Raw genomic sequence first — 57,671 nt, 5'->3', positions numbered from 1 at the left:
GCCGATCAGGCCCTGCTCGCGGCCGCCGTCGAGGCCGACGATGGTCCAGTACGGCTGTTCGCCACTGAAGCCGCGCGGGAACCAGCCCTTCGGCGACTCCGCCGCCATCGCCTTGATCAGGTCGTTGGGGTGCGCGGCGAAGGCCAGCGGCTTCACTTCCAGCTCGGCCAGCGCGAACGAACGTCCGGGACCATCGCCGATGGTCAGCCGCACATAGCGCGCTTCCGATTCCGGCAGCGCGAGATAGTCGTTGCCGCCATTGCCATCGACCACCGTGCGTGCATCGCGCCAGCGCACGCCATCGTCGGACAGCTGTACCAGGTAATCCGACGCATGCTGCTCCGGCTTCCAGCGCAGCACCAGGCCGCCGAACTCGCGCGGCTTGCCCAGGTCCAGCGTCAGTTGCGGATCCTTGTCGCCGTGCAGGTCGGCGGACCATGCCGTATCCGCCTTGCCGTCGATAGCCAAGGCCGCGGCGCCGGCCGGGAACGCAACGGACGCACTCGCCTTGCCCGTCAGCGGCGTGCCGTCGTCGACCGGCAACGGCTGGAACGTGAGCTGGTCGAAGCAGACCGAGCCTTTGCCGCCCGCGTTGTTGTAGACGGTGAACTCAAGCTTCGTGCTTCTGCGCAAGACGCGATCCGGGTCCGGCCCCCACGCCTTGTCGATGTGGCGCTGCTTGTAGCGCACCGGCGTCCACGCGGTCGGGTATTCGTACTTCGGCCGGTTGACCCACCACACGTTGTCGCCGCTGGCGTCGATCACCTTGAACTGCAGGTCGTTGCGGGGCGAGTCGCCGCGCAGCTGGAAACCGAACTGGTAGTTCGCCGGATACGCCATCGGCAGGTCGCGCTGGATACCGGCATGGCCGGACACCCCGTTGAAATCGTAGTCCAGGCACATCGCCTTGCCGTCCACGCCATCGACCTGGCGCAACGCGCCGCTGACCTGATTGGAGGTGACCACGCGCCAGATGGTGGGGTCATCGAAGCCGTCGAGGACACGGACGCCGTCCTGTGCGGCGAACGCGGACGTGGCGTACGCAAGCAGGGCGCCGCAGGCCAGTGCAGCCTTGCGGGAGGCAATGTCGCTGGGTTCCCGCCTGCGCGGGAATGACGGTTCGATGTTCATGACGATTCGAGCTCCACGATGACCCGCTCCGGGTCAGCCTTTGACGCTGCCCAGCAACAGGCCCTGGATGTAGTAGCGCTGCAGCACGAGGAACAGCAGCAGCACCGGCAGGATGGTGACGACCGAGCCGGCCATCATCAGTTCGTAGTCCATCACGTGTTCGCGCGACAGGCCCGCCAGTGCGACCGGCAGGGTCTGCAGGCTGTCGTCGCTCAACACGATCAGCGGCCACATGAAATCGTTCCATGCGCCGAGGAAGCTGAAGATCGCCAGCGTCACCAGGATCGGCTTCAGGCCCGGCAGCACGATCTGGAAGAAGATGCGCGCCTCGCTGGCGCCGTCGATGCGCGCGGCCTCGAGCAGTTCGTCCGGGATCGAGCGTGCGTACTGGCGCACCAGGAAGATGCCGAAGATCGCCGCCATGCCCGGCACGATGGCACCCGCATAGGTGTTCACCAGGCCCATCTGCTTGAGCAGCAGGAACAGCGGCATCATCGCCACCTGTGCCGGGATCACCAGCGCCGCCAGCAGGGCGCGGAAGGTGCGGTCGCGGCCCTTGAAGCGCAGCTTGGCGAAGGCGTAGCCGGCCATGGTGTTGAACAGCAGCGACAGCAGCATGACGCTGGTCGAGACGATGAAGCTGTTGGCCAGGTAGCGGCCCATGCCGGCGCGCACGAACAGCTCGCGGTAGTTGTCCAGAGTGGGCGCGGACGGCAGCAGCGGCGGCGGAAAGTGGCCGGCCTCGCCGGTCTGCATGAAGGACACCGACAGCATCCACAGCAGCGGCCCCAGGCTGACCACGGCGAGCGCGACCAGCAGCGCATTGACGACGATGGCGGCGAGACGCTGGTTCATTCCACGCCCCGCTTGCGCGCGAACCACAGCAGGCCGCTGGTCACGACCGTCATCAGCAGGAACAGCAGGAAGGCCACCGCGGACGCGTTACCGAGGTTCCACCATTTGAAGCCTTCTTCGTACATCAGGTACAGCACGCTCTTGGTGCTCTCGAGCGGGCCGCCCTGCGTCATCACGTAGGGCTCAGCGAACAGCTGGAAATAGCCGGCCATCGTGAGGATGCCGACCAGCAGCAGTACCGGCCCCAGCTGCGGCAGGGTGACGTGGCGGAACTGCGCCCAGCGCGAAGCACCGTCGATGCGCGCGGCCTCGTACAGGTCTTCCGGAATGCTCTGCAGGCCGGCCAGGAAGATGATCATGTTGTAGCCGAAGTTCTTCCACACCGCGAACAGGATGATGGTCGGCATGGCCCAGGTGGGATCGCCCAGCCAGTCGACCGGATCGATGCCCACCCACGACAGGCCCCAGTTCACCAGGCCGTACTTGGTGTGGAACAGGTAGCGCCAGATCACCGCGACCGCAACGACCGTCGTCACCACCGGCGCGAAGAACGCGGTGCGGAAGAAACCCTTGAAGCGGCCGAGCTTCGAGTGCAGCAGCAGCGCTGCGCCCAGCGACAGCGCCACCGACAGCGGCACGCCGACCACGACGAAGTACACCGTGTTGCCCAGCGACTTCCAGAACATCGGGTTCTGCAGCAGTCCGATGTAGTTGTCGAAGCCGACGAAACGCAGGTTGCCGATGTCGGCCAGCGCGTAGATGTCGAAATCGGTGAGGCTCAGCGCCAGCGCGGCCAGCACGGGCAGTCCGAAGAACACCACGATGACCGTCAGCGCGGGCGCGGCGAACAGCCAGCCGGCGAGCGTATGCGTCGACCTCACGGCCCGGCTCCCGGCTTGGCAGCGTGATCCAGCATCCAGCGGCGCTTCTCGAGGATGCGGTCGGCGCGCCGGTCGAGTTCCTCGGCCGCCTGGTCGACCGTCAGCCGGCCATTGGCGACCTGCTCGCCGACCAGCCGCATTTCGGTGGCGATGCGCTCCCACTCCGGCACCTTCGGCGTGGAGACCGCGCGTTCCAACTGCTCGCGGAATGCCTTGGCATACGGATCGTTCGCCAGCGCGGGCGTCTGCCACGGCGAGCGTCGCGGCGGCAGGTCACCGGTCAGCGAATGGAATTCGGTCTGCACGGCAGGCGACGAGAGCCAAGCGATCAGTGTCCAGGCGGCGTCCTTGTTCGGCGAGTCCTTGAACACCACGAAGCTGGTGCCGTTGGCCAGCGAAGCACCGGGGCCGCCCGGGCCGGGCAGCGGCATGGTCATCCAGTCCTTCTGCTGTGCGGCCGGCAGGCGTTCCTTGAACTTGGCGATGTTCCAGGGACCGGAGATATAGAACGAGTAGAAACCCTTGCCGAACTCATCCCACACATTGGAGATCTGGTTGTTGGTGACAACCGGCGCCCACTGCTGGTCGAACATTTCCTTGTAGAAGCCCAACGACCGCCGGAAGCCTTCGCTGCGGAAATTGCCGTAGCGCCCATCGTCGCGCAGCAGCGGCTCGGGCTGCTGGATGGCCAGGCTGAGCAGCGGTTCGAATTCGTTGAGCGGCAGCAGGATCGAATAGTTGCCCTGCCCCGCGACGCGCTTCACCTCGCGCATCGCGACCCGCCATTCGTCCCAGCTGACCGGCAACGTCTTCACGCCGGCCTTCGCGAGCATGTCGCGGCGGTAGAACGGCAGGCGCGTTTCGACGTACCACGGCACTGCGTAGGTGCGGCCCTCGATCACGCCGGTGTCCCACACGCCGGGGAAAAAATCCGCCGGGTCGAAGCCCGGCGTGGCCGCGATCTCGTCGTCCAGCGGTTCGAGCGCGCCGAGGGCTGCGAACTCGGGAATCCACGTGTTCCCGATCGGGCTGACGTCGGGCAGCGACTCGCCCGCGAAGGCGGTCAGCAGCTTCTCGTGCGCGGACAGCCACGGCACGATCTGCAGGTCCACGCGGATGCCGGGATGCTGGCGCTCGAACTCGGGCAACAGCTTCGCGACGATCTCGCCTTCGTAGCCCATTACCCAGAACCGCACCACGGTGCGTTCGTCCTGCGTGCGCGCGCAGCCCGCCACGAGCGCAAGCGCGAGGATCAGGGTCGCAAGGAAACAGCAGCGCACCAGGGCCCTCCTTCCACCGGAGAAGACCCTGATGCGTGCCGGAGAGACCCTTGCTGGCGCACGCCGATCCATGCGGACAGCTTACTCGGGCTGCTGCGGTCGCGTCGCCTCGGGCTGCGAAGCCTGGTTGGCGCGCGACTCCGCGGTACCCAGCGCGCGCGCAGCGGCGGCATCGAGATCCGGAGGCGCGGTGGGCGCGGTCGCATTGCCCGCGGAAGACGACTGCCCCGCCTTGGCATCCAGCCAACCGCCCTGGAAGCCGGCCTTCTTCAGGCCATCGCGGATGTACGGATTCTTCTTCATCACGCTCCAGACGAAGTCGTTCCGGTAGTTCGCGATCATCGCCAGGATCGGGCCCTGGTCGATACCGATGTAGTCGCTGGCCACCCAGCCCTTGCCCGGCACGATGCGGCCGGTCTTCAGCGGAATGTCGTAGTCGAAGCTGGGATTGAACGAATCGAGGAAGCCGTAGCTCGAGTACAGGTAGTCGCCATAGCGGCGGTGCATCTCTTCCGTCGCGGGAATGACGATCTCCGGCGCGAACGGCAGCGACGCGATGGCCGCGGTCGGCGCGATGGTGCCGTCGTCGAAGTTCTCGCGGAAGCCGGCACCGCGCGCGGAGTAGTGGCGGAACGGGCGCTGTTCGCCGCGGTACTCCTGCAGGGTCTGCTGCGGGCCGTCGGAGGCGGTCAGGCCCCACACGTTCTCGCCGTAGTCCTTCCACTTCATCGGATTCTCGGTCGCGTAGGCGCGCTGCGCGTACGTGGCACGACGGCTATTCTCGAAATAGTCCATGCCGCGTTCGCGCATATACGCGTCCTGGATGCCGCGGAAGTCGATCCAGACGTGGCTGTACTGGTGGCCGAAGTGCGGCGCGAAGGTCAGGTATTCCTGTCCCTGGAACACGCCCCACAACTCGCTGTAGCTGCGGGTCCAGACTTCCCACGCGTCCTGGCCCACGGGATGCGTCGGCGAAGCCATCGCCAGGATGTAGACCATCATGGCTTCGTTGTAGCCTTTCCAGTCGTGCGGGATGGTGCCGCTCTCGGGGAACCAGCCCATCGAGATCAGCGGCTTGTTCTGCTGCAGGAAGGTCCAGTCGACGCGCTTGTAGATGGTGTCGGCGATCCAGCGGATCTCCCGCTCGCGCGGATCGTCGCGGTCGTAGTACGACTGGGCGAACAGCACGCCCATCAGCAACAGCGACGTGTCCACGCTGGACAGTTCCACCCAGGTGTTGAAGCGCTGCCCGGTGTTCATGTCGAGGAAGTGGTAGTAGAAGCCTTTGTGGCCGCCCTTGCCTTCCTTCTGCGGGCCCTGCGGGATGTCGCGCAGGAACTTCAGCGTGGTCAGCGTGCGGTCGACCGCCTGCGTGCGGCTGACCCAGCCGTTTTCGATGCCGATGGGATACGCGGTGAGCGCATAACCGATGGAGGCGATGCTGGCGAACGGACGCGAGGGATAGCGGTCCGGCGTCATGCCGTTCGTTTCGTTGGTGGTATCCCAGAAGAACTGGAACGTGCGGCGTTCGATGTCGCGGAACAGCGGGGGCAGTTCCGGCTTCACCGGCGGCTCCGGCTTGGCGGCGACGGCAGGTGCCGCGGGTTTAGAGGCGACAGGTGCCGCTTTCTCTTCCGGCGCCTTCTGGCAACCGGCGATCAACAGAGTCAGCGCAACGCCGATAAACCAGTACGCGCGCGGGGCCGGGGTGATCTTGTTCAAAACGTTTTCCTGTTGTAACCGATTACAGAACTGCACCAAACAAACCCGCCGCTCATGCGGCGCCCGAAGGCGCCGCATGAGGGCGGGTGTGTATTACCAGTCGAAGCCGAAAGACAACTTGAATGTGCGGGTGGGCCCAGTAATGCCTTCACCCGTCCGGCGACCGAAGTCCGGATTCAGCACGCCACCTACACCAATGAAGTTTCCGAAGTCCGAGTAATTGACTTCGTTGGTGACGTTCAGTACGTCGCCGCGCACTCGGAACTTGATACCGCCACCTGTGTCCCACTGCTTCTGAACAGCAAGATCCAACTGACGGAAGTCTTGGTCATCGAAGTAGTAGCTCTCGAACCGTCCAACCACATTGCATGCACCCGGGTCCACGCCTTGGAAGCAGTTGAGGCCCGTGTTGCCAGGAGGGCTGGTGAGTGTCAGCTTGCCAGAGAAGGTCAGACCCCAGAAGTCAGCGATACCTGTGGCAACGAGCTTGTGCCGGGGGACGCCGCGCGCGCCGATGAAGCCAACGTTGTCCAGATTGGGGTAGTCGAACGTGAAGATGTCGGATCCCTCACGATTTTCCTTGGCATCGCTGTACGTGTAGGCAAAGCTCACTGACCAAGGGGACTCTGCCGTATAGGGCTTGTCGAGCGAGACCAGTACCGAATTCAGTCGCGTCTCTACAGCATTGTCACCAATGAAAAACCTCGAATAACCAGGAAGGTCCGCGCCGGGAGAGTTACCAAACTGGACACCAGGCGGATAGAAACTGCCATCGGGGCGACGATTACCGATCGAGAACAGAATCCCATCATGGCTCATAACGTGCATAAGCGTGACCGAGGAATTCCAGTCATGACCGAACATGCCGAAGACGTTTCGCATACCCAAGCTGAATTGGTCTGAATAGGGTGTCTTCAGCTCATTGTTCAGCAGAAACACCTCAGATCCAAAGTTGGTACCCGGCACGATAAGCGCGGTGAGTGCGTCCGCATTCAACAAGCTCGGATCAAACGGGATGCATGGCGTCCTTACCGGCGCAGCATTGCAGTCGTGACCGGGTGTATTGAAGTAGAACTCATAGCGCTGGAACGCAAGGCGATACTGCTCGTAAGACAGATAGTCGAACTGGTTACGATTGTATGAGCGCCCCGCGCCACCGAAGATCACGTGGCGTGCATCACCTCCCAGATCGTAAGAGAATCCGAGCCTAGGCGCCCATCCATCCTTGAAAGAGTCTCGGTTGCTCCCCGTACTGATGTAGTCATTAATGTCATAGTCGACATTTGGATTGTTTACACCCGGATAAGCTCGCAGGCGCGTAACCAGTGTCTCTGGGGTCACGTGGTCTTCGTAGCTGGGCGTAACTTCGTAGTCCCAACGTAGGCCGAGGTTGAGCTGCAATTTCTCGGTCACATCCCAATCGTCCTGGATGTAGATGCCGAACTGCTTGCTGTTCGAATTGACCGTGGTCGGGTTGCCATTGCCTGGCGCCGTGAACTGCACGTAGTAGGGGATCGTCGTACTACGTGTCACGTCGTACCGGAACTGCGGAGAAAAGGGCGACTGTTCGAAGGCACTGATGTCGATCGCCTTGTACTTGATACCCATCTTTATGGTGTGATCCTCCCAACCGTAGAACGTCAGGTCGTTCTGGAATCCGTAACCCTTCTGCCCCTTGTTCTGGAAATCACCACCACCACCGAGGTTCAGCACTTCTTCCATGTCTGGATTGTTGTTTGTCTCCTGCCCCCTGCGCGGCACGAAAAGACGGTAGCCATTCTCAAGCGAGGCCGGACGAGGCGCAAAATTGGTGTCTTCAAAGGTGACATGTGCATCATTGAGCCAATTCTGGCTGGTGAACTGGTAGCGCAAGTCGACGCGGGTTTCCTCACCCGTCTTCAAGGTTCCGTAGGAAGGAACGTTGACCGTGGCACCACCGACACTCGTCAGCTCGTCTTCCTCGCGCCGCTTCAACGTCAGCTCAAGCAGATGCGACTCGCCGATTGCCCAATCGATCTTGCCGAAATAGAGATCCTCCTTGAACGGAGCAGAGGTCGGTGTCGAAGCAACGTCTCTGAACTCTGGAGGTAGATCCCCGATCGCAAACTGCCGCCCAGGTGTGATGGTCCTTGGGGAGTTGTACTCCTTCGCTTCATACGCAATGAAGAAATGCGCCTGATCTTTTATCAGAGGGCCACCGAAGGAAACACCGTACTGTTCTTCTTTCGAGCGGACCTTTCGCCGGTTGGGGTTAGACGCATTCGGCGTTTCAGCGGGGGTCGGCTTCCGCCAATCCGAACCAGTCCTGTCCCAGAAGAAACTGCCCGAGAAATCGTTCGTACCAGACTTTGTCACTGCGGTCACCGCCGCGCTGCTCAGCTGGTCGTACTCCGCCTTGTAGTTGGAAGTAATGACCTTGTACTCACCAATGGCCATCTGGGGAAATGGATTGCCGCGACTCGAGTCTTGCCCCGTTACACCACCCTTGAGGACATAGTCCTTCTGGCCCACGCCATCAATGAACACATTGACGCCAGCCGACAGTTGGGATCCGCTGCGCAAGGACGTGGAACCATCCGCACCGGTGTTGAAGGTCACACCCGGCACGATATCCGCAAACGCGAGAAAGTTACGCGAGTTCTGTGGCAGCGCTTCAATCTGCTTGTTCGAAACATAGGTGGAAATCTCGGACGTCTTCGTTTCCACCAGCAACGGCGCGGTCACGCGCACGGTATCTAGCGTGGTCGCATCGCCGGTCGGCGCGGACACCGGCGGCGCTTCCTGCAGGTTCAACGTAGCGGTCTGGCCCACGGCCAGCGTCACCGCGCGGCTGCTGGTCTGTCCGCCGGCATTCACTTCGATCCGGTACGTACCCGGCGGCAGGCCACCGATGTTGTAGTTGCCGTTGGCCGCCTTCGTGGTGCGGGTGAGGCCGGTATCCACGTTGGTCACGGTGACGGTGGAATCGGCGGTCACCGCGCCTCGCAGCGTGGCGGACGTGGACTGCGCCATCACGTGCGGTGCGGCCATGGCCAGGCAGCTGGCCAGGGCGCATGACAGTAACTTGCGATTGGGACGGAACATGGTGCGGTTGCGCTGTTTCATTGGCTCTCCCTCCAAAGATGGATGTGTTGCTTGTCGGCTTGGTGCCGCTTGTAATCGATTACATCGCCGCCCAAAAAAAAGCGGTCACGCCTTTGCCTGTTTTTCCGTGTGCCGGCCCTCTCCCACACTCGACGCCCTGACGATCAATTCGGGAACCAGCATCGCCGACGGCGCAACGCGCGCTCCATCGGAGTCGATCGCGTCCAGCAACCGGCCCATCGCCTGTCCACCGAGTTCGGCAATACTGACCCGCATCGTGGTCAAGGTCGGGTGAACAAAACGCGCGAGCGGGATGTCGTCGAAGCCGGCCAGCGCGACGTCCTGCGGAACGCGCACACCGGCTTCGTTGAAGGCGTACAGGCATCCCAATGCCGTCATGTCGTTGGCGGCGAAGACCGCCTGCGGCTTCTCCGCCGATTGCGCGATGCGCTTGCCGGCTTCGTAGCCTGAGGATTCGCTGAAATCGCCGGCAAATTCCTGCGGCGACGTGCCCGGCACGAAGCGCGCCATCGCATCGCGATAACCGCGCAGGCGTTCGCGCGCGTCGAAGTTGCCTTCCGGGCCGCCGATGAAGGCGATGCGCTGGTGACCGGACGCCGCCAGGTGTTCGACCATCGCGACGGCCGCGCCATAGTTGTCGATGGTCAACGCGGGATACGACGCGTCCTGTACATCGGTATTGATCAGTACGACCGGCAGCGACGATGGCAGGTTGTCGACCAGGAAGCCGGGACGGTCGCTGTACGGCGACAGCACCAGCAGGCCATCCACCCGGCCGCGCATCGCGCGCAGGGCTTCGCCCTGTTCTTCCGGATGACCGTGGTAGCTGGACACCAGCAGGTGCTGGCGCCGTGCACGGGCCACCTGGTCGATGCCGCGGATCAGTTCGGAAAAGAATTCGCCGTACAGGTCGGGCAACACCACGCCGATGGTCTGGGTGCGGCGGCTGCTCAGGCTGCGCGCGGCGGCGTGGGGCTGGTAGCGGAGGCGGTCGGCGGTGGCCAGGACCTGCTGGCGGACGGATTCGGCGACGTTCTCGTGGCCGTTCAAGGCACGCGACACGGTGGCGACGGAAACCCGCGCCTCGCGTGCGACATCCTTGATGGTGACCGAGGTTCGCGCCATTCCCCGCCCCTCCGCGGTGATGACAGCCTTGAGTGGCGCGGACTGTAACCGTTTTCACGGAAACGTGTAAAGCCCGCGTTATTCGACACTTAAACCCTCACGAATTCATGCACTTGCGGACACTCGAAGGTATCCGCAAGTATTTTGCATTGCAGCAAACGCATGCCAACCGCGACGCATGCCTCTATTGGGCGGCGACCTCGAAAGCGACCTCACGCGTGCGGTCGGAACTGCCGCCGACATACACGGTGAACGTGCCGGGCTCCACCACCCGCTGCATGCGGTCGTCGTACATCGCCAGATCCTCGAAGCCGAGGTCGAACGTGACCGTCTTCGATTCGCCAGGCGCCAGCGCCAGGCGCTGGAAGCCGCGCAACTGCTTCACCGGACGGGTGACGGTGGCGACATCGTCCCGCACATACAGTTGCACCACCTCGACGCCCTCCCGCTTGCCGGTGTTCGTGACGCGCACGCTCACCTGCTGCTGCAGGGCGGAAGGCGCCAGCGTCTTCTTCGCCACGACCGGCGCGTCGTAGCGGAACGTCGTGTAGCTGAGTCCGTGGCCGAAGGCGTACAGCGGCGTCCACGGCACGTCGAGGTACTTGCTGGTGTACTTCTCCTGCTCGCTCGGCGGACGGCCGGTGTTCTTGTGCGCGTAGTAGATCGGCACCTGGCCGACGTTGTGCGGGAACGTCACCGGCAGCTTGGCCGACGGATTGACGTCGCCGAACAGCACGTCGGTGATCGCGTGGCCGCCCTCGACGCCGGGGAACCAGGCTTCGAGGATCGCCGGCACCTTGCCCTTCAGGCCACCGATCGACAGCGGGCGTCCGTTCAACAGCACGGCCACCACCGGCTTGCCGGTCGCGGCGACCGCCAGTGCGAGTTGCTCCTGCACGCCGGGCAGGTCCAGCGAGGTGCGGTTGTTCGCTTCCGCGCTCATGTCCGGGTGTTCGCCGAGGAACATCACCACCGCATCGGCCTGCTTCGCCGCCGCAACGGCCTGCGCGAAACCGGAGGTGTCCTGGCTGTCGATGTCGGCACCCTTCGCGATCACCAGCCGCGTACCGTCACCCAGCGCGGCCTTCAGGCCCTCGATCGGCGTCACCGCGTCCTCTTCGCGCCCGGCCACCGCCCAGTTGCCGAGCATCGCGCGGCGATGGTCGGCGAGCGGGCCGATCACCGCCAGCGTGCGCACCGACTTCGACAGCGGCAGCACGTCGTTGTCGTTCTCCAGCAGCACGAGCGACTTCTGCGCCATCCGGCGTGCGTCGGCGCGGTGTTGCGGCGTCAGCGTCATGGCGCGCTCGTGGGCGCCATCGTCGGTGCAGGAACGGTACGGATTCTCGAACAGGCCCAGCCGGTACTTGGCATTCAGTACGCGACGCACGGAGGCATCCACCTGCGCCATGGGCACGCGGCCCGCCTTCACTTCGGCCGGCAGGTCCTTCACGTAGATCTGGCTGACCATGTCGACGTCGACGCCGGCACGCAGGCCGAGTGCCCCCGCCTGCTTGCGGTCGGCGGCGATGCCGTGCGGCATCAGTTCCATCACACCGGTGTAGTCGCTGACCAGCAGGCCATCCCAGCCCCATTCCTTGCGCAGCAGATCCTCGATCAGCGGCCGGTGCGCGTGCATGGGCACGCCGGCGATCTCGTTGAACGCGGCCATGATCGATTGCGCGCCGGCATCGACCGCGGCCTTGAACGGCGGCAGATAGACCTCGTGCAGGCTGCGTTCGGAAATGTCGGCCACGTCGTAATCGCGGCCGCCCTCGGCCGCGCCGTACGCGACGAAATGCTTGGCCGTGGCCAGCACCGCGTCCGGCTTGCGCAGGTCGTCGCCCTGGAAGCCGCGCACGCGCGCCGCCGCGAGTACCGATCCCAGATAGGGATCTTCGCCCGCGCCTTCCACCACGCGACCCCAGCGCGGATCACGCGCGATGTCGACCATCGGCGCGTACGTCCAGTGGATGCCGTGCGCCGAGGCCTCGATCGCCGCGACACGGGCGGCATGCTGCACTTCGACCGGATCGAAGCTGGCGGACTCGCCCAGCGGCACCGGGAAGACGGTGCGGTGGCCGTGGATCACGTCGTAGCCGAACATCAGCGGGATGCCCAGCCGGGACTGCTCCACCGCGATCCGCTGCAGGCGGCAGGTCAGCACCGCGCCCTGGGTACCCAGATAGGTGCCGATCTCGCCCTTGCGGATCTGGTCCTCGTTGCCCGTCATGGCCGCCGGGCCGGTGTTGTTGCCCACCCCGGCCGGCTGGTTCAGCTGGCCGAGCTTCTCTTCGACCGTCATCTTCGCCATCAGGGCGTCGACGAAGGCTTTTTCGGCCGGCGTCGCGTAGACCGGCGGCTTGGCGGCGGCCGGTGCCGCCAGCAGGACAGCGATCATGCCGACCAGCAGCGGTCGTGGCGGAACAGTGGGGACTTCCCGGTTCATGGCGCCCTCCCGGCGTAACGAAAGGGGGCGAATGTAAACGTTTTCAGCCCAGCCTGCATGCGGCGCTGCCAGATGGCAGACGCATGCTCAGCGCGCTTCGTCGGGCGTGCGGGCTTCGATGGCGAGCGCGTGGATGTCGGTCTGCATCATGTCGCCCAGCGCTGCATAGACCGCACGGTGACGGGCCAGCGGCGCCTTGCCTGCGAACGCCTCACTGGTGATCCGGACGGTGAAATGGCCGCGCCCGTCGCGGGCGCCTTCGTGCCCGGCGTGTTTATGGCTGTCGTCCAGCACGTCCAGGGAAACCGGCTGCAGGGCGGATTCCAGCGCCGCCCGGATGCGTTCGACGCGGCTCACGGCAGGACCTTGCGGAACGGGCGCACGTCGACCCGGGCATAGACCCCGGCCGCCACGTACGGGTCGGCGTCGGCCCAGGCGCGCGCGTCCTCCAGGGAGTCGAATTCGGCGATCACGATACTGCCGCTGAAGCCGGCCGGACCCGGGTCCTCCGCATCGATCGCCGGACACGGCCCGGCCAACAGCAGCCGGCCGTCGTCGCGGAGGGCGGTCAACCGCGCCAGATGCTCAGGGCGTGCGGCCAGTCGCTGGGCCAGGACGTCGGGGCCGTCATGGCCTTCAATGGCATACCACATGGTGTTCACTCCGCAGGCGAAGTCTGAATTGTACGGGCGGTCCCGCCATCCGGCGCTGGACACCGTATGGGTCAGGGCTTACCCTGTCCTCCATTGCACGGCCGGAAGCAGCGGCCCGTCCAGGGGAAGACCCGGCCACGCCGACCTCCCTGCCCCATCGAGGGATCACCGGGACGTTCGATTCGCTGCCCCCACCCGCCCGCGCCCGACGACCTCTCGCTGTCCGCCGCCGCATCCCTGCGGTGTGCTTTGCTGGTTGCTGTAAGGGAAGCGTTCGCCCTGCGACGCATGATGATCTTGGTTGGTGCAATGCCGGTGCCGCGCCGTCCTGCCGTGCGCAGGCCCGCATGGTGATCCGCACGATGGCTGTTTCTTGATGAGCCCAGAACTCGCGTCCGACGCGAACCCACAAACCCCGTCCACGCATCCGCAGCAGCAGGAAATGCCGCTGGCGGTGGTGCATGGCCAGCCGGTGCTGCAGATCCCGCAGGACCTGTACATCCCGCCGGACGCGCTGGAAGTCATCCTCGACGCGTTCGAAGGCCCGTTGGACCTGCTGCTGTACCTGATCCGCCGGCAGAACCTGGACATCCTGGACATCCCCGTCGCCGAGATCACCCGGCAGTACGTGGACTACATCAATGTGATGCAGGAGCTGCGGTTCGAACTGGCCGCCGAGTACCTGCTGATGGCCGCCATCCTGGCCGAGATCAAGTCGCGCATGCTGCTGCCGCGGCCGGTCAGCGAGGAAGGCGAGGAAGGCGATCCTCGCGCCGAGCTGGTGCGCCGCCTGCAGGAATACGAACGCTTCAAGCAGGCGGCCGAAGACCTGGACGCCCTGCCCCGCCAGGACCGCGACACCACGCCGGTGAGCGCCGATGTGCCGGACCGCGCCTCGGTCAAGCTGCCGCCGCCGGTCGAGTTGAAGGAGATGCTGCTGGCGTTGCACGACGTGCTCAAGCGCGCCGAGCTGTTCACCGGCCACGCGATCAAGCGCGAGGCCTTGAGCGTGCGCCAGCGCATGGGCGACGTGCTGACGCGGCTGGAGGACGGCAGGTTCCACCGTTTCGAGAGCATGTTCACGCCCGAGGAAGGCAAGCTCGGCGTGCTGGTGACCTTCCTGGCCATGCTGGAACTGGCCAAGGAGCAACTGCTTGACATCGTGCAGGAAGCCCCGCTCGCCCCGATCTACATCAAGTCGCTGGCGCTGAACAACACCAACGAACCGCTGCAGTTCTCCAGCGAGTTCGACGACAGCGACGCCGCCAACGACAGCCCGTGACGCGGCCGGGCCACACCGCCCGCCGCCTTTCCGAACGACAGGACCGCATGGATCAATCGCTCATCAACCGCATCGTGGAGGCCGCCCTGCTGGCCGCCACCCAGCCACTGACGCTGGCGCAGCTGCATGGCCTGTTCCCCGAGGACGAGCCCGCGCCTGAAGGCAGCGTCGAGGCCGCCCTGCAACAGCTCACCGAGGCCTGCGCCGACCGCGGCGTGGAACTGGTCGAGGTCGCCTCCGGCTACCGCTACCAGGTCAAGGCCGACGTGCACGCCTGGGTCGCCCGCCTCTGGACCGAGCGCAAGACCAAGTACACCCGTGCCACGCTGGAAACGCTGGCCCTGATCGCCTACCGCCAGCCGATCACCCGCGGCGAGATCGAACAGGTCCGCGGCGTGGCGGTCAGCAGCAACATCATCCAGGCGCTGGAAGAGCGCGAGTGGATCCGCGTGGTCGGCCACCGCGACGTGCCGGGCAAGCCGGCGCTGTTCGGCACCACCAAAGGTTTCCTCGACTATTTCGGTCTGAAGCGTCTGGACGAATTGCCGCCGCTGTCCGAACTCAAGGACATCGGCGAACTGGAACCGCAGCTGCCGCTGGACGGCGCACCGCTGCCGGTCAGCATCGCCAGCGGCGATGCCGTCGACGCGGGGCAGGAAGAGAGCGAACTTGGCGAAAGCACGCCTGACGAAAGCACTCCGGATGAAAGCACGCCCGTCGCGGACCACGACGGCGACACGGACGACGAACAGCACCACACCGCGGCATCGGACGATGCCGACGAAGACACCGCATCCGATGACACCGGCGACGAGGCCGGCGATCACGATGAACCTCAACCCGAAGATGACGACGCCGCTGCTTCCGACGAGGAAAACCGGGCACCGTCGGAGCAGAAACAATGAGCAACACCCCCCCGAAGAAAACCTCCCTGGGCAAGCTGTCGCTGAAACGCGGCGAAGGCGCCGAAGCGCCGGATGCCAATCGCCTGGAAGAGCGCCTGCACAAGGTGCTGGCGCAGGCCGGCCTGGGCTCGCGCCGCGCGCTGGAACAGCGCATCGCCGACGGCCTGGTGAAGGTCAACGGTGAAGTCGCGCAGACCGGCATGTCGGTCAAGGGCGGCGACCGCGTCGAGCTGGACGGCAAGACCTTCGTCGCCAGCGCGCTGACCGAACCGTCGCGCGTGCTGATCTACAACAAGCCGGAAGGCGAAGTCACCACCCGCGAAGACCCCGAAGGCCGCCCGACGATCTTCGAAGCGCTGCCGGCCCTGAAGGGCGCACGCTGGATCGCCATCGGCCGCCTGGACATCAACACCACCGGCCTGCTGGTGCTGACCACCGACGGCGAACTCGCCAACGCGATGATGCATCCGTCCTACGAAGTCGAGCGCGAGTACGTCGTGCGCGTGCGCGCACCGGAAGGCCAGGAAAGCGTGCCGGACAACGTCGTCGACCGCCTGCGCCGCGGCGTGGCGCTGGACGATGGCCCGGCCAAGTTCGACGAGATCGAGCGCATCGGCGGCACCGATTCGCACGACTGGTTCCGCGTGGTAGTCAAGGAAGGCCGCAACCGCGAAGTGCGCCGCCTGTGGGAATCGCAGGGCTGCCAGGTCAGCCGCCTGAAGCGCGTGCGCTACGGCAAGGTCAGCCTGCCGCAGCCGTTGCTGCGCGGCCAGACGCAGGAACTGCCGGACGCGCAGGTCGATGCGCTGCGCAAGGACCTGGGCCTGGAAGACGGTACGCCGGCCGCCCTGACGCTGCAGCCGGTGATCGGCCAGCGCAAGGCCGCCAAGTCGACCGTGCACGTGGGGGGCGGCCGCAGCGGCAGCGCCTACGTCAACGGCCACAACAGCGCCGACGAAGGCCGCGAGCTGCGCCGCTTCGACCACGTGCGCGAAGACCGCGGCCGTGGCGGTCGCGGCAGGAAGCCGCACGGCGGCCTGACCGTCAGCGGCGAGCAGGCGGCGAAGCAGTCGCAGCGCCCGTTCAAGCAGCGCACGCCCAAGGGTCCGAAGCCGTTGCCCGAGGGCAATCCGGCCGCGTTCCGCAGCTGGTACGTGCCGGAGGGCGTGGACACCGGTCCGGCCGGCCATCGCAACGCCGGTCCCGGCGGCCCGAAGAAGCCCTACGGCGGCAAGCCGGGCGGACGTCCGGGTGCCGGTGGCAAGCCCGGCGGCGGCGGCGCGGGCAAGCGCGGCCCCGGTGGCGGCCAGGGGGGGTTCGGTGGCGATCGCTTCGGCAACGAGCGCGGTCCTGGCGGCTTCGGCGCCGAGCGTGGGCCGCGTGGCGGCCAGGGCGCCGGCAAGCCGCAGCGCGCGGCGCGTCCGTACGGCCATCCCGCCAGCGCGCCGAGCTTCCCGTCCGACCACGCCAATCCCGGTTTCAATCCCTATGGCCAGCAGCCGCGCGGCCCGCGTCCGCAGGGACGGCCCGGCGGTGGCGGCAATCGTCCGCAGCAGGCCGGACCGCGTCCTGGCCCCGGTGGCCGTCCTGCCGGTGGCCGAGGTCCCGGCGGTCGTACGGGCGGCGGCGGCAGGCCCGGTGGCGGCGGACAACGCGGCCCCCGCGGTGGTGGCCACGGCTGAGCGACACGGAAGGCGCCCACGGGCGCCTTCTCTCTTTCCGGAGATGGATCACCGTTGACTTCATGGTGACTTCATCGCGACTCCCCGCGCCGTCGGCACGCTGCCCGCCATCCCCTGATGGAGCGCATGCCGGACGATGCAGGACGACCGCTATGACGTGATCGTGGTCGGTGCCGGATTCGCCGGCCTCGCCTGCGCGCATGAACTCGCCACCCGGGGTCTTCGTGTCTGCGTGATCGACCGCAAGCAGGATCTCGGCGAGCGCATGCACACCACCGGCATCCTGGTCCAGGAGGCCTGCGACGCGCCGCTGCTGGCGGGCTTGCCGCCCTCCCTGCTCCGCGCCGTTCCCCATGTCCGGCTGTACGCGCCGAATCTGCGCAGCGTGCGACTGGGCGCAGACGGTTACCGTTTCTACACCACCGATACGCCTGCGCTGATGCGTGGGATGGGCGAGCACGTGGAGACCTGCGGCGTCGAACTGCGCCGGGGACAGGCCTTCAGGAACGCCACGCGCACAGCGACGGGTTGGCACGTGGACGGCGTAGGCCATACGCGCGTTCTGGTCGGTGCCGACGGAGCGCGATCCCGGGTCGCGCAGCGTCTCGGCCTCGGACAGGTGACGCAGTTCCTGCATGGCGTGGAGTACGAATTCGACGGCATGGCGCTGCGCGAACCCGATGCCCTGCACTGCTTCATCAGCAAGCGCTTCGCACCGGGCTATCTGGGCTGGGTCGCGCAGACGCCGACCGGGGTGCAGGCGGGTCTGGCGAGGCGCTATCGGTCCGGCAGCAAGCAGGCGCCGGACATGGCCGGCTTCCTCGCGCATGTCGCCACCATGACCGGGCTTGATGCCGCGCGGCGACCGGACAGCGTCCGCGCCGGCCTCATTCCGTGCGGCGGTCCGGTGGCGCCCATGCAGGCCGATGGCGTGGCCTTGGTCGGTGACGCCGCCGGCATGGTGTCTCCACTGACGGCGGGCGGCATCCATTCGGGCCTGCGCCATGGGGCGGCCATCGGCCGCATGCTGGCCGCCCGCCTGTCCGGCCGCGAGACATCGAACGCGCCACTTACGCCACCGGTGCCGGGCTTCGCCTTCAAGCGCCTGCTGCGCTGGACCTTCGACCACGCTCAGTGGGACCTACCCATCGATCTCCTGCTGACGGCGCCCCCCATGCGGCGCATGGTCGAACAACTCTGCTTCCATCAGCGGGGCGAACAGGTGCCCGACCCGGACGCTCCCGATTGAGTACGATCAAGGCCGCGCCCGGCCTGTCGGCTACAATGACGCGTCGCTTCAATCGCCCCCATTCCCCCATGTCCTCTGCGTTCGGCACCGAGACGGTGCTCGACGTCCGTCACTGGACGGACGCCTACTTCAGCTTCACCACCACCCGCGACGACGGTTTCCGCTTCGAGAACGGCCAGTTCGTGATGATCGGGCTGGAAGTCGATGGCAAGCCGTTGCTGCGCGCCTATTCCATCGCCAGCGCCAACTGGGAAGAACAGCTCGAGTTCTTCAGCATCAAGGTGCAGAACGGGCCGCTGACGTCGCGCCTGCAGCACATCCGGCCCGGCGATACCGTGCTGATCGGGCGCAAGCCCACCGGCACGCTGCTGATCAGCGACCTGCACCCCGGCCGCAACCTCTACCTGCTGGGCACCGGCACTGGCCTGGCGCCGTGGCTGTCGGTGATCAAGGACCCGGAAACGTACGAGCGCTTCGACAAGGTCATCCTGACCCACGGCGTGCGCCATGCCGAAGACCTCGCCTACCGCGACTACTTCGAGAAGGAACTGCCCCAGCACGAGTTCCTCGGCGAGACCATCCGCGAGAAGTTGCTGTACTACCCGGCGGTGAGCCGCGAAGACTTCGTCCACCAGGGTCGCCTGACCGACCTGATGGCCAGCGGCGCGATGATGGACAGCCTGGGCGTCGAACCGCTGGATCCGGAGCACGACCGCGCGATGATCTGCGGCAGCCCGCAGATGCTGGCCGATTTCCGCGAACTGCTGGACGGCCGCGGCTTCACCGCCGCGCCGCGCATCGGCACGGCAGGCCAGTACGTGTTCGAGCGGGCATTCGTCGAGAAGTGACGGCGAGTCGCCCCCGGCGTCACGGCGCCGCGCAGTCCTCCCTGCCGGGCTGCTTGCGGAAGTTCCCCGACGGCGTGAGCTCCGCACGGGTGATGGGCGGGATGCCCGCATCGAAGCGCTGATTCAGCACGTGCACGAGCGCCTTTGCCCATAGCGCGTTCCAGACCGTGCCCGCGTGCCCGTCGGCCAGGACGGCGTGGCACGGTGCATCGCCCTGCGTATTGGTGACCACCAGGCGCCCATCGACGCTGATGGGGCGGTATGCGGGTCGGCCCTCCGCGGTACGGCTTCCCCACAGGGCGGCGAACCACGCGCGGTCATCGAAGAAGGCGATACGCGGGTCGGCCGCCATCGCCTTCAATGCAGCGTCGTAGCGATCCAGTGCGCGGGCAATGCGCGCCTGTTCGCGCGGCGACTGCCATCGCTGGATGTTGTCGCCCACGTTCGCGTTGTTGAATATCCCGACCAGCACCACGCGGGTATCCGGATGGTACCGGTGCAGGTAGGCCACCGCATCGCGCACATCGGCGATGCAGCGATCGATCTCCGCGAGAACGCCGGCATCGCTGTTGGCGGCGAGCCGCTCCAGGCTGTCGCTCTGGCCGAAACTGTTGACGCCGATGCGGACCACCACCACGCCCCCGCGCCACGCCGTTGGCGCTTCGTCCATCAACCGCACCAGCCGCGGCATCTGCTTCTGCACGTTCATCAGGTCGTTGCAGACCGCACCGGACACCGCGAAGTTGTAGGCGAAATCTTCCTTCTCCGGAATACGTCCAGGCCTGCCCACCGCCTCCTCGATCAGCGCAACGATCCGTCGGCTGCCATAGCGTCCCCAGGGTCCCTGATCCACTTCGCCGCCGCGTAGGCGTTGCAGCCACTCGGTCCATTGCCAGGTCGTCTCGTGGAAGTCACCGCCACGTCGCCCATCCTTGCCGGTGAATCGCGTGCCGTCATGGTAGGCATGACTGTCGGAATCGCCGACGACCGCCAGCCTCAAGGGCGCCGCGCGGACGGCGCCACAGCAGCCGATACAGGCAGCCAGCAACGCTGCCATCCATCCTCCATGTCGCAATGCCATGCAGCCCGTACCTCGTGCCCACCTGCCCCCTAGAACGCCGGGTCGGGCCGTGCGCGGACACGGGCGATGCAACGGTGCTACGCTGCCCGCACGACGTCCTGGGGAGGACACTCCGTGATCCGGAATCTGCTGCTGGCCGCACTGCTGGCCCTGACGCCTTGCGCGTACGCGGGCGACGCCGTCAAACAACCCGGCATCGGCGACGTGCCTCCGCCCATCGCCATGAAGGATCGCAAGGGCAACGCCGTCGACCTCGATGCCCTGAAGGGCAAGGTCGTCGTCGTGACGTTCTGGGCGTCGTGGTGCGGACCCTGCCGGCGCGAACTGCCGATGCTCGGGCACGTCCAGAAGCTGGTCGGCCGCGAGCATCTGGAAGTCATCGCGATCAACATGAAGGAGTCGCGTGAGGACTACCTCAGCGTGCTGCGCGCCAACAAGGACCTGGACCTCACCTTCGTCCACGACATCCGTGGCGTGGTCACCGACCGCTACGGCGTCACCGCACTGCCCAACATGTTCATCATCGGACAGGACGGCCTGATCGTCCGCACGCACCGCGGCTATTCCGAAGCGGTGCTGGAATCCTTCGCCAGGGAACTGATCGCCCTGTTGCCCGAAGAAGCCCTGCAGGGCCGCGCGCCGCCGCGCAGCCCCTGACGCGCGTCCACGCTTCCCTCGCGCGTTGGCGATGCTAGGCTCGCCGCCTCCACGCACGGAGAGGATGCGATGCAAGCAGGCTGGCGGTGTTCCGGAGTTCTGGTGGCGCTCTCCCTTGCCCTGGCGGGCTGCCTGCCGGCGGTCAACCCGCAGGCACCCATCCCGCAGGCGCTTGTACCCTCGGCCGAGGCGCCAACACGGCTCGTGGTGGTGCTGCCTGGCCGGGGCGACGACGTGCAGGCGCTGCGCGAGAGCGGCATCGCGCCGGCCATCCAGGCCGCGTGGCCCGACGCCGATGTCGTACTTGCCGGGCTCGGCTTTGGTTACTACATGCAGGGACGCGCTCCGCAGCGGCTGCATGACGAAGTGATCGTGCCGGCGCGTGCCCGCGGTTATCGCGAGGTGTGGCTGATGGGAGCCTCCATGGGCGGCATGGGCACGCTGATGTACGACCGTGCGTATCCCGGCGATGCCGATGGGCTCGTGCTGCTTGCCCCGTACCTGGGCGATCGCGCGCTGGTGGACGACATCCGCACGCGCGGACTCGCGCAATGGGATGCGGGGCCGGTGCCCGCCGAGGTGGATGCAGGCAACTACCAGCGCGAACTGTGGCGCCACCTGCAAGGCTGGCGCCACGCGCCGGCGCGCACGCGCTCGGTCTGGCTGGGCTACGGTGCCAGCGACCGTCTGGCGGGCGCGATGCCGCCGCTGGCAGGATTGCTGCCGGAAGACCACGTCGTCGTGGTGGAAGGCGGCCATGCGTGGAAGGTCTGGTCGCCGCTCGCCCAACGCCTGCTCACGGCCGCGGGTCCTGCGCGCCTGGACGCTCAGCGCTCGCCGTAGCGCAGCCAGCGGACGGCGGCGTCTTCATCCGGAAAAACGCGGGCATCGAAACCGTTCTCGTTGGCCAGCAAGCCGGCGAATTCCACGTCGGGAATCTGCTCTGCGTGCTTTTCGACGTACGCGATGCGCACCGCTTCCATGCCCTGCCCCCGCATGGCCTGCACGAACTGCAGCAGCTGCTCGGGGGGCGGCGGCAAGCCGTCCATGTCGTCGACCACCAACAGGCCGGATGGCGAGAGCCTGCGAACCTCTTCGGCTATCGCCCGCCAGTACGCCAGCGTGGTCTCCAGCGTGCCGTTGGTCCCGGTCACCCAGGCGCGCAGGCCGTAGTCCGTGGTGCCGAACGCGATGTGGAACGGACGGGTATCCAGGTCATCCATGCCGTCGCGATCAGGCCAGCGCAGCGCGGATGTCGCCCGCCAGCGACTCGGGCGTATCCGTGGGCGCATAGCGCTTGGTCACCTTGCCGTCGCGGCCGACGAGGAACTTGCTGAAGTTCCACTTGATCGCGCCGATGCCGAGCAACCCGCTCTTCTCCTGCTTCAACCACTTCCACAGCGGGTGCGCGTCGTTGCCGTTGACGTCGATCTTGGCGAACATCGGGAACGTCACGTCGTAGTTGAGTGAGCAGAAGTTGCGGATCTCGGCTTCGTCGCCGGGCTCCTGGTGGCCGAACTGGTCGCAGGGGAAGCCCAGCACGACCAGGCCCTGCGGGCCGAACTCGCGCCACAACGCCTCCAGTCCGGTGTACTGCGGCGTGAAGCCGCACTTGGACGCCACGTTGACGATCAACAGGGCCTTGCCCTGGTACTCGGACAGCGAACGTTCGCGACCGTCGAGGTCCTGGGCGGAGAAGTCGTAGGCAGTGGTCATCAGGCGCTCCCGGAAAGGCGCTATCAGACACCGACGGCGCCGACAGGGCAAGGCTCGTCACGGCGAGATGGGCAGGCAGCTGACGATCGGCTAACGTGGCGCGGGTACCGGTCCACGGACGCCGCCATGCACGCCGCCGATTCCGCCAGCCACGCCAACCTCTACATCCACGTCCGCATCCTGCTGGGGATGGTCGTGGGCCTGGGCCTGACCCACCTGCTGCGCCATGCGGCGCGCATCATCGAGCGTCCTCGCGCGCACGCGGTATACGCGGTGCACCTGCTCTGGGCCGGCTTCATGTTCGTCTACCTGCTGCATTTCTGGTGGTGGCAGTTCAGCCTGTCGCACCAGGCGTACTGGAGCTTCAACCTCTACCTGTACGTCACCCTCTACGCATTGCTGCTGTACCTGCTGTGCGCACTGGTGTTCCCCGAATCGCTGGCCGAGGGCGTCGGCTACCGCGAGTACTACTACGGACGGCGGCGCTGGTTCTTCGGCCTGCTCGCGCTGATGTTCGTGGTCGACGTCGGCGACACGCTGATCAAGGGGACGGCTTACGTGCAGCAGCTCGGACCGGAGTACTGGGTCCGCAACACGGTGTTCGTGCTCGCCAGCCTGGTTGCCGTCGCCACGCGAAATCCCCGCTACCACGGCATGTTCGCCGTGGCGGCGCTGCTGTACGAACTGTCGTGGATATGGCGGCGCTACGAGATCTTGGCGTAATCGCGCCCTTCTGTAGGAGCGACGTAAGTCGCGACCGCACACCACGACAACCAGAACCCTCCACGCAGGCGACTCCACCTGACGCGTTACGGGTCAACCCTCTAGTTCCCTCGTAAACCGAGCTCTACGGTCGCGACTTACGTCGCTCCTACAACACCAATCTCAACGCGCGGGTCGCACCCTCAGCGCCGGGGCGAACGGCACGATCCCCAGCGCTTCGTGGATCTCCGCCGGGTAATACGCCCGACCGCCCTTGATGACCAGCGCCAGCTTGCGGATGTCGGCGATGTCCGTGGTCGGATCGCCATCCACCAGCACCAGGTCCGCGCGCTTGCCGGGCACGATGGAACCGGCGTCGTCCAGCGTGCGGGTGTACGTGGCGCCATTCCAGGTCGCGACCTGCAGGGCCTGCGACGGCGTCAACCCTGCCTGCACGTACAGTTCCAGCTCCCGTTGCAGCGTGAAGCCCGGCAGTTCGTCGGTGCCCGCCACCAGCGGCACGCCGGCACGGTACAGGCGACCGGTGAACTCGACCAGCTTGTCGAAGCTGCGCTTGTAGCGCGCGCCGGTGGCGTCGTCTGGGATATCCATTTCCGCCGCGCGGCGGCCGCGCTGCACATCCGGCGGCAGGTGGTCGGCGACATCGGCGACGATCGGCGACAGCTGGCCTTCGCGCTGGTGGATGAACTCGAACGTCGCCAGCGTCGGATCGATGACGATCCGCTTCTCCGCCAGCAGCGCGATGAAGTCCTGCACCGGCTTGCTGTCGAAGTCCAGTGCGTCGGTCTTGTCCGCCACCAGATAGAAGCGCGCAAGCGTACGCGTGTCGGTCTCCGGGGTGACGAAGAAGTTGAGCATTACCTGGTTGATGTGCTGGATCTCGTCGTAGCCCTGCTCCACCACGTCCTGCGCGCGCAGGAACGCCGGTACGTGGCCACTGACGCGGATGCCGCGCTGGTGGGCATAGGCGGTGGTGTCGCTCAGGATCTCCTTGGGGAAGGAGTTGTAGATCTTGATCTGCGGATAGCCGTGCTCGACGTACCAGTCGATCGCCTGCTTCGCGCCCGCCAGGTCCTTCACCACGAAACCGCCCTGCGAGGAATGCGGACTCTGCCCTTCGATGTAGCCCGCAGGAATCACCCGCGGATGCATCAGCGTGCCGTCCTTCTCTTCCGCCATCAGCTGCTGCAGCGTGGCGTTGTCGTTGCCCATGTCGCGCGCGCTGGTCACGCCCGCGGCCAGGTGCAGCCCGCCTTCCCAGCTGCCGGCGTGCACATGCATGTCGTACAGCCCCGGCAGCAGCACACGGTTGCCGGCATCGACCACGTTGTCTGCGGCGACCCTCGACAGGCCGACCGGCGAAACGGACAGGATCCTGCCATCGCGCACCACGACATCCTGCGCCGTGCCCAGCACGGCCTTCTCGCTGTCGAACACACGCGCATTGCGGATCAGCGTGGTCCCCGGCAACGGATGCGCCAGGCGCTGCTGCAATGCGACCAGCGCCTCTCGCTCGGCCGTCTTCTGCCGCGCTTCCAGCGCGTTGGCGCTGCCCTGCCAGCCGTCTTCGATCAACTGCAGGAAGCCCGGATAGATGTAGGCGAACAGGCGCGGCTCGGCGCCGCGCGTCACCCAGACGAAGCTGGGCGTGAAGCCGATGCCGGTCAGCGCCAGCAGGTCGACGGTCTGCGTTTTCCCGCCACTGGCGATGTCCATCGACGCGACGGTGCGCTGAGTCAGCGTGCCGCTCGGGACCAGCGGCAGTTTGCCGTCGGGCTGTTTGGCCAGTGCGGCCAGCGCCACCGACGTCGCGGCGGGCGTCCCTCCCAGCGGCGTGTAGAGGGCGGTGCCGGTGAAGGTGTGCGTGCCGCTGTCGGAGGTGCTCTTCCACGTGCCGGTGTCGCCGTCCCGGGTGAACGTCTCGTCCACCGGCGCACCGAACGTCGAGGCGCCCTTCACCTGGTAGCGCTCGAAGGTACCGTCCGCCCGCAGCCGGAATTCCTCCTTCAGCTCCGGCCCGCGCCCGTTGTCCTTGAAGATGAAATCCACGTGCGTGGTGCCGTCATCGCCCACGGTGACCGTCTGCTCGCCGGCCTGCTTGCCGCCGTCCACCAGCGCGACGTACTTCAGGGTCTCGGCGGCCAGCGCCGACGGGGCCAGCAACAACGCGCAGCAGAACGCAAGGATAGGCTTCACAGGACTCTCCGGCAGATGGCGTGGGCGCCATTCTGCCGCAGCCCGGGGCGCTACCGAGCGCCATCGCCCATGCCTTTCGTCATGGGTCCGGTGTTTCTCCCTTGGGTTACCCTTGGGAATCCACCTTTGTAAGGACGTAGCGCCCCATGACCACCCGCCTTGCCATCGCGCTTGCCGCGACCCTCGGACTCGCCATGCCCGCCTACAGCCAGGCCGCCACGCCGGCCACCCAGACGGCCCAGACCGCCAATCCCTTCTTCGCCGAAAGCCCGCTGCCGCTGCACTACCCGCAGTTCGACAAGATCAAGGACAGCGATTTCGCCCCCGCCTTCGACGCCGGCATGGCCGAGCAGCTGAAGGAGATCGACGCCATCGCCAACAACGCCGCCGCGCCGACCTTTGACAACACCATCATCGCGCTGGAGAAATCCGGCCAGGTGCTTGACCGCGCGACCACGGTGTTCTTCAACCTGGTCGGCACCGACACCAACGACGCGCGCAACAAGCTGCGTGCGGACTACTCCGCCAAGTTCGCTGCGCACGGCGATGCCATCAGCCTGAACCCGAAGCTGTTCGCCCGCATCAAGACGCTGTTCGACAAGCGCAACGACCTGGGCCTGGACGCGCAGGGCGTGCGCCTGATCGAGCGCTACCACACCAGCTTCGTCCGCTCCGGCGCCAACCTCAACGACGCCGACAAGGCCACGCTGAAGACGATGAACGCCGAACTCGCATCGCTGGGCACCCAGTTCAGCGACTTCGTGCTGAAGGAAGTCAACGCGTCGGCCGTCGTCGTCGATGACGTCAAGCAGCTCGACGGCTTTACCCCGGGCCAGATCGCCACCGCCGCCGAAGCCGCCAAGAAGCGCGGCCTGGACGGCAAGTACGTGCTGACCCTGCTCAACACCACCGGCCAGCCGCCGGAGTCGCAGCTGACCAACCGCGCGCTGCGCCAGCGCCTGCATGAAGCCTCGGTCGCACGCGGCAGCCGCGGCGGCGAGTTCGACACCACCGCCCTGGTCTCGCGCATCATGAAGCTGCGCGCCGACCGCGCGAAGCTGCTGGGTTACCCGAACCACGCCGCCTACGGCCTGGAAGACCAGACCGCGCGTACGCCGGAAGCCGTCAACGCGATGCTCGGCAAGCTGGCGCCGGCCGCCGTGGCCAACGCCAAGCGCGAAGCCGCCGACCTGCAGGCGATGATCGACCAGGAGCAGAAGGCCAAAGGCCAGCCGACGTTCCAGCTGGAGCCGTGGGACTGGGCGTTCTACACCGAGAAGGTACGCGCGGCGAAGTACAACTTCGACGAGTCGCAGCTCAAGCCCTACTTCGAGATGAAGAACGTGCTGGAGAACGGCGTGTTCTTCGCCGCCACCCAGCTGTACGGCCTGACGTTCAAGGAACGCACCGACCTGCCGAAGTACCACGCCGATACGTGGACCTACGACGTGTTCAACGCCGACGGGTCGCAACTGGCGATCTTCATCTTCGATCCGTACGCGCGCGACTCCAAGCGCGGTGGCGCGTGGATGAACTCCTACGTGTCGCAGTCGGGCCTGAGCGGCGACAAGCCGGTCGTCGCCAACCACCTCAACGTGCCCAAGCCGCCGGCCGGCGAGCCGACGCTGATGACGTGGGATGAAGTGACCACCACCTTCCACGAGTTCGGCCATGCGCTGCACGGCATGTTCTCCGACGTGAAGTACCCCTACTTCAGCGGCACCAGCGTTCCGCGCGACTTCGTGGAATATCCGTCGCAGGTCAACGAGATGTGGGCCGACTGGCCGTCGATCCTGGCCAACTACGCCAAGCACTACAAGACCGGCGAGCCGCTGCCGCAGGCGCTGCTGGACAAGGTGATCGCCGCCTCCAAGTTCAACGAAGGCTTCAAGACCACCGAGTACCTGGGCGCCGCGATGCTGGACCAGCGCTGGCACCAGATCACCGCCGACCAGGTGCCCGCCGCCGACGGCGTGATGAAGTTCGAAGCCGCTGCGCTGGCTGCCGACGGCATCAACTACGCGCCGGTGCCGCCGCGCTACAAGACGCCGTACTTCAGCCACATCATGGGCGGCTACTCGGCTGGCTACTACGCCTACATCTGGTCGGAAGTGCTGGACGCCAACAGCGTGGAGTGGTTCAAGCAGAATGGTGGCCTGAAGCGCGAGAACGGCGACCACTTCCGCAAGACGCTGCTGTCGCAGGGCGGCAGCCAGGACGCGATGAAGCTGTTCCGCGATTTCGCCGGCCACGACCCGAAGATCGAGCCGCTGCTGGAGAAGCGTGGCCTGACCGCGCCGGAGACGGCGGCGCCTGCCGCCACGTCGACCCGCTGATCGACGCGACGAACCCGTCGCAACGAGTCCACCACGCCACCTTAGGGTGGCGTGGTGCTTTCAGGCATCGGGAAATGCGCGGCCGGGAGCTGGGTTTTCCACAGCGGATGTGGATGACACGTGCATGAAACTGTGGATAACCCCGCGGCGGCCTTGCCTCATGAGGCTGTCAAGATCGATGGCGAATTTTTCGCCATCCTTCGGAGACCACAGGAGCGGGCCATCCCGCAACCATCCCGGCCTGCAGGAGCGGGCCATGCCCGCGATGCTCCTGAAGGCATGTGCAAAAAGACATCGCGGGCATGGCCCGCCCCTACAACGGGATCATGTATCGCCTCAGGCCTGGCCGAAAGCGTTGGCCAACGCGGCGTAGGCCTCGCGCTGCTCGTCTGTCTCCGCGCGCGGCGCGGTGACCTCCAGTTCCACGATCTGGTCACCCGCCGGCGTGCCCGGCAGGCCGCGGCCCCGCAGCCGCAGCTTGCGGCCGGAGTCCGAATCGGCGGGGATCTTCAGCTCCACCGCACCGCCGAGCGTGGGCACGCTGAGCGTTGCACCGAGCGCGGCCTGCCAGGGTGTCAATGCCAGCACATGGATGATGTTGCGGCCGTCCACCTCGAACTGCGGGTGCGGTGCGTATTCCACCTCCAGCAACAGGTTGCCGCCCTGGGTGCCCTGCCCGGCAAGCCGGATGACCTGCCCGGGCTTGACGCCTTTCGGAACCTTCACGTCCAGCTGCTTGCCGTTGACGTTCACCCGCACGCTGCCGCCGTCGTATACGGCCTGCAGCGGCACGGCCAGCTTGGCGCGCGAGTCGCGCGACGGTTGCGGCCCACGCGGCGCGCCCTGCTCCGCGCGCGCGCGCCGGCCGAACAGGCCCTCGAAGAAGTCGCTGAAACCGCCGCTGCCGCCGCCCGCGCCACCGAAGATTTCCTCGTAGTCGAAATCCTGCGCGCCGGGGCCGCCACGCCCGAAATCCGGGGGCGGCCGGAATTCCTCGCCCGGCCGGTAGCCGCGTGCGCGCAACTGGTCGTAGGCCGCGCGCTTCTGCGGGTCGCGCAAGGCCTCGTAGGCCTCGTTGACGGCCTTGAACTGCTCTTCGGCGCCGGCCTCCTTGCTGACGTCGGGATGGTATTTGCGCGCCAACCGGCGGTAGGCGGTCTTGATCTCCGCATCGCCGGCGCCGGGTTCCACGCCCAGCACCGCGTAGTAGTCCTTGAACTGCATGGAATCTCCGCAGACGGATGCCGCGCGCATGCCCGGCATCGGAAAAAGAACGGCCCGCGACGCGGGCGCCACGGGCCGATTCTATCGCTACCCCCGTGGGCCTGCCGTGCTCCGGCAGGCGCCGACGGCGGGATTACTGCACCTGGATGCGGCGTGGCGTGGTTTCCGGCTTTTTCGGAATGTCGATCTGCAGCACGCCGTGCCTGCCGCTGGCGGTGATGCCGTCGGGATTGGCGCTGTCCGGCAGCGAGAAGCGGCGGTAGAACGTGCCGTAGACGCGCTCCACGCGCGAGAAGCGGGTGGCGTCGTCCTTCTTCTCGGCGGCGCGTTCGCCGCGCAGGGTCAGGATGCCCTTGTCCATGTGGATCTCGATGTCCTTCGGATCCACGCCGGGGATGTCGGCCAGGATCACGAACCGGTCGGCATCCTCGCGGATGTCGACGCGAGGGGCCCACTGGCTGGTCACGACATTGGACTGGTCGGCGTCGGCTTCGCCCAGGAAGCGGTCGAAGACCTGCTTGATCTCGTCCTGCAGGCCGCGGGCGTTGCCCCAGGGGTTGTACTGCACGATGCTCATATCGGTGTCTCCTCGGAAAGGGGCGCCACCACGGCGGCGCCGATGGCCGGAAAAATAGGCGCACGCCCAGCGGTTTCAAGGCCGTGACGGCATCCCCACACGGCCGCGCTACACTGGATTCAGTTTCCATCCAGACAAGGCAATCCCATGAGCATCCAGGTCGGCGAGCGCATTCCCGAAGTGACCCTCAAGCGCATCCGCGAGGGCGTGGAGACGGTCGATACCACCACCCTGTTCGACGGCCGCAAGGTCGTGCTGTTCGCCGTCCCCGGCGCCTTCACCCCGACCTGCTCGGAGAAGCACCTGCCCAGCTACGTGCAGCATTTCGACGACTTCCGCAGCCGCGGCATCGAGGTCTTCTGCGTGTCGGTCAACGACCCGTTCGTGATGCAGGCCTGGGGCAAGACCCAGCACGTGCCGGACGGCCTGCAGATGCTGGCCGACGGCAACGCCGACCTGGCCAAGGCGCTGGGCCTGGAGATGGACGCCAGCGCCTATGGCATGGGCGTGCGCGCCAAGCGCTTCGCGCTGTATGCGGAAGACGGCGTGGTGAAGCACGTGTTCGTCGAAGCACCGGGCGAGTACAAGGTGTCGGGTGCGGAACACGTGCTGGAACAGCTGGGCTGAGGCGACGCGTCTCGCATCCTGTAGGAGCGCCCTCGGGCGCGATGCCTTTCTACATTCCACGGAAAAGCATCGCGGGCATGGCCCGCTCCTACAAAGTTCACGGACCGCGTCGCCTTAGCTACCGCAACACGGTGAAACGCACCCTCGCCCACGCGCCACTGTCGGCAAGTGCGGTCAGCTGGTGCTCGCCGGCCTCCGCGAACTCCTGCTGGAACGCCTGCGCGCCGCGCGTCTCCGCGATCCAGCGCCCGTCCAGCAGCCACTGCACGCGTGTGTCGGTGCCCAGCGCACGCAGTTGCAGGCGCACGCCGTGCTCGCTGCCGGGGGCGCGGGCCAGCGTGGTGAGATCGTTGAGACCGTCGATGCGCAGTTCCTCGGCAGCATCGCGGCCGTCGGGTTGGCAATCCGGGGAGAGTGGCGGCAGGCGCGATGCCGCACGTTCGCGCTGCGGCAACCAGGGCGATGCGAGCGCCGGCCAGCGTGCGATCTCCGTACTGCGTGCTTCGTGCGCCTGCGTGCACTCGCCCGACAGGCGCAGGCCGGTCCGCGCATCGATCTCAAAGCGCTCACGGCCGGCGTTCCACAAGCGTGCGTCGCGCTCGGCGAACGTCGGCGGCACGTTGCCGCCCAGCGTCCAGGCATCGCGCTTGCGCTGGCACAGCGCCGGCGGTTCGGCTTCCGCCAGCGTTCCCAACGGCCAGCAGATCGCCTGTTCGGCCACGCCGGCGGGCGGCGGCAGCGGACCCGCATCGCCCTGCGCGCGCGGCAGGCTGTCGATCACTTCGAACATCAACGGCAGCGCGGTGACCGCGCCGTACTGGCCGGGCAGCGGCGTGCCGTCGGGCCGGCCCACCCATACGCCGACCGTGTAGCGGCGCGTGCTGCCGAGCGCCCACGCGTCGCGGAAGCCGTAGCTCGTGCCGGTCTTCCAGGCCACGCGCGGACGGCTGCCGGTATCGAGCACGCCGCTGCCGTATCCGGGACGCGGATGCGCTTCCAGCACCTCGCGGATGATCCACGCGGCACCGGGCGAGAGCAGGCGACGGTCGGATGCCGGGGCCTGCGCGGTGTAGCGCACGCGGCCCGACAGTCCGCTGCGGTTCAAGCCCGCGTAGGCGCCCACCAGATCCTCGAGGCGCGCGCCGGTGCCGCCGAGGATCAGCGACAGGTTCGGCTGCGCGCCGCGCGGATAGCGCAACACCAGGCCGTTGTTCGCCAGCCGTGCGGAGAAACGCGCCGGACCGACGCGGTCCAGCAGGTCCACCGCCGGCACGTTGAGCGACAGCCGCAGCGCGTCGGCGGCGCTGACCGGACCGTTGAAAGCGGCGTCGAAGTTGCCCGGGCGGTAACCGCCGAACGACTGCGGCGCATCGATCAGCAAGCTCTCGGAATGGATCAGGCCGTCGTCCAGCGCCAGTCCGTACAGGAACGGCTTCAGCGTCGATCCCGGCGAGCGCCATGCCTGCACCATGTCGACATGCCCCAGGCGTTCGCGATCGCCGAACGCCACCGAGCCGACGTAGGCGCGCGCTTCCATCGTGGCGTTGTCGACCACCAGCAATGCGGCGGATGTACGCGCCGGCAGCGTGGAAAAGTAGCCTTGCACGCGCTCCTCCAGCGTCCGCTGCAGGCTGGCGTCGATGGTCGAGGCGATGCGTGAGGCACGCGGCTGCTGGCGTCTCAGGCGTTCGGCCAGCAGCGCCGCACTCATCGGCGCCTGCAGGCTGCGTGCGACGACGGGCTCGATGCGGGCATCGTCGACCTCGGCCTTCGACCAGACGCCGAGGTCGGCCATGCGCTGCAGCACCTTGTCGCGTGCGACGCGGGCCGCATCGGGATGGCGATCCGGGCGCAGCCGGCTGGGCGATTGCGGCAGTACTGCCAGCAGCGCGGCCTCGGCATGCGACAGGCGCGAGGCCGGCTTGCCGAGGTAGGCCCAACTGGCCGCATCCACGCCTTCGATGGTGCCGCCGAACGGGGCGCGCTCCAGGTAAAGCGTCAGGATCTCGCGCTTGGACAGGTGCGCTTCCAGCTGCACCGCGCGCAGCATCTGCTTGGCCTTGCCCCACGGCGTGCGCGAGTGGCGGTCCAGCATGCGTGCGACCTGCATGGTCAGCGTGGAGCCGCCGGACACCACTCGACCATGGCGGACGAACTGGCCGGCGGCGCGCAGCAAGGCCCACGGATTGACGCCGGGGTGCTGCCAGAACCAGCGGTCCTCGTAGTTCAGCAACGCCTGCAGGTAGAGCGGCGATACCGTGTCCGGGGTAGCGGGATAACGCCAGACGCCGTCGCGGTCGGCGAAGGCGCGTAGCGGCGTGCCGTCGCGCGCGACGACCAGCGTGCTGGTGTCGCGGGTTTTCGGCAGCGGGGGCGGGAATGCGAGGTCGAGCACCAATACCGCAACCAGTACGGCCACCGTCGACCACCGCAGCCAGGACAGCCAGCGGCGGGCACGCTGCCCGTCATTCCAGCGCGCGCTGAAGAAGCGACTCAACCGCCGCATGGCGGGTCATCCATGTCGTCTCTTCCTGGTTGCCCCATCACGGCGTGGATCACTGAAGATCAACCTGGATTCCGGCTTGACCAGCCATTCGGCTGTTGAGAACCGCCGGGATGACGTTCAGGGAGCCCGCAGCCCCGCCAGTCGCCGTCATTCCAGCGCACGCTGGAATCCATGCTGCTCTTGCTCCACGCGCTTACTCACGACTCGTGGCATCAAGATGGATCCCGGCGTGCGCCGGGATGACGGCAATGGGTCAGACACGTTATGGCTGCACCACCGTGATCGTCGCCGGCGAGGCCCTGCCGACGCCGCGGATGTCCGGACGGTACATGTCCTCCACCAGCGACGGCGGAACGGTGTACGTGCCCGGCGTCACTGCGCGGACCAGGTAGAACAGCTTGGCCGTGTTGCGGCGATCCAGCTTCAGCGCGGCGACATAACGGTCGTCGCGGAACTCCTCGTGCTTGACGTCCGCCGCGCTGCCGCGGTCGCTGATCGAGATGCCATCGACCACGACCTCCGCCCATTGCTTGGCGTCGCCGAGGTTGAAGTTCTCGATCTCCAGGCCGGCCGGCAGCAGGTCGGTGAACAGCGCATCCGGAATCGCGACGTTGGCGGTGATGCCGACGCGTACGATCAATGCCTCGCCTTCCTTCAGCGTGCCGCCCTTCCATTCCTGCCCGTCGGTCGTGTAGTAGCGACGCTCGATGCCGATCTGGCGATCGTCCGGTGCCGGCGCGCTGCGCGGGATGCCGGCGACGTCCAGCGACGCGTACAACGGCGGCGAACCTTCCGGCGTGAAGCGCAGGCCACGCGCGAGCGCCGCGTGGTCGACGCTGCGGCCGAACAGACGGACCGGCGCAATCGTTTCGGCATCGCCACCGATGCTCCACTGGCCGGACACCAGCTTCTTCTGGTCGACCATCAGCGCCTTGCCCAGGCGCGCCAGCGCCACCTGCTCCTGCGTGCTCAGCCACATCCAGCCGCTGTTGCGGCGGGCATCCAGCTCGCGACCCAGCGAGATCGCACGGCGGTCGTATTCCGGCTTGGCCAGCTTGCGCTCGTGCACCAGCGCGATCATCAGTGCGTCATCGCGCAGGCGTGTGCCGTAGTCGCCGAGATACTCCGGACGGTCGCCGGTCTTGGCGAACCCCTCCGCGATCGCCTTCGCGCCGCGCGCCTTGTCGCCCTGCAGCGACAGCGCGATGCCCAGGTGCACCAGCGGCAGACCGGTGAGCGTCTTGCCGCGCTCGTTGTCGTACAGCGCGCGCAGCGTGCCCAGCGGGGCACGGTTGACGCGTGCGAGCACGTAGCCGGCGTAGGCCTGGTTGGCGAACTTGAGGTGGTCGCGGCGATCATAGCCGTAGAACTGCGCACCACCGGCGAGCAGATCCTCGTTCAACCGGGTCAGGGCCTTCTGCAGCACCGCCTCCGGCACGGCGAAACCGCCTTCGCGCGCGTCCAGCAGGAACTCGGCGATGTACGGCGTCAGGCCCGGATTGATGTAGTCGTCGTTGCCCCACATCGAGAAGTGGCCGTTCGCCACCTGCATCGACGCCAGCCGTCCGAAGGCGCCTTCCATGCGTTCGCGCCGCTTCTTCACTTCCAGCCCGTCGATGCCGAGCAGCTTGGCCGTGGCGTCGTCCAGTTCCAGCGCGGCGTAGCCCTTGCTGGTGGTCTGCTCGGCGCAGCCGTACGGATACTCCAGCGCGCCCTTCAGCGCACTGGCGAACGGAATCGGCGGCAGCGCGGAGACGGTCATGCGCGCCGTCACCGAGCCTGGCATCAGTCCGTCGGCGAAGCCCGCGCCCATCTCCACCGGCACCAGGCTGTCCAGCACCTGCGTGCGCGAGCGCAGGACCGCGGGCCAGCCGGCGCGCACCGGCACGTCGTAGCGACGGTCGACCTTGAAGCCGTTGCCTTCCACCCGCACGCGCACCTGCGCCGTGGTGTAGCCCTCGCCCGCGGTGATCGGGAACGTCAGCGTGCGCTTCGCGTCCACCGACAGGTCGGCGCTCTTGCTGCCTTCGCCGATGTTGAGCGGACCTTCGCCATTCACCAGTACCTTGAACGCACCGGCCTTGCCGGTGAAGTTCTGCACGTCCAGCGTCACCGTGCTCCTGTCGCCCGGCGCCAGCACGCGCGGCAGACTGGCTTCGGCCACGATCGGCGCGCGCACCACGGTTTCGCGGTCGCGGTTGCCGTAGCGCGTGTCGGAATAGACCAGCGCCGAGACGCGCAGCGTGCCGTTGAAGTCCGGCACCTTCAGCGCGACGCGCGCATTGCCCTTGCCGTCCAGCTTCACCGGTCCGGAGAACAGGTCCACCGTCTGCACGCGCGAGGTCGGCCGCTTCGCCTGCGGCAGGGCCGACAGCGCCATGTCGCCGCCGAAGCGCATCTTGGCGCTGCCGCCTTCGAAGCTTTCGATCACCCGACCGTAGATGTCGTAGGCGTCCACGCCCAGCCGACGCTGCGCAAAGAACTGCGCGTTGGCGTCCGGCACCGGGAAGCGGGTGATGTTGAGGATGCCCACGTCCACCGCCGACACGGTGACGTGCGCGGTCTGGCCTGCGAGTTCCGGCACGCTGACCGTGACCGGCAGGTTCTGTTCGGGGCGCATCTGCTTCGGCACCGACAGGCCGACGGCAACGCGGCGGTCGCGGCGATCCATCGGCACGTGCGCCACGCCGACCGCGCGCGCCGGCGTGATCTTGCTGGGCGCCGAACCGCCGCGGAACACCAGCGCGGTGACGTAGACGTCGTGGCGCTCCCAGTCCTTGGTGACCGGAATCGAGAACGTGCTGCCCGGCTTGGCGTCGATCGCCTGCACGTACAGCATGCGGTCGCTCTCGACCATCAGCAGGCCCTTGCCGGCATGCGGCGGGGTGACGGTGACCTTCAGCGTGTCGCCCGCCTTGTAGCCCGTCCTGTCCAGCGCCAGCTTGACCTTGTCGGGACGCGCATCCAGCCCGCGGTTCTGGTCGTCCCAGCTCCAGCCGGCGCGGAACGGATAGCGCGTGGTCAGGCCGGTGGCCGGATCGAACACGTCCAGCCGGTACTCGCCCCACTCCACCGGGAAGTCGATCTTCGACGCGCCCGTGCCGACATCCAGCGTGCGCGTGTCCTTGTTCTCGAAACGGCGGGTGAAGTCGTAGTCCCAGCCGCCATCATCGGAATGGTTCCAGTGGTAGTCGCGCAGTTCGCGCACCAGCGTGGCCTTCAGGCCCTTGCCGGGTTGCGGCGTGCCGGCGGCATCCATGCGCACGACTTCGAAGCCTGCGTTCGCGTTGGCATCGGCGCCGTCCTTGTCGTCGAACAGCGGACGGATGCCGACCAGCGCGTCGGCCGGCCACAGCACGCGCTTGAGCGTGCGATTGACCGTACGGCCGCCGGTCTCGTAGACGCTGCCGGAGACGATGGCGGCGATCGGGCTGCGCGGCTTGGCTTCCGCGGGCAGCGCGATGTCCTCTTCCAGCACGCCGTTGTCGGCCAGCGTGGTGTCGATGACGTCCTTGGCTTCCTTCGGCAGTTCCATCGTCGGGTCGCCGAAGAAGTAGCCCGGCAACTGCTCCAGCGGGTGCTGTTCCACCGCCACCGCGAGCTTGGCGGTGAAGCGGTTGCCGCTGGCCGGCGCACCGTACAGGTAGGCCGCCGTCGCCTTCAGCTTGAGCGGCTGGCCCGGCTTCAGCACCGGCGACGCGTCCAGGTCCAGCTTCATGCGCTCGGGCAGGAACTCCTCGATGCGCAGCGTCATGCCCTGCACCGCTTCCTTGCTGGCCGGATCGGTGCGGAACTCCACCTGCCAACGACCCGTCGGCGCTTCCACCGGGATCGCCTGCTCGAAGCTGAAATAGCCCTGCGCGCCCGGCTGCAGGCGTGTCTCGCGGAAGACCTTGCCGTCGGGCTGCTTCAGGCGCAGGAACACCGGCTGGCCGCCGCCCTGCTTCTGCGCCGGTACCGGCTTGCCGTCGTTGTCGCGCAGCAGTGCGGAGATACGCACCGTCTCGCCGGGGCGGTACAGGTCGCGGCCCGACCAGGCGAACACGTCGAACCACGCCTGCTCTCGGCCGGCGACGGCGAACTCGGACAGGTCGAGCGCCGGCTGGTTGAACGGCAGCATCGACACGTCCTTGCCGCGCGTGGCGACCAGTACGTGGCCGGCGTCCAGCGTGTAGTTCAGCAGCGCATTGCCGTTGCCGTCGGTCTTGCCGGCCAGGATGGCTTCGCCACGGGCGTCGAGCACCTTCAGTTCGACGCTGCCGGTGGCCGAGCCGTCCCGCAGCGACGCGGTGTGGACGAACAGCTTGTCCTTGTAAGCCCGGGTATGCAGGCCGATGTCGCTGACGGTGAAGAAGGCGGTCTCGAACTCGCCGGCGAACTTGCCGGTACGCTTCATCACGGCGAAGTACAGGCCGGGATCCTGCAACTCGCGGATGTCCTGGATCGGAAGGTAGGTCAGTACGCGCTCGTTGGGCTTGCCGCCCAGCACGAAGCGGTTGAGGTAGACGGGTTCGGCCAGCTTGCCCAGCGGCGTGCTGTCGCCGTACTCGCTGTCGAGATCCCAGCTGCCGCGGCGACCGCCGCGCTGGTACTCGGCGAAGAACTTCGGCAACTGCTTCTCGGTGACGCGCAGGAACTCCACGTCCACTTCCGGCACGTTGATCGACACCACCGGCAGGCCGCGGCTCTCGCGCGCCGGCAGCACGCTGCCCTGCGAGGCGAAGCCCACCGCCGGGTCGAGTTCACCCGTATGCACCTTGTGCGTGTCGTCCCTGCCCAGGCGCGTGCCGTCGGCGGCGGACAGCCCGGCTTTCAGGGTGACCTCGTAATCCTTGGCCGCTTCCACTGACGGGAAGCGCAGGATGAGGCCCTTGTCGTCCAGTACCCAGCTGCCCTTCACCGCGGCGCCGTTGGCATCCTTCACCACCAGCAGCGTGTCGAAGTCCTGCGAGCTGACCAGTGGCCGGCTGAATTCCAGCGCGATGGCGAGGTCGCCGTCATGCTGGTCGGGATAGGCGCCCACCAGGGCGAAACCTTCCACCTTGGCGGCTTGCGCCTTGATCGGCTCGCCGCTGGCCTCGGGCAGCTGCCCGGATTCGTTGCGCTTGCAGCCGGCGAGCGCCGTCGCTGCCATCAGGCCAATAAAAAACGCGCGCATCCATTGGCTGCGCGCGTTGCGGGTGTTGCGACTTGCCGATCCCATGTGCCGTTCCCTGCCGTGGTCGTACCGGCAGTATAGAACGCAGGGATGAAAGCGGCGCGGTCAAACCGCGCGCGCTTTCATGTGAATCGACGGTCAGGCCTCCGGCGGTGTGTCCGTGGCATCCGGCGCCGCCGGCACGGCACCCACGACACCCTCGCCTGCCTCCTCGTCGTCCAGCGAGGCATCCAGGCGCTCCACCGCCTGCAGGGCTTCGCCGTCGGACAGGCGCATCAGGGTGACGCCCTGGGTGTTGCGGCCGACCTGCGAGATTTCCGCCGCACGGGTGCGCACCAGCGTGCCGCCGTCGGAGATCAGCAGGACCTCGTGATGGTCGGACAACTGGATGGCGCCGACCAGGCGACCGTTGCGCTCGGTGGTCTTCAGCGCGATCACGCCGCGGGTGCCGCGGCCCTTGCGCGGATAGTCCGCGACGGGGGTGCGCTTGCCGTAGCCACGCTCGCTGGCGGTCAGGATGTCGCCGTCGCCATCGACCACGACCAGGCTGACCACCTCGGAGCCCGCTTCCGGAATCGACGGCACGCCATCGGTATCGCCGGCCTCGCCTTCGTCCTGCTCGCCTTCGGCTTCCGCATCCGCGCCTGCGACCAGCCGCATGCCGCGCACACCGGTGGCGGTACGGCCCATGGCGCGCACCAGTGCTTCGGAGAAGCGCACGGCGCGGCCATTGGAGGCGAACAGCATGACGTCGCGCTCGCCATCGGTCAGCGCCACGCCGACCAGCGCATCGCCTTCATCCAGGTTGATCGCGATCTTGCCGCGCGCCAGCTTGAACGCAAACTCGGTAAGCGGGGTCTTCTTGACCGTGCCGTTCTTCGTGGCGAAGAAGACGAACTTGCCGTTCTCGTAGTCGCGCACCGGCACCACCGCCTGGACCTTCTCGCCGGCTTCCAGCGGGATCCAGTTGATGATCGGCCGGCCGCGCGCGTTGGAACCCGCTTCCGGCAACTGGTACACCGGCAGCCAGAACACCTTGCCGCTGCTGGTGAAGGTGAGCAGCGTGTCGTGCGTGTTGACCAGCCACAGCTGGTCGATGAAATCCTCTTCCTTGGTCGCCGCCGCACTGCGGCCACGGCCGCCCCGCTTCTGCGCACGGTAGGCGCTGGCCGGCTGGCGCTTGGCGTAACCGGCGTGCGACAGCGTGACCACCATGTCTTCCGGCGCGATCAGATCGAGGATATCGAGGTCTTCCTCGCTGTGGCGGATCTCGCTGCGACGCTCGTCGCCGAACTCGGCCTTGACGTTCAGCAGCTCGTCGCGGATCACCTGCAGCAGCACGTCCGGATTCTCGAGGATGCGGATCAGGCCGGCGATGGTCTCCAGCAGCAGCCGGTATTCCTCGGTCAGCTTTTCCTGCTCCAGGCCGGTCAGGCGGTGCAGGCGCATCTCCAGGATCTGCGTGGCCTGGGCCTCGCTCAGCTGGTAGCGGCCGTCGACGAAACCGATGGCGGCAGGCAGGTCTTCCGGACGCGACGCCTCGGCACCGGCCGCGGCGAGCAGCGAGCCCACCAGGCCCGGCTCCCACGTCTTCGCCAGCATGCGCTCGCGCGCTTCCTGCGGGTTGGCCGATGTCTTGATCAGCTCGATCATCTCGTCGATGTTGGCGAGCGCGACCGTCAGGCCTTCCAGGATGTGGGCCCGGTTGCGCGCCTTGCGCAGTTCGAAGATGGTCCGGCGGGTCACCACTTCGCGGCGATGGCGCACGAACGCTTCCAGCATCTGCTTCAGGTTGAGCAGCTGCGGGCGGCCATCGACCAGCGCGACCATGTTGATGCCGAACACCGACTCCATCGGCGTCTGCAGGTACAGGTTGTTGAGGACGACCTCGGCCGACTCGCCGCGCTTGACCTCGATGTAGATGCGCATGCCGTCCTTGTCGGACTCGTCGCGCAGCTCGCTGATGCCTTCGAGCTTCTTCTCCTTCACCAGCTCGGCGATCTTCTCGATCAGCCGCGCCTTGTTCACCTGGTACGGGATCTCGGTGACGATGATCGACTCGCGGCCGTTGTCGTCGTTCACTTCGATGTCGGCCTTGGCGCGCATGCGAACGCGGCCACGACCGGTGCGATAGCCGGCGACGATCCCGGCGGTGCCGTTGATGATGCCGCCGGTGGGGAAGTCCGGGCCCGGGATGTACTGCATCAGCGCGTCGACATCCAGTTCCGGATTGTCGATCAGTGCGATCAGGCCGTTGACCACTTCCGACAGGTTGTGCGGCGGGATGTTGGTGGCCATGCCCACCGCGATGCCGGCCGACCCGTTGACCAGCAGGTTCGGGAAGCGCGTCGGCAAGACCGTCGGCTCCTGTTCCTTCTCGTCGTAGTTGGGCTGGAAATCGACGGTTTCCTTGTCGATGTCCGCCAGCAGCTCATGGGTGAGCCTGGCCATGCGGGCTTCGGTGTAACGCATGGCGGCGGCGGAGTCGCCGTCGACCGAACCGAAGTTGCCTTGGCCGTCGACCAGCATGTAGCGCAGCGAGAACGGCTGCGCCATGCGCACCAGCGTGTCGTAGACCGACTGGTCGCCGTGCGGGTGGTACTTACCGATCACGTCACCGACGATGCGGGCGGACTTCACGTGCGGCTTGTTGGCGTGGTTGCCCAGTTCGTTCATCGCGAACAGGACGCGCCGGTGGACGGGCTTCAGGCCATCGCGGACATCCGGGAGCGCGCGCCCCACGATCACGCTCATCGCGTAATCGAGATAGCTGCGACGCATCTCGTCTTCGAGGTTGACGGGGATGATTTCCTTGGCGGTATCGGCCATTCGGGTTCCGTGTTTCTCAGGTTGTCTCGGGCCTGAATCGCGGCCAAAACGGGCCTAGCCGGCGTAGGCCGGCGAGGCAGCGACAGGCGGGGATTCCGGCGGGTTCTGCAACCTGTGGAGTGTATCACAGCGGACGCGCCAGACCGACCGTTTCAGCCGGGGAAACAAGCACTTATGCGCACGTTCCACGCATCTGCCGGACGTGGTCGCCGCGCCCCGCGGAAAGCGCCGGGAGCGGACACGAAAAAGCCCGGCCAAAGGCCGGGCTTTTCGCTGGAACTGGTGGGCGGTACAAGTTTCGAACTTGTGACCCCTGCCGTGTGAAAGCAGTGCTCTACCGCTGAGCTAACCGCCCGAAATCATCGGGGCGCGAATGATAGCCGCGGACCGGGGGGCGGGTCAACGCGTCCGCCGGTCACCGGTCCTTGGTATCACAGAGGGCGCTGACCCGGCGTGGCGGCGCGAATGCGTCGCTGCGCGCATCCGGCCAGAAGTCGCGGAACACCGCATGCGTCGGCACCCGATCCAGCAATTCGCCGGGCTCCAGGTACTTGTACAGCGCGGCCAGCGCCCTCCCCTCGATCGGCGACCCCCGCCGCAGGATGTGCTCCGGCCCCAGCTGCTGGGGATGCTCCAGCCCCGCCGCGCACAGCATGTCGCGCAGGGCCTTGAGCGTGTTGTCGTGGAACTGCTGCACGCGCACCGACTTGTCGGGCACGTCCAGGTGCTTCCAGCGCGTCGGGTCCTGGGTGGCGACGCCGGTCGGGCAGCGGTCGTTGTGGCAGCTCTGCGCCTGGATGCAGCCCAGCGCGAACATGAAGCCGCGGCCGGCATTGCACCAGTCCGCACCCATCGCCATCGTGCGGGCGATGTCGAATCCGCTGATGATCCTGCCGGCGGCGCCGATCCGGATGCGGTCGCGCAGGTCCAGGCCGACCAGCGTGTTGTGGACCAGCAGCAGCGCCTCGTGCATCGGCACGCCGACGTGGTCGATGAACTCGGCCGGCGCGGCGCCCGTGCCGCCTTCGGCCCCGTCCACGACGATGAAATCCGGCAGCAGCCCGGTTTCGTGCATGGCCTTGGCGATGCCGAACCATTCCCATGGGTGCCCGATCGCCAGCTTGAAGCCGGTCGGCTTGCCGCCCGACAGCTCGCGCAGCCGGGCGACGAACTGCAGCAGTTCGACCGGCGTGGAGAACGCCGAGTGCTTCGCCGGCGACACGCAGTCGTGCCCCATCGGTACGCCGCGCGTCGCCGAAATCTCGGCGCTGACCTTGGCGGCCGGCAGCACGCCACCGTGGCCGGGCTTGGCGCCCTGCGACAGTTTCACCTCGATCATCTTCACCTGCGGCGAGTGCGCGTTCTCGATGAAGCGCTCCTCGCTGAAGCGCCCTCGCTCGTCGCGGCATCCGAAGTAGCCCGAGCCGATTTCCCAGACCAGGTCCCCGCCCTTTTCGCGGTGATACGGCGAAATCGAACCCTCGCCGGTGTCGTGGTAGAAGTTGCCGCGCCGCGCCCCCTCGTTCAACGCGCGAACTGCATTCGCCGACAGCGAACCGAAACTCATCGCCGAGATGTTGAACACGCTCGCCGAATACGGTTGCGCGGTGCCCGCGCCGATCACCACGCGGAAGTCGTGCGAGTCCACGCTCGAAGGCGCCATCGAATGGTTGATCCACTCGTAGTCCACGCCATAGACGTCCTGCTGGCTGCCGAACGGCACGACGTCGCTGACGCCTTTCGCCCGCTGGTAGACCAGCGCGCGCTGCTGGCGCGAAAACGGAACTTCGGCCGTGTCGCCTTCGATGAAGTACTGGCGGATCTCCGGACCGACCGACTCCAGCCCATAGCGGAAATGCGCCAGTACCGGATAGTTGCGGCGCAGCGTGCTTCGCGTCTGCAGCACGTCCCACGTACCGAGCAGCGCCAGCGCACCGAAGACGGCGACGCCCCACCACGCGGCCGGCCATGTCGACGCCAGCGACAACGAGACGAGGGCCAGCACGATGCTGGCGGCATAGGCGAGGTAACGCTGCATCGGCAGTCTCCCGTGGGCCAGCGATGATTCTATGCCATGCCCTGCGACGGCATGCCGCAGCGGACACCCAGGGTTGATCCGGATCAATGCCCACGCAGGCGGGCGATGCGACGTTGGCGCCACCACAACCGGGGAGAACACGTCATGCATCCGATCCTGCGCGAGATCTTCATGGAGCCCGTCGGCTGGCTCGCCATCGGCGGCAGCATCGTCATGGTGGGGATCAGCGTCTTCGTCGCGCTGTTCGTGCGCCGCAAGGTGCGCGAGGAAGAGAAGAAGCGTCAGCGCTGAGGCAACGACGACGCGGTGGTGCCCGGAGCCGGAATCGAACCGGCATGGCCTTGCGGCCGGCGGATTTTAAGTCCGATGCGTCTACCAGTTTCGCCATCCGGGCCCGTGGATAGCCTGCCTCAGCGCCGCCGTCTTGGAAAGCGGCGGCGTTGCCGGGCCACAGGAACGACGAAGCCCCGCATGCGGGGCTTCGTGCGTGCTCACGAGGAGCCTGTATGGAGCGGGAAAAGGGACTCGAACCCTCGACCCCGACCTTGGCAAGGTCGTGCTCTACCAACTGAGCTATTCCCGCATTGAAGTCCCTTGCGGTCCTTCTGGTTCTGGAGGCCTGGGTCGGAATTGAACCGGCGTACGCGGATTTGCAGTCCGCTGCATAACCACTCTGCCACCAGGCCGATGGCGACCGCGCCAGACTGGCGCAATCAAGGCACGTTTTCAAGGCGCCCTACAACACAAAACCCCGCGAACGGGGTTTGGTGGACCGTCCCTCTCAGGACGAAAAACTGGAGCGGGAAAAGGGACTCGAACCCTCGACCCCGACCTTGGCAAGGTCGTGCTCTACCAACTGAGCTATTCCCGCGTCGAGAGAGACGAAATTGTAGCGTCTTGTTCTGGCATGTCAACAGGCTTTTTGTCGCCGTCGCGCAGGATCGGCCATGCCGCGAGCAGGTACTGGATGCCGGACCACAGCGTCAGCAGCGCCGCGATCGCCAGCAGCCAGTCGCCCAGCAGGAACACCCACCGCCCCATCCAGATATCCGCCAGCGACTGGTCGCCCGGCGTGGACGCGTACAGCAGGCAGGACAGCGCCACCATCTGCACGATGGTCTTGATCTTGCCCAGCGCGGCGACTTTCACCGTGGCGCGCTGGCCAAGCTCCGCCATCCATTCGCGCAATGCGGAGACCGCGATCTCGCGACCCACGATCACCGCGGCCCAGATCGCCATCCACATGGTGGGGTTGTCCTGCACGATCAGGAACAGGGACACCGCCACCATCAGCTTGTCGGCGACGGGGTCGAGGAACGCACCGAACGCGGAATACAGGTGGTAGCGGCGCGCGATCCAGCCATCCAGCCAGTCGGTGACCGCCGCGAGCACGAAGATGAAGGCCGCCGCGAAGTTGGTCCACGAATACGGCAGGTAGAACACCAGCACCAGCACCGGGATCAGCACGATCCGCAGCAGCGTGAGCCAGGTGGGAACGGTCAACTTCATCGCAGGCTTACTCTTTTCCTGCCTCGGGGGACGGCAGCCCGTGCAGGTTAGCGTAGATTCGCTCGGCCAGTGCGGCGTTCACGCCGTCGACGCGGGCGATCTCGTCGGCGCCGGCCGCCTTCAGCCCCGCCAGTCCGCCGAAATGCTTGAGCAGGCTCGCACGCCGGCGCGGTCCGATGCCGGGGATATCCTCCAGCTTGCTGGTCATGCGCGCCTTCTGCCGCTTGCCGCGATGGCCGGTGATCGCGAACCGGTGCGCTTCGTCGCGCACCTGCTGGATCAGCTGCAGCGCCGGCGACGCCGCACCCGGGCGCAGTTCGCGCCCATCGGGCAGCACCAGCGCCTCGTGCCCGGCGCGGCGCTCCACGCCCTTGGCCACGCCCACCAGCGTGACGCCGTCCACGCCCAGGTCGGCCAGGGCGGCCTGCGCCTGCGCGAGCTGCCCCGCGCCACCGTCGATCAGCAGCACATCGGGCAGCACGCCGCCCTCTTCCACCGCGCGCCGGAACCGCCGCTCGATGGCCTGGTGCATGGCGGCGAAATCGTCGCCCGGCGTGATCCCCGTGATGTTGTAGCGACGGTATTGCGAACGCACCGCGCCATTGGCATCGAACACGACGCAGGACGCCACGGTCGCTTCGCCCATCGTATGGCTGATGTCGAAGCACTCGATGCGTTTGGCCACCTCCGGCAGGCCCAGCAGCTCCTTCAGCGCCTCGCTGCGTGCGGTCTGCGCGTTGCGGCTGCCGAGCTCGGTCACCAGCGCGATCTCGGCGTTGCGTTTGGCCAGGTCCAGGTAACCCGCGCGCTCGCTGCGGACGTTCCATTTCAGCTGCACCTTGCGCCCCGCCGCGGCCGCCAATGCGTGCTCGATCAGCTCCGCCTCGGGAATCTCGCGATCGAGGACGATTTCCTGCGGTGCCGGCTGTTCGGCGTAGTACTGCGACACGAAGGCGCCGAGGACTTCGTCCGCCGAATCCTCGCCATTGGTCTTCGGGAAGAAGGTGCGCGTGCCCAGGTTGCGGCCGTCGCGGAAGGCGAGCAGCAGCACGCAGGCCTGGCTGCCCTGCATGGCGCAGGCCAGCACGTCGAGGTCGGCGGCGTGGCCGTCCACGTACTGGCGCGCCTGCAAGCTGCGGATCGATGCGACCAGATCGCGCAGCCGCGCGGCCTGTTCGAATTCCAGGTTTGCGCTGGCCTGCTCCATCGCACTGCCCAGCTCGCGCGTCAGCTCGTCGCTGCGACCATCGAGGAACAGCGTCGCGCGGCGCGCCGCCTCGGCATAATCCGCTTCCGGCACCAGTCCCACGCACGGCGCGCTGCAGCGGCCGATCTGGTACTGCAGGCAGGGCCGCGAGCGGTTGCGGAACACGCTGTCCTCGCAATTGCGGATGCGGAACAGCTTCTGCATCAGGTTCAACGTCTCGCGGACCGCACCGGCGCTGGGATAGGGACCGAAGTAACGCCCTGGCAACGCGCGCGCGCCGCGATGGAAGCCGATCCGGGGCCATTCCTCGCGCGTGAGCAGGACGTAGGGATAGCTCTTGTCGTCGCGCAGCAGCACGTTGTAGCGCGGCGTCAGCGACTTGATCAGCTGGTTTTCCAGCAGCAGCGCTTCGGCTTCGGTACGGGTGACGGTGACGTCCATCCGCACGACCTGGGACAGCATCGACAGGATGCGCGGCGACTTGGGCGAGCTGTTGAAGTAGCTGGCCACGCGCTTGCGCAGCGCGCCGGCCTTGCCGACGTAGAGCAGCGCGTCATCGGCCGCGTACATGCGGTACACGCCTGGCGCGGTGCTCAGGCCGGCCGCGAACGCCTTGCCGTCGAATTCCGCCTGGGGACTGCCGCTCATTCGTCGATCGGAACGTGGCTCAGTTCGCCGGTGGCGATATCGTAGCGCAGCACCGCATGGGCGTCGGTCTCGGCGATCCACACCGCGCCCGCCGCCACGGACAGGCCGGCCGGACCCTGCAGGCGCCGCGGCAACGCGATGGTGGCCAGTTCGCCGCCGCCCAGCCGCAGCGTGCGCAGCGTGCCGTTGCCACTGTCGGCAATCCACATGACCGGCGAATCGGGGCTCGATGCCAGCGCCTGCGGATGCTGCAGCCGGGCACGGTCGCGTGGTCCGTCCTCGTCGCCGAAACTCCAGGCGCCCTGCCCGAGCAGCGTCTGCACCGTGTCGCCGCGCAACTGCAGCGACCGCACGGCCGAACCCACGGCATCGCACACGTACAGGGTCTGCAGTGCGGCCGTGAGGCTGGCCGGCTGCGCGAACGCCGCCATCGGGCCGCTTCCGTCCCGGACGTCGAGCTGCCCGGAGCCCGCGCGTGCGCGGATCTCGCGCGTTCCCAGGTCGTAGCTCCAGATCCGGTTGTCGCCCGCCATCGCCATGAAGATCTGGTTGTTGTTCACCACGATCGCCTGCGGCTGGTGCAGCGCCACGTCGCGTGGTGCGGTGACAACGCCTTCCGTCGGTTCGCCCGCGCGGCCGTTGCCGCACAGCGTGTCGACGGTGCTGGTCGGCAGGTTGATGCGTCGCAAGGCATGGTTGCCGGTATCGGCCACGTAGAGCGATTCGCGCACCAGCGCCAGCCCCTGTGGGCGGCGGAAAGCGGCATGGTTCAACTCGCCGTCGGCGAAGTCCGGGGTGCCCATGCCGAACTGCCGGATCACCCGGCCATGGTGGTTGCACTCCAGTACGCGGTGATGGCCGCTGTCGGCCACAAACAGGCGGTCGGGCGTGGCGACCAGGCCGGTCGGGAAGCACAACGGCATCCGCGGCTCCGGACGGGTCTCGCGGAAGGGACGGAAGTCGTCGTCCGGCGGTACCTGCAGACCATCGCAAAGCCGCGCTACCTGGCGTTCCAGATCCGCCAGTCCCTCCGCCCCCACGGCACGGTGCCGGACGTGGCCCTCGCCGTCGATCAGCAGGACGGTCGGCCAGGACTCCACGCCGAAACGCTGCCAGGCGACCCAGTCGCCGTCATGCACGAGCGGCAGCGACAATCCATGGCGACGCAGCCGCTTGAGCGCGGCCTGCGGGTCGCGCTCGCTGTCGAAGCGCGGCACATGCACGGCCAGCGCCTGCAGGCGACCCAGATAGCGGGCCTGCAGCACGGCCAGGTCGTTCAGCCGCTGGGCGCACCAGGCCGAGGCGCTGTTGACGAAGGCCAGCGCGACGATGCGTCCGCGCTGCTCGTGCAGCGAGGTCGATGGCGCGTTCAGCCACTGCAGGCCACGCGGCAGTTCGGGAGCCAGGGTCATGTCGGTCATCGTCCTTGATTATGCCGCAGTCTCAGTTCACGGCGAGTCTGGCCACGACCGCCTGTGCCGCGGAATCGACCAGTCGCCACACCTGCTCGAAGTCCTCCGGCCCGCCCGTGTAAGGGTCCGGCACCTCCCCCGCCGCGTCGATGCCGGCCCATTCCAGCAGCAGGGCGACGCGCGCGCCCGGCACCGTCGGCGCCACGCGCATGACGTCGCGGACGTTGCCGCGGTCGGCGCACAGGATCCAGTCGAACGCCTCGAAGTCGCGCGCGGACAGCTGACGTGCGCGCTGTCCGCTGATGTCCACGCCATGGCCGCGGGCACAGGCGATGGCGCGACGGTCCGGCGGTTCGCCCGCATGCCAGCCACCGGTTCCCGCAGAATCGACGCGCACACGACCGGCCAGCGGCGAAGTGGCCAGGCGTGCGCGCAGCGCACCTTCCGCCATCGGCGAGCGGCAGATGTTGCCGAGGCAGACGACCAGCAGGTTCACGCGCGTGCCTGCAGGATGGCCTCGGCGCGCGCGAGGTCTTCAGGCGTGTCGACGCCCGGCGGAAAGGGTTCCGGCGTCATCGCCACGGCGATGCGATGGCCGGCTTCCAGCACCCGCAACTGCTCGAGCGATTCCACCTGTTCCAGCCGGCCTGGCGGCATCGTGGAGAAACGGCGCAGGAAACCGGCGCGGTAAGCATAGATGCCGATATGCCGCAGCCACTGCCCGGGCGGCAGCGTGTCGCGCGACTGCGCGAACGCATCGCGGTGCCACGGAATGGGCGCACGACTGAAGTACAGCGCGTCGCCATTGACCGCGCGCACCAGCTTGACCGCATTGGGATCGAACAGGGTGGCCGCGTCGTCCACCGGCACCGCCAGTGTCGCCATCTCCGCCCCACTGGCGGCCAGCGTGTCGGCGACGGCACGGATGCCGGCGGGCGGCGCGAACGGCTCGTCGCCCTGCAGGTTCACCACCAGCGCATCATCGGTCCAGCCGGCGATGTCGGCGCACTCGGCGAGGCGGTCGCTGCCAGAGGCATGCCGCTCGGAGGTCATCGCCACGCGCACCCCGCTGTCCTGCAAGGCGTCGACGATGCGCGCGTCGTCGGTGGCCACCCAGACCTCGCGGGCGCCCGCCGCGAGGGCACGCCGGGCGACGTGTACGACCAGCGGCGTGCCGCCGAGCAGCCGCAGCGGCTTGCCCGGCAGGCGGGAGGCGGCATAACGGGCGGGAATGGCGACGATGAAATCGGTCATCGGGATCCGTATCCGGGTCGGAGAGTGGGTACTACTTCGCAACGGCGTTCGTGGACGACCCGAGCTTCTCCAGCAGGGCGATCCAGAACGCTTCGGGCAGTTTTGCCGCGACCGGCACGCTGTAGAACCACGCGTTGGCGAACGCGGCGCACTTCACCGCGTCCTTCTCGGTCATCAGCACCGGCAGCTCGCTGCCGAACGCAAAATCCTCGGCGCGATAGTCGTGGTGGTCCGCGAACGCGTGCGGCACGACACCGAGCCCGTGCTGGCGCAGCATGCCGAAAAAGCGGGCCGGATTGCCGATGCCGGCAACCGCATGCACGCGCTGGCCCGCGAACGCCGACAACGGCTTCGGCCGGCCGCCGCGCAACGGCAGCGCATCGTCGGCCTGCAGGTGCATGGGCCATTCGCCGAACTGCGCGACACCGTCCGCGTCCGGCAGGTTGACCACGCGGAAGTCGCATGCCGCCGCGCGGGACGCCGGCTCGCGCAACGGGCCGGCCGGCATCAGCCGACCGTTGCCGTAGCGGCGCGTGCCATCGATCACTTCGATCTCCACGTCGCGCCGCAGCCGGTAGTGCTGCAGCCCGTCGTCGCAGATGACCACATCGCACCCGGCCGCCACCAGCGCCTTCGCCGCCGCGACACGGTCGCGGTCCACGCGCACGCGGGTGCCGGTGTGGCGGGCGATGAGCACGGGTTCGTCGCCACCCTCGGCTGGAGGCGTCGCGGCGTCCACCCAGCGCGCCTCTCCTTCGCCGGTGCGCCCGTAGCCGCGGCTGGCCACGCCCGGCTTGAAGCCAGCCGCGCGCAAGCGTTCGACCAGGGCGATGGTCAGCGGCGTCTTGCCGGTGCCGCCGGCCGTGACATTGCCCACGACGATCACGGGCACACCGATGCGGTGACCGCGCAGCAGGCCGATGCGGTACAGGCGCACGCGCAGCGCGATCAGGCCGGCATAGATCGTCGAGAGCGCCCGCGCCCACCACGGCACCGGACCATCGCCGAACCAGTAGTCCGGCGGCTGGGGCATCGTGCGGCGGCTCACCCCGCCTCGCCCTCGCGGAACTGCATCTGGTAGAGGTGGGCATACAGGCCGCCGCGTGCGAGCAGTTCGGCATGCGTGCCCTGCTCCACCAACCGGCCCTGGTCCAGCACCAGCACCTGGTCGGCATGCTCGATGGTCGACAGGCGATGCGCGATGACCAGCGTGGTGCGGTCGGGCATCAGCCTCTGCAGCGCGTTCTGCACCAGGCGTTCGGATTCGTTGTCGAGCGCGGCGGTGGCTTCGTCCAGTATCAGGATCGGTGCGTCCTTCAGCATCGCGCGCGCGATCGCCAGGCGCTGGCGCTGGCCGCCCGACAGGCGCCCGCCCTTGTTGCCGATCGGCGCCTGCATGCCCTCCGGCAGCTCCTGCACGAATTCCATCGCGTTGGCGCCACGCACGGCGTCATCCATCGTCGCGGCATCCGCGCCCTGCAGCTCGCCGTAGGCGACGTTGGCGGCGACGGTGCCGTCGAAGAGCATCACCTGCTGCCCCACCAGCGCGATCTGCCGGCGCAGGTCGGCCAGGCGATAGTCCTGCAGCGGATGGCCGTCTAGGAGGATGCTGCCGGACTCGGCCTCGTAGAAGCGCGGGATCAGCTTGATCAGCGTGGACTTGCCGCTGCCGGAGCGACCGACGATGGCGGTGACGGTACCGGGGCGCGCGGTGAAGCTGATGCCTTCCAGCGCGGGCCGGCTCTGGCCCGGATAGCGCGTGGTGATGTCGCGGAATTCCAGCAGGCCCTGTGCGCGGTCCAGCGGTCGCGTACCCGCGTCCTTCTCGTCGTCGGCATCGAGCACCGAGAACAAGCGCTGCGCGGACGCGACGCCCCGCTGCAGCATGTTCTGCACGTTGGTCAGCTGCTTGAGCGCGGGGATGATGGCCATCATCGAGGTCATCAGCGAGACGAAATCGCCGGCGGTCAGTCTGCCCGCCATCGCTTCCCGGCCGGCAATGAACAACAGCGCCGCCAGCCCCGTCGCCCCCATCAACTGCACCGTGGCCGACGAAATGGCGCGGGTCGATTCCACCTTCATCGACAGGCTGAGGTTGGTGTTGGCCAACGAGGAATAGCGGGCCATCTCGACCGACTGGGCCCCGTAGACCTTCACTTCCTGCTGGTTGGACAGCGTCTGGTCGGCGGCCTGCAGCATGTGGCCGGCGCTTTCCTGGATGCGGTGGCTGATGCGGCGGTAGCGCTTGGCGACCTTGTCCATGACCCACGCCAGCGGCGGTGCCAGCACCAGGATGGTCAGCGTCACCTGCCAGCTGTACCAGAGCATGACACCCAGGGCGCCGATCACCTGGAGCGATTGCTGGACCATCACCTTCATGGCGTCGATCGCGGCCTGCGACACCTGATCGCTGTCGGAGCCGAGGCGAACCAGCATCGACGGAACCGGTTCACTGTCGAAGCGCTGACCCGGCAGGCGCAGGTATTTCGCCAGCACTTTCACCCGCAGGTCGCGCGAGATGCTGCGCGCCGCCTTGCCCATGCTCATGTCGGTGATGTAACCCGCGATGCCGCGGACGACGAACAGGCCGATGATCGCCAGGGGCATCCACTGGTTGATGTCCTGCGGCGTCACCAGGTTGTTGGTGATCGGGCTCATCAGCACCAGGAACCCGCTCCCCGCGGCCGCCTCCAGCAGGGCGCCCAGCGCTGCCAGCGCCAGCAGCCCGCGATACGCCCTGGCGAAGCCGAGCAACCGCTTGTAGACCTGCCAGGGCGAATCCGTCGCGGTCACTTCTGCGCCTCCGGCGCGGTGGCGATGTTGACCTTGCGGAAGCCCAGCTGGCCCAGCGCATCCAGCGCCGTGACCACCGCCTGGTGCGGCGTGCGTGCATCGGCGCGCAGCAGCACCGGCCGGCTGCGGTCGCTGCCGGCGACCTGCTGCAGGGTCTGCTTCAGCGCGTCGATGTCGGGGCGGAGCACTTCATGCTCGTCGACGAAGTAGCGCCCATCCGCATTGACCAGCACGCTGAGCGCCTTCACCTGCGCGGCCACCGGTTCGCCGGCCGCGCTCGGCAGCTGCAGCTGCAGCATCGAGCGCGCATCGAAGGTGGTGGTGATGACGAAGAAGATGATCAGCACCAGGATCACGTCGATCAACGGCACCAGGTTGATCTCGGGTTCTTCCTGCGAACGGTCGTCGCGGATGCGCATGCGCCGGCCTCAGGCGCTGGTCGGCGCCGCTGCCGGCGCGACCGCGCCGGACGGACGGGCGGCGGCGCGCGGATGGCGGGCTTCCAGCGCATCGACCAACGCCGTGGCTTCCTTCTCCATCTCCATCACGTAACCGGTGACCTTGCCGCGGAAATAGCGATGGAACAGCAACGCCGGGATGGCCACGATCATGCCGGCCGCCGCGCACACCAGCGCCTTGCCGATACCGCCCGCCAGCGCGTTGACGTCGCCAACGCCACTGTCCTGGATGCCCAGGAACATCTGGATCATGCCGACCACGGTGCCCAGCAGGCCCAGCAACGGGCCCGCCGAGGCGATGCTGCCCAGCGCGTTGAGGAACTTCTCCATGCGGTGGACCACATGGCGGCCGGTGTCCTCGATGCGCTCGCGTATCTGGTCACGCGGCTTGTTGCGGACGTCCAGCGCCGCGGCCAGCAGTTCACCCAGCGGCGAGTTGCGGCGCAGGGACTCGATGTGGGCGGGCTCCAGCTGGCCACGGCCGGCCCAGGCGCGGACCTCCTCGCCCAGTCCGGGCGGCAGGATCTCCTTGCGGCGCAGCGACCAGAAACGTTCCACCACGATGGCCAGGGCCAGCACGCCGAGTAGCAACAGCGGGATCATCGGCCAACCGCCGGCCTTCACCAGTTCCAGCACGTTCAGTCCTCCGGCGCATCGGGCCGTCCTTCTTCCAGCCGATAGGATAGCCCACCGGCCTGCTGGCGCCGCACGGCGTCCCACCAGCGTGCCTGGTCGTGACGCCGTTCACGCACCTGCAGCCCATTCGCGCCCAGCCACACGCGAAGCGCACCGCCGAACTGCGTATCCAGCACTTCGGCCCCTCGCCGGCGCCAGCGGGCCACGACGTCGGCGCGTGGATGACCGAAACGGTTGCCTGCACCACTGGCATTCAGCACCAATCGGGGCGAGGTGGCCGCGACAAAGGCCGGATCCGAGGACCCCGCGCTGCCGTGGTGTGGCAGCACGACCACGTCCGCCCGCAGCGCATCCGCGTCGTGATGGACCAGCCCACGCTCGATGACGGCGCCGATATCCCCCGGCAGCAGCAGGCCACCGTGCGGGGTCTCCACCTTCAGCACGCAGCTCGCCTCATTGCCGAGGTATGGAAAGTGCAGGCCCGGATGCAGGAAGCGGAAGCGCACGCCATCCCAGTGCCACGACGCACCGGCGATGCAGGCGGCGTGCGTGTCCACTGGACTGCCAGGCGGCGCCAGGACCGTGCGTACCGGCAGGCTGGCGCGCACCGCCTCGACGCCACCGGCATGGTCGTTGTCGCCATGGCTGACCACCAGCGCATGCAGCCGCGGCACACCGAGCGCGCGCAGCGCCGGCACCACGGCGCGCTCGCCGGCATCGAATCCCTCTTCCACCGCCGGCCCCGCATCGAACAACAGCGCATGGTTGGCCGTGCGCACCAGCGCGGACAGGCCCTGCCCCACGTCGATCACCACCAGTTCCACCTCGCCTTCGCGCGGCCGTTCGCGGTCCGGCCACAGCAGCGGCAACCACAACAGCAAGGCAAGCGACTTGCCGGGTACGCCACGCGGCAGCAACAGCCAGAAGCCGCCCGCGAGCGCCAGCCACAGTGCCCATGCCGGACTCTCCGGCAACCACCACAGTGCATAGGGATGCTGCGCGACCCGCTCGAACAGCTGCCAGCTCGGCGCAAAGCACCCCGACGCCGCCCGCCACGCCCAGCTGCCCGTGCCCGGCAGCAAGGCTTCGAGACCCGTCCCCACCAGCGAAAGCGGCACAACCACCAGGCTCCACCACGGAATGGCCAGCAGGTTCGCCAACGGACCCGCGAGCGACGCCTGGCCGAACAGCACCGCGGTGAACGGCAGCAACCCCACGGTGGCGACCCCCTGCGCAGGCAGGAAGGCCTTCGCCCAGTGCAACGACGACGGCAGGCACCATGCCAGCCACGCCACACCGCCGAAGCTCAACCAGAAGCCAGCCGCCAGCAACGACAAGGGATCGAAGAGCAGCACCGCCAGCATCGCGAGGGCGAGCGTATCCACCAGGCGGATGTGGCGGCGCGCCAGCCGTGCCAGCACCACCACCGCGATCATCAGTACCGTCCGCACCGTCGGCAACGCGAATCCCGCCACTGCGGCATAGCCCAATGCACTGACCAGGGCGGCGGCACCCGCCGCCTGCGGACGGGGAACATGGCGGGCCAGCGCCGGCCCCAGCCACCACAGGCCGGCGGCCGCCAATGCACACGCGCCGGCGACCATGCCGACGTGGAAGCCGGAGATCGCGATGAGGTGCGTCAGCCCGGTGGCGCGAAGCACCTGCCAGTCCCGGTCATCGAGTCCTCGTGTATCGCCCAGCGCCAACGCCTGCACGAAGCGCGCATGCCGGTCCGGCACCTGGTCCGCGATGCGCGCGGACATGCGGCTGCGCCAGCCATCGATCCCCGCTGCCGGCGACAGCCGTTCGGCCACTGCCGCATCCCGCACATACCCCATGGCGCTGATGCGCTGCGCCGCCGCGTAGCGCTCGGTATCCACGCCGCCGGGATTGGCGAGTCCGCGCGGCGCCCTTACGCGGACACGCAAGCGCCACCGCTCGCCGGCTCCCAGCTGCGTTCTCGGTCCCGGCTCGGTGGCACCGAACTCGTCGTACCACGCCAGCCTCAGCAAGCGACCCTGAAGCGGCGCCGGTTGTCGCCCCTCGTCGTCGACACGGAACAGGAAGCGGGTGCGGCGCGCCTGCGGTTCGGGCAGGCCGACGACGCGGCCGGTGACCGTGACTTCACGTCCTTCCCACGCCACCGGCAACTGCGCGCCCAGGCTCCATGTGGCGTGCAATCCCGCCCATGTCACGCCCGCAAGGCCCGCACCGATCCACCGTGCACGCGACGGCACGCGCCATGCGGCCAGCCCCAGGACGAGCAGCGCCCACAGCAGGACCTGCGCCGGCAACGCAGACGACCACAGCGTCGCAACCATCCCGGCCAGCAGCGCGGCTACGCATGCCAGGCCCATCGGCGCCGGCGCGCTCCGGTTCGCGCGGTCCATCTCAGCGATCCAGCGGGCTGAGCACAGCACCCGCGCCGCGATTGAGGACGTGCGTATAGATCTGCGTCGTGGCGACATCCTTGTGCCCGAGCAGTTCCTGCACGGTGCGGATGTCGTAGCCACTTTCGATCAGGTGCGTGGCGAACGAATGCCGCAGCGTATGCGCGGTGACCGGCTTGGCGATGCCTGCCGCCAGCTGTGCGCGCTTCAGCGCCCGCGACAGCATCGCTTCGTCCAGATGATGCCGCCGCCATCGCCCGTCGCGCGGATCCAGGCTGATGGTGCGTGCTGGAAACACGTACTGCCATCCAAGTTCGCGCGCCGCAGCGGGATACTTGCGCGCCAGCGCGTGCGGCAACCACACCTCGCCTGCGCCACCGGCCAGGTCCTGCTGGTGCAGCACCTGCACCCGCTCGATCTCGGCAACCAGCATGGGCACCAGCGAACCCGGCAGCATCGTCCGCCGGTCCTTGCCACCCTTGCCCTCGCGCACGGTGATCTCGTTGCGGGCGAAGTCCACATCCTTCACCCGCAGCCGCACGCCCTCCATCAACCGCATGCCGGTGCCGTACAGCAACTTCGCCAGCACCGCCATGCGCCCTTCCAGGTGCGCCAGCAGCGCCCGCACTTCCTGCTGCGACAGCACCGTCGGCAATCGCTGCGGCCGTTTCGCCCGTACCACGTCGTCCATCCAGGCGAGCTTCACGCCGAGAACGTCGCGATAGAGGAACAGGATCGCGGCGAGCGCCTGGTTCTGCGTACTCGCCGCCACCCGGCCCTCGACCGCCAGCCCGGTCAGGAATGTCTCGACCTGGACCGCACCCAGCGCGCGTGGATCGCGCCGCGGATGGGCAAGCAGGAACCTTCTTATCCACCCCAGGTACGCCCGCTCCGTACGCAGGCTGTAATGCGCTACCCGCATCCGCCTGACGGCCGCATCCAGCAGCCGCGACGTTCCGTCTTCCCCCGTTATCACACCATCCTTCGGCTGATAATCCATGACACCGCATCCATGCGAATAACGCACCCAGCCTCGCACCCGACCCCACGCGCTGCCATAAGGCAAGGCATTGATGTCACGTGGGAAATCCCCGATTGACGCCCCTCCGCCAAGACTCAATACTCGGCGTTATCACCCCATGTATGGGGTCTACTAGGTGTTAGGCCCCTTGTTCAGCAAAATCGCAACCATGATAGATCGCAAACCGACCCGGCTCGCACTCGCTGCAGTCGCCGTTAGTTGCACGCTGCTACTTGGACCTTTTGTTGTCGTCCTGCTAGTTGTTGGGCTGCGCGAGCCAGGTCTTTTTGCATTGGGCCTCGGAGGTGCCGCTGGCCTTCTAGGCGCCTTCTTTCGCATCGGTGCCGGCCCGCGCTTTTTTCTCCTCACCAAATGGGAGCGTGGCGGTATAGCCGTTTGCATTGCCGGCGGGATAGCAGCCTCATTCTTCGCTGCAATTGCTTTGCCAGGAAATATCTACTGGAGCACACTTACCCCGCTAGTCGGGCTAATCGGTTTGTTCCTTCTGGCAGGCTCAATCAAAGGCCCCGTGCCGGGGTCTAACAATTCATTCAAGCCGAACCCGCTTCGCGGGTCGGCTTAATTCCGGTGTTAGGTGCTCATGGACTCGTCCACCAAAGAGCTGATAACCACACTCGAAGAACTCGCCATGCTGCTGGAGAGCGACGGCGACCGTCACTGGAGTGCTTGGATGCGTCGCGCGAAGTCCCGCTTGGAGAACCTTGACTACTCTGGTGCCGAGTATTTGCTCAGTGCGTATGGCGGGATGGGGTCATTCAACGACCTCATACTCGGCCAAACGCAAATTGACGGGCAGCTCGCTTGGAAAGCAGGCCATATTGAGCTCAACGGCCGGTTTGATGAGCTTCGCTACAAGGCGTCGGGCTTGGCGCGACGAATCCAGAAGAGTGGCCGGTGACGTACGCACCTAACAGTTCATTCAAGCCGAACCCGCTTCGCGGGTCGGCTTAATTCCGGTGTTGGGTGCCTATGAAATATTTCCCTATCTTCACTATGCTGTTTTTTATAGCCGCATGTAGCTCGCAACCAACTCGAGTCTCGATTGCATCTGTGGGCACCTCAGAAGCAAAGTGTGATGCCATGGTTGGTGAGGGCTGGATTCATTCCGATCCACCCGATGTCAGTCGCGAGCTGCTTGCTATGGCAGGATTCCCACAGCCGCCCGAGAGCATCTTGTGGTATTCCAGCCGACCGGGCTCCTACATCGCTTGCATCCAGTCCAAGTCGACTCATGCGTGCAACTACACTGCGCATGCTTTCAATCAGCTTCCTGAGCACGGCGGCAAAAACTGGTCTTACCTTAGTGGCTCGGTCAAGCAGCAAGCATGTGTGCAGCAATCGCCGGGCGGCACCTAACAATTCATTCAAGCCGAACCGGTAGTTCCTACGGTTTAGTGGACACCCCGACCTAACCCTCAGGAGTGTCCCCATGCCCAAGCCAGGCCCCAGAACCACCCATCGCTACAGCAATGCTTTCAAAGCCTCTG

General features: G+C 67.1%; 41 protein-coding genes, 5 tRNA genes and 2 pseudogenes (1 of these 48 running past the window's edge). 12 read left to right on the top strand and 36 right to left on the bottom strand.

Annotated features, from left to right (window positions below; all coding sequences use genetic code 11):
- The 10 genes from CSC78_RS07380 to CSC78_RS07335 form a co-directional block, all read right to left on the bottom strand.
- On the bottom strand, positions 1-1,131 hold the 5' end (the start) of the coding sequence (locus tag CSC78_RS07380; RefSeq protein ID WP_162337266.1) for a discoidin domain-containing protein. The gene continues 2,067 nt to the left of window position 1, outside the view; only the first 1,131 of its 3,198 coding nucleotides appear in the window; its start codon is at positions 1,129-1,131; its stop codon lies beyond the left edge, outside the window.
- A gap of 33 nt (positions 1,132-1,164) precedes the next feature.
- Positions 1,165-1,986 carry a carbohydrate ABC transporter permease gene (locus CSC78_RS07375; protein ID WP_162337265.1) on the bottom strand — a complete coding sequence of 274 codons (822 nt, stop codon included), beginning with the start codon at positions 1,984-1,986 and terminating at the stop codon, positions 1,165-1,167.
- Complete coding sequence (locus CSC78_RS07370; protein WP_162337264.1) at positions 1,983-2,867, bottom strand: carbohydrate ABC transporter permease; 885 nt, start codon at positions 2,865-2,867, stop codon at positions 1,983-1,985. The genes CSC78_RS07375 and CSC78_RS07370 overlap by 4 nt, the downstream gene beginning before the upstream one ends.
- Complete coding sequence (locus tag CSC78_RS07365) at positions 2,864-4,147, bottom strand: sugar ABC transporter substrate-binding protein (protein ID WP_238391194.1); 1,284 nt, start codon at positions 4,145-4,147, stop codon at positions 2,864-2,866. Before CSC78_RS07365 ends, CSC78_RS07370 begins: the two co-directional genes overlap by 4 nt.
- Positions 4,148-4,228: 81 nt before the next feature.
- Positions 4,229-5,869 (bottom strand): glucoamylase family protein, encoded by a 1,641-nt coding sequence (locus CSC78_RS07360; protein ID WP_238391193.1) that lies wholly within the window; start codon positions 5,867-5,869, stop codon positions 4,229-4,231.
- 93 nt (positions 5,870-5,962) lie between these two features.
- On the bottom strand, positions 5,963-8,974 hold the full coding sequence (locus tag CSC78_RS07355; protein ID WP_162337261.1) for a TonB-dependent receptor: 3,012 nt from the start codon (positions 8,972-8,974) through the stop codon (positions 5,963-5,965).
- Positions 8,975-9,058: 84 nt separating this feature from the next.
- A complete protein-coding gene (locus tag CSC78_RS07350; protein WP_162337260.1) occupies positions 9,059-10,099 on the bottom strand; it encodes a LacI family DNA-binding transcriptional regulator in 1,041 nt (346 codons plus the stop codon).
- 184 nt (positions 10,100-10,283) lie between these two features.
- Positions 10,284-12,548, bottom strand: a complete 2,265-nt coding sequence (bglX, locus tag CSC78_RS07345; protein WP_162337259.1) for a beta-glucosidase BglX — start codon at positions 12,546-12,548, stop codon at positions 10,284-10,286.
- 87 nt (positions 12,549-12,635) lie between these two features.
- Positions 12,636-12,905 (bottom strand): BolA family protein, encoded by a 270-nt coding sequence (locus CSC78_RS07340; RefSeq protein WP_162337258.1) that lies wholly within the window; start codon positions 12,903-12,905, stop codon positions 12,636-12,638.
- On the bottom strand, positions 12,902-13,201 hold the full coding sequence (locus CSC78_RS07335; protein WP_162337257.1) for a YciI family protein: 300 nt from the start codon (positions 13,199-13,201) through the stop codon (positions 12,902-12,904). The genes CSC78_RS07340 and CSC78_RS07335 overlap by 4 nt, the downstream gene beginning before the upstream one ends.
- Before the next feature lie 376 nt (positions 13,202-13,577).
- Here CSC78_RS07335 and CSC78_RS07330 point away from each other — a divergent pair, with 376 nt between their 5' ends.
- The 5 genes and pseudogenes from CSC78_RS07330 (at position 13,578) to CSC78_RS07310 (ending at position 19,167) form a co-directional block, all read left to right on the top strand.
- Complete coding sequence (locus CSC78_RS07330) at positions 13,578-14,483, top strand: segregation and condensation protein A (protein ID WP_162337256.1); 906 nt, start codon at positions 13,578-13,580, stop codon at positions 14,481-14,483.
- A 47-nt stretch (positions 14,484-14,530) separates the two neighbouring features.
- A pseudogene (scpB, locus tag CSC78_RS07325) lies at positions 14,531-15,103 on the top strand (SMC-Scp complex subunit ScpB); the annotation flags it as partial.
- A gap of 281 nt (positions 15,104-15,384) precedes the next feature.
- A complete protein-coding gene (locus tag CSC78_RS07320) occupies positions 15,385-17,070 on the top strand; it encodes a pseudouridine synthase (RefSeq protein WP_162337255.1) in 1,686 nt (561 codons plus the stop codon).
- Between the two features lie 136 nt (positions 17,071-17,206).
- On the top strand, positions 17,207-18,319 hold the full coding sequence (locus CSC78_RS07315; RefSeq protein ID WP_162337254.1) for an NAD(P)/FAD-dependent oxidoreductase: 1,113 nt from the start codon (positions 17,207-17,209) through the stop codon (positions 18,317-18,319).
- A 68-nt stretch (positions 18,320-18,387) separates the two neighbouring features.
- Positions 18,388-19,167, top strand: coding sequence for a ferredoxin--NADP reductase (locus tag CSC78_RS07310; protein ID WP_162337253.1), 780 nt, complete (start codon positions 18,388-18,390; stop codon positions 19,165-19,167).
- Positions 19,168-19,186: 19 nt separating this feature from the next.
- Here the strand turns inward: CSC78_RS07310 and CSC78_RS07305 are convergent, their stop codons facing one another.
- Positions 19,187-20,224 carry an SGNH/GDSL hydrolase family protein gene (locus tag CSC78_RS07305; RefSeq protein WP_162337252.1) on the bottom strand — a complete coding sequence of 346 codons (1,038 nt, stop codon included), beginning with the start codon at positions 20,222-20,224 and terminating at the stop codon, positions 19,187-19,189.
- Positions 20,225-20,362: 138 nt separating this feature from the next.
- Here CSC78_RS07305 and CSC78_RS07300 point away from each other — a divergent pair, with 138 nt between their 5' ends.
- Positions 20,363-20,905 (top strand): TlpA family protein disulfide reductase, encoded by a 543-nt coding sequence (locus tag CSC78_RS07300; protein ID WP_238391192.1) that lies wholly within the window; start codon positions 20,363-20,365, stop codon positions 20,903-20,905.
- Positions 20,906-21,007: 102 nt separating this feature from the next.
- Positions 21,008-21,748 (top strand): alpha/beta fold hydrolase, encoded by a 741-nt coding sequence (locus tag CSC78_RS07295; RefSeq protein ID WP_162337250.1) that lies wholly within the window; start codon positions 21,008-21,010, stop codon positions 21,746-21,748.
- On the opposite strand, the gene CSC78_RS07290 is transcribed toward CSC78_RS07295, so the two are convergent.
- Together CSC78_RS07290 and CSC78_RS07285 are read right to left on the bottom strand one after the other, a co-directional pair.
- On the bottom strand, positions 21,733-22,128 hold the full coding sequence (locus tag CSC78_RS07290) for a hypothetical protein (RefSeq protein ID WP_162337249.1): 396 nt from the start codon (positions 22,126-22,128) through the stop codon (positions 21,733-21,735). The genes CSC78_RS07295 and CSC78_RS07290 overlap by 16 nt on opposite strands.
- Positions 22,129-22,138: 10 nt before the next feature.
- Positions 22,139-22,621: a glutathione peroxidase gene (locus tag CSC78_RS07285; RefSeq protein WP_162337248.1), complete on the bottom strand. Its 483-nt coding sequence runs from the start codon at positions 22,619-22,621 to the stop codon at positions 22,139-22,141.
- Positions 22,622-22,747: 126 nt separating this feature from the next.
- Between CSC78_RS07285 and CSC78_RS07280 the strand changes: the two genes are divergently transcribed.
- Positions 22,748-23,344: a hypothetical protein gene (locus CSC78_RS07280; RefSeq protein ID WP_162337247.1), complete on the top strand. Its 597-nt coding sequence runs from the start codon at positions 22,748-22,750 to the stop codon at positions 23,342-23,344.
- Positions 23,345-23,506: 162 nt separating this feature from the next.
- Here the strand turns inward: CSC78_RS07280 and CSC78_RS07275 are convergent, their stop codons facing one another.
- The gene (locus CSC78_RS07275) at positions 23,507-25,540 is read right to left on the bottom strand and encodes an amidohydrolase family protein (protein WP_162337246.1); all 2,034 of its coding nucleotides are present in this window, start codon (positions 25,538-25,540) and stop codon (positions 23,507-23,509) included.
- Between the two features lie 146 nt (positions 25,541-25,686).
- On the opposite strand from CSC78_RS07275, the gene CSC78_RS07270 reads away from it, so the two are divergent.
- Positions 25,687-27,876, top strand: coding sequence for a M3 family metallopeptidase (locus CSC78_RS07270; protein WP_162337245.1), 2,190 nt, complete (start codon positions 25,687-25,689; stop codon positions 27,874-27,876).
- 336 nt (positions 27,877-28,212) lie between these two features.
- On the opposite strand, the gene CSC78_RS07265 is transcribed toward CSC78_RS07270, so the two are convergent.
- Together CSC78_RS07265 and CSC78_RS07260 are read right to left on the bottom strand one after the other, a co-directional pair.
- On the bottom strand, positions 28,213-29,100 hold the full coding sequence (locus tag CSC78_RS07265; RefSeq protein WP_162337244.1) for a DnaJ C-terminal domain-containing protein: 888 nt from the start codon (positions 29,098-29,100) through the stop codon (positions 28,213-28,215).
- 133 nt (positions 29,101-29,233) lie between these two features.
- Entirely contained in the window at positions 29,234-29,677 is a 444-nt protein-coding gene (locus CSC78_RS07260) for an Hsp20/alpha crystallin family protein (protein WP_162337243.1), read from the bottom strand.
- A 147-nt stretch (positions 29,678-29,824) separates the two neighbouring features.
- Here CSC78_RS07260 and CSC78_RS07255 point away from each other — a divergent pair, with 147 nt between their 5' ends.
- Positions 29,825-30,304: a peroxiredoxin gene (locus CSC78_RS07255; RefSeq protein ID WP_162337242.1), complete on the top strand. Its 480-nt coding sequence runs from the start codon at positions 29,825-29,827 to the stop codon at positions 30,302-30,304.
- Positions 30,305-30,422: 118 nt separating this feature from the next.
- Here the strand turns inward: CSC78_RS07255 and pbpC are convergent, their stop codons facing one another.
- The 5 genes from pbpC to CSC78_RS07230 form a co-directional block, all read right to left on the bottom strand.
- Positions 30,423-32,810 carry a penicillin-binding protein 1C gene (gene pbpC / locus CSC78_RS07250; RefSeq protein ID WP_162337241.1) on the bottom strand — a complete coding sequence of 796 codons (2,388 nt, stop codon included), beginning with the start codon at positions 32,808-32,810 and terminating at the stop codon, positions 30,423-30,425.
- A gap of 262 nt (positions 32,811-33,072) precedes the next feature.
- Entirely contained in the window at positions 33,073-37,968 is a 4,896-nt protein-coding gene (locus tag CSC78_RS07245; protein ID WP_202924140.1) for an alpha-2-macroglobulin family protein, read from the bottom strand.
- Between the two features lie 138 nt (positions 37,969-38,106).
- A complete protein-coding gene (gene gyrA, locus CSC78_RS07240) occupies positions 38,107-40,797 on the bottom strand; it encodes a DNA gyrase subunit A (protein ID WP_162337239.1) in 2,691 nt (896 codons plus the stop codon).
- 280 nt (positions 40,798-41,077) lie between these two features.
- Positions 41,078-41,152: transfer RNA gene (locus tag CSC78_RS07235), tRNA-Val, on the bottom strand.
- A 60-nt stretch (positions 41,153-41,212) separates the two neighbouring features.
- Positions 41,213-42,835 (bottom strand): FMN-binding glutamate synthase family protein, encoded by a 1,623-nt coding sequence (locus tag CSC78_RS07230; protein WP_162337238.1) that lies wholly within the window; start codon positions 42,833-42,835, stop codon positions 41,213-41,215.
- Positions 42,836-42,979: 144 nt separating this feature from the next.
- On the opposite strand from CSC78_RS07230, the gene CSC78_RS07225 reads away from it, so the two are divergent.
- Positions 42,980-43,126, top strand: a complete 147-nt coding sequence (locus CSC78_RS07225; protein WP_162337237.1) for a hypothetical protein — start codon at positions 42,980-42,982, stop codon at positions 43,124-43,126.
- A 16-nt stretch (positions 43,127-43,142) separates the two neighbouring features.
- Here the strand turns inward: CSC78_RS07225 and CSC78_RS07220 are convergent.
- From CSC78_RS07220 to CSC78_RS07150, 15 genes and pseudogenes are all read right to left on the bottom strand, one after another.
- Positions 43,143-43,229: transfer RNA gene (locus CSC78_RS07220), tRNA-Leu, on the bottom strand.
- A gap of 113 nt (positions 43,230-43,342) precedes the next feature.
- Positions 43,343-43,418, bottom strand: a tRNA-Gly gene (locus tag CSC78_RS07215).
- A 29-nt stretch (positions 43,419-43,447) separates the two neighbouring features.
- Positions 43,448-43,521, bottom strand: a tRNA-Cys gene (locus tag CSC78_RS07210).
- A gap of 109 nt (positions 43,522-43,630) precedes the next feature.
- Positions 43,631-43,706 (bottom strand) — tRNA-Gly (locus CSC78_RS07205).
- Positions 43,697-44,344 carry a CDP-diacylglycerol--glycerol-3-phosphate 3-phosphatidyltransferase gene (gene pgsA, locus CSC78_RS07200; RefSeq protein WP_162337236.1) on the bottom strand — a complete coding sequence of 216 codons (648 nt, stop codon included), beginning with the start codon at positions 44,342-44,344 and terminating at the stop codon, positions 43,697-43,699. The genes CSC78_RS07205 and pgsA overlap by 10 nt, the downstream gene beginning before the upstream one ends.
- 7 nt (positions 44,345-44,351) lie before the next feature.
- Positions 44,352-46,199 (bottom strand): excinuclease ABC subunit UvrC, encoded by a 1,848-nt coding sequence (gene uvrC / locus CSC78_RS07195; protein ID WP_162337235.1) that lies wholly within the window; start codon positions 46,197-46,199, stop codon positions 44,352-44,354.
- Positions 46,196-47,611 (bottom strand): redoxin domain-containing protein, encoded by a 1,416-nt coding sequence (locus tag CSC78_RS07190; protein ID WP_162337234.1) that lies wholly within the window; start codon positions 47,609-47,611, stop codon positions 46,196-46,198. Before CSC78_RS07190 ends, uvrC begins: the two co-directional genes overlap by 4 nt.
- 31 nt (positions 47,612-47,642) lie before the next feature.
- Positions 47,643-48,107: a low molecular weight protein-tyrosine-phosphatase gene (locus CSC78_RS07185; RefSeq protein ID WP_162337233.1), complete on the bottom strand. Its 465-nt coding sequence runs from the start codon at positions 48,105-48,107 to the stop codon at positions 47,643-47,645.
- A complete protein-coding gene (gene kdsB / locus CSC78_RS07180) occupies positions 48,104-48,865 on the bottom strand; it encodes a 3-deoxy-manno-octulosonate cytidylyltransferase (protein ID WP_162337232.1) in 762 nt (253 codons plus the stop codon). The genes CSC78_RS07185 and kdsB overlap by 4 nt, the downstream gene beginning before the upstream one ends.
- Before the next feature lie 31 nt (positions 48,866-48,896).
- A complete protein-coding gene (lpxK, locus tag CSC78_RS07175) occupies positions 48,897-49,913 on the bottom strand; it encodes a tetraacyldisaccharide 4'-kinase (RefSeq protein ID WP_162337231.1) in 1,017 nt (338 codons plus the stop codon).
- The gene (msbA, locus tag CSC78_RS07170; protein ID WP_162337230.1) at positions 49,910-51,658 is read right to left on the bottom strand and encodes a lipid A export permease/ATP-binding protein MsbA; all 1,749 of its coding nucleotides are present in this window, start codon (positions 51,656-51,658) and stop codon (positions 49,910-49,912) included. The genes lpxK and msbA overlap by 4 nt, the downstream gene beginning before the upstream one ends.
- Positions 51,655-52,077 (bottom strand): ExbD/TolR family protein, encoded by a 423-nt coding sequence (locus tag CSC78_RS07165; protein WP_162337229.1) that lies wholly within the window; start codon positions 52,075-52,077, stop codon positions 51,655-51,657. Before CSC78_RS07165 ends, msbA begins: the two co-directional genes overlap by 4 nt.
- 9 nt (positions 52,078-52,086) lie before the next feature.
- Positions 52,087-52,752: a MotA/TolQ/ExbB proton channel family protein gene (locus CSC78_RS07160; protein ID WP_162337228.1), complete on the bottom strand. Its 666-nt coding sequence runs from the start codon at positions 52,750-52,752 to the stop codon at positions 52,087-52,089.
- Positions 52,646-55,142: pseudogene (locus CSC78_RS07155) on the bottom strand (DNA internalization-related competence protein ComEC/Rec2); the annotation flags it as partial. The pseudogene CSC78_RS07155 and the gene CSC78_RS07160, both read right to left, overlap by 107 nt.
- A gap of 1 nt (position 55,143) precedes the next feature.
- On the bottom strand, positions 55,144-56,142 hold the full coding sequence (locus CSC78_RS07150; RefSeq protein WP_162337226.1) for an integron integrase: 999 nt from the start codon (positions 56,140-56,142) through the stop codon (positions 55,144-55,146).
- Between the two features lie 622 nt (positions 56,143-56,764).
- On the opposite strand from CSC78_RS07150, the gene CSC78_RS07145 reads away from it, so the two are divergent.
- The gene (locus tag CSC78_RS07145) at positions 56,765-57,082 is read left to right on the top strand and encodes a DUF6966 domain-containing protein (RefSeq protein WP_162337225.1); all 318 of its coding nucleotides are present in this window, start codon (positions 56,765-56,767) and stop codon (positions 57,080-57,082) included.
- Positions 57,083-57,671: the final 589 nt, after the last annotated feature.

The sequence above is a fragment of the Pseudoxanthomonas japonensis genome, assembly GCF_010093445.1.
In the GTDB taxonomy this organism is placed as follows: domain Bacteria; phylum Pseudomonadota; class Gammaproteobacteria; order Xanthomonadales; family Xanthomonadaceae; genus Pseudoxanthomonas_A; species Pseudoxanthomonas_A japonensis.
Note: the sequence above shows the minus strand (reverse complement) of the source record. Positions and strands in the feature narration are given on the sequence as shown.

Bases quoted from the DNA above. Each gene is read 5' to 3' on its own strand.
- CSC78_RS07285 (WP_162337248.1), bottom strand. From the start codon at position 22,621: ATGACCACTGCCTACGACTTCTCCGCCCAGGACCTCGACGGTCGCGAA.
- CSC78_RS07165 (WP_162337229.1), bottom strand. From the start codon at position 52,077: ATGCGCATCCGCGACGACCGTTCGCAGGAAGAACCCGAGATCAACCTG.
- CSC78_RS07225 (WP_162337237.1), top strand. From the start codon at position 42,980: ATGCATCCGATCCTGCGCGAGATCTTCATGGAGCCCGTCGGCTGGCTC.
- bglX (WP_162337259.1), bottom strand. From the start codon at position 12,548: ATGAACCGGGAAGTCCCCACTGTTCCGCCACGACCGCTGCTGGTCGGC.
- CSC78_RS07355 (WP_162337261.1), bottom strand. From the start codon at position 8,974: ATGAAACAGCGCAACCGCACCATGTTCCGTCCCAATCGCAAGTTACTG.
- CSC78_RS07290 (WP_162337249.1), bottom strand. From the start codon at position 22,128: ATGGATGACCTGGATACCCGTCCGTTCCACATCGCGTTCGGCACCACG.
- CSC78_RS07255 (WP_162337242.1), top strand. From the start codon at position 29,825: ATGAGCATCCAGGTCGGCGAGCGCATTCCCGAAGTGACCCTCAAGCGC.
- pgsA (WP_162337236.1), bottom strand. From the start codon at position 44,344: ATGAAGTTGACCGTTCCCACCTGGCTCACGCTGCTGCGGATCGTGCTG.
- CSC78_RS07150 (WP_162337226.1), bottom strand. From the start codon at position 56,142: ATGGATTATCAGCCGAAGGATGGTGTGATAACGGGGGAAGACGGAACG.
- CSC78_RS07315 (WP_162337254.1), top strand. From the start codon at position 17,207: ATGCAGGACGACCGCTATGACGTGATCGTGGTCGGTGCCGGATTCGCC.
- CSC78_RS07190 (WP_162337234.1), bottom strand. From the start codon at position 47,611: ATGACCCTGGCTCCCGAACTGCCGCGTGGCCTGCAGTGGCTGAACGCG.
- CSC78_RS07245 (WP_202924140.1), bottom strand. From the start codon at position 37,968: ATGCGCGCGTTTTTTATTGGCCTGATGGCAGCGACGGCGCTCGCCGGC.
- CSC78_RS07280 (WP_162337247.1), top strand. From the start codon at position 22,748: ATGCACGCCGCCGATTCCGCCAGCCACGCCAACCTCTACATCCACGTC.
- pbpC (WP_162337241.1), bottom strand. From the start codon at position 32,810: ATGCGGCGGTTGAGTCGCTTCTTCAGCGCGCGCTGGAATGACGGGCAG.
- CSC78_RS07265 (WP_162337244.1), bottom strand. From the start codon at position 29,100: ATGCAGTTCAAGGACTACTACGCGGTGCTGGGCGTGGAACCCGGCGCC.
- kdsB (WP_162337232.1), bottom strand. From the start codon at position 48,865: ATGACCGATTTCATCGTCGCCATTCCCGCCCGTTATGCCGCCTCCCGC.
- CSC78_RS07270 (WP_162337245.1), top strand. From the start codon at position 25,687: ATGACCACCCGCCTTGCCATCGCGCTTGCCGCGACCCTCGGACTCGCC.
- CSC78_RS07305 (WP_162337252.1), bottom strand. From the start codon at position 20,224: ATGGCAGCGTTGCTGGCTGCCTGTATCGGCTGCTGTGGCGCCGTCCGC.
- CSC78_RS07310 (WP_162337253.1), top strand. From the start codon at position 18,388: ATGTCCTCTGCGTTCGGCACCGAGACGGTGCTCGACGTCCGTCACTGG.
- CSC78_RS07330 (WP_162337256.1), top strand. From the start codon at position 13,578: ATGAGCCCAGAACTCGCGTCCGACGCGAACCCACAAACCCCGTCCACG.
- gyrA (WP_162337239.1), bottom strand. From the start codon at position 40,797: ATGGCCGATACCGCCAAGGAAATCATCCCCGTCAACCTCGAAGACGAG.
- CSC78_RS07260 (WP_162337243.1), bottom strand. From the start codon at position 29,677: ATGAGCATCGTGCAGTACAACCCCTGGGGCAACGCCCGCGGCCTGCAG.
- CSC78_RS07335 (WP_162337257.1), bottom strand. From the start codon at position 13,201: ATGTGGTATGCCATTGAAGGCCATGACGGCCCCGACGTCCTGGCCCAG.
- CSC78_RS07145 (WP_162337225.1), top strand. From the start codon at position 56,765: ATGGACTCGTCCACCAAAGAGCTGATAACCACACTCGAAGAACTCGCC.
- CSC78_RS07230 (WP_162337238.1), bottom strand. From the start codon at position 42,835: ATGCAGCGTTACCTCGCCTATGCCGCCAGCATCGTGCTGGCCCTCGTC.
- uvrC (WP_162337235.1), bottom strand. From the start codon at position 46,199: ATGAGCGGCAGTCCCCAGGCGGAATTCGACGGCAAGGCGTTCGCGGCC.
- CSC78_RS07350 (WP_162337260.1), bottom strand. From the start codon at position 10,099: ATGGCGCGAACCTCGGTCACCATCAAGGATGTCGCACGCGAGGCGCGG.
- CSC78_RS07320 (WP_162337255.1), top strand. From the start codon at position 15,385: ATGAGCAACACCCCCCCGAAGAAAACCTCCCTGGGCAAGCTGTCGCTG.
- CSC78_RS07375 (WP_162337265.1), bottom strand. From the start codon at position 1,986: ATGAACCAGCGTCTCGCCGCCATCGTCGTCAATGCGCTGCTGGTCGCG.